Origin of the sequence: Nevskia sp. (genome assembly GCF_051860985.1) — a bacterium.
Classification (GTDB): domain Bacteria; phylum Pseudomonadota; class Gammaproteobacteria; order Nevskiales; family Nevskiaceae; genus Nevskia.
The window spans coordinates 454433-512103 of record NZ_JBIMKV010000001.1 but is presented as its reverse complement, the minus strand read 5'-3'; the positions used below and the strand labels follow the sequence as shown (position 1 = coordinate 512103).

39 protein-coding genes and 1 pseudogene (2 of these 40 running past the window's edge) are annotated in these 57671 nt (G+C 68.1%); 20 read left to right on the top strand and 20 right to left on the bottom strand.

All coding sequences use genetic code 11. The annotated features are described in order from the left end of the window. The 5 genes from ACTIGJ_RS02235 to ACTIGJ_RS02215 form a co-directional block, all read left to right on the top strand. Nucleotides 1-898, top strand: partial view of a hypothetical protein gene (locus tag ACTIGJ_RS02235; RefSeq protein ID WP_439638632.1) — the 3' portion only. 833 nt of this gene lie to the left of the window's left edge; the window shows 898 of its 1731 coding nt (coding positions 834-1731); its start codon lies beyond the left edge, outside the window; it ends in the stop codon at nucleotides 896-898. Between the two features lie 40 nt (nucleotides 899-938). Further along, nucleotides 939-1982: an asparaginase gene (locus ACTIGJ_RS02230; RefSeq protein WP_439638631.1), complete on the top strand. Its 1044-nt coding sequence runs from the start codon at nucleotides 939-941 to the stop codon at nucleotides 1980-1982. A gap of 18 nt (nucleotides 1983-2000) precedes the next feature. Then, the gene (locus tag ACTIGJ_RS02225; RefSeq protein WP_439638630.1) at nucleotides 2001-3131 is read left to right on the top strand and encodes an asparaginase; all 1131 of its coding nucleotides are present in this window, start codon (nucleotides 2001-2003) and stop codon (nucleotides 3129-3131) included. Further along, on the top strand, nucleotides 3121-4257 hold the full coding sequence (locus ACTIGJ_RS02220; protein ID WP_439638629.1) for an acetamidase/formamidase family protein: 1137 nt from the start codon (nucleotides 3121-3123) through the stop codon (nucleotides 4255-4257). Before ACTIGJ_RS02225 ends, ACTIGJ_RS02220 begins: the two co-directional genes overlap by 11 nt. Before the next feature lie 149 nt (nucleotides 4258-4406). After that, nucleotides 4407-5273, top strand: a complete 867-nt coding sequence (locus ACTIGJ_RS02215) for an alpha/beta hydrolase family protein (protein WP_439638628.1) — start codon at nucleotides 4407-4409, stop codon at nucleotides 5271-5273. 7 nt (nucleotides 5274-5280) lie between these two features. On the opposite strand, the gene ACTIGJ_RS02210 is transcribed toward ACTIGJ_RS02215, so the two are convergent. From ACTIGJ_RS02210 to ACTIGJ_RS02180, 7 genes are all read right to left on the bottom strand, one after another. Beyond that, the gene (locus tag ACTIGJ_RS02210) at nucleotides 5281-7365 is read right to left on the bottom strand and encodes a PAS domain-containing sensor histidine kinase (RefSeq protein ID WP_439638627.1); all 2085 of its coding nucleotides are present in this window, start codon (nucleotides 7363-7365) and stop codon (nucleotides 5281-5283) included. A gap of 28 nt (nucleotides 7366-7393) precedes the next feature. Further along, nucleotides 7394-7780, bottom strand: coding sequence for a response regulator transcription factor (locus ACTIGJ_RS02205; protein ID WP_439638626.1), 387 nt, complete (start codon nucleotides 7778-7780; stop codon nucleotides 7394-7396). Between the two features lie 221 nt (nucleotides 7781-8001). After that, nucleotides 8002-9288, bottom strand: coding sequence for an acetyl-CoA C-acyltransferase (locus ACTIGJ_RS02200; RefSeq protein ID WP_439638625.1), 1287 nt, complete (start codon nucleotides 9286-9288; stop codon nucleotides 8002-8004). A gap of 28 nt (nucleotides 9289-9316) precedes the next feature. Continuing rightward, nucleotides 9317-9796 carry a hypothetical protein gene (locus tag ACTIGJ_RS02195; protein WP_439638624.1) on the bottom strand — a complete coding sequence of 160 codons (480 nt, stop codon included), beginning with the start codon at nucleotides 9794-9796 and terminating at the stop codon, nucleotides 9317-9319. Between the two features lie 47 nt (nucleotides 9797-9843). After that, nucleotides 9844-10635, bottom strand: coding sequence for an SDR family NAD(P)-dependent oxidoreductase (locus ACTIGJ_RS02190; protein ID WP_439638623.1), 792 nt, complete (start codon nucleotides 10633-10635; stop codon nucleotides 9844-9846). A 15-nt stretch (nucleotides 10636-10650) separates the two neighbouring features. After that, nucleotides 10651-11289 carry an isochorismatase family cysteine hydrolase gene (locus tag ACTIGJ_RS02185; protein ID WP_439638622.1) on the bottom strand — a complete coding sequence of 213 codons (639 nt, stop codon included), beginning with the start codon at nucleotides 11287-11289 and terminating at the stop codon, nucleotides 10651-10653. A 67-nt stretch (nucleotides 11290-11356) separates the two neighbouring features. Further along, nucleotides 11357-12331 (bottom strand): alpha/beta fold hydrolase, encoded by a 975-nt coding sequence (locus tag ACTIGJ_RS02180; protein WP_439638621.1) that lies wholly within the window; start codon nucleotides 12329-12331, stop codon nucleotides 11357-11359. A gap of 199 nt (nucleotides 12332-12530) precedes the next feature. Here ACTIGJ_RS02180 and ACTIGJ_RS02175 point away from each other — a divergent pair, with 199 nt between their 5' ends. After that, nucleotides 12531-13160: a response regulator transcription factor gene (locus tag ACTIGJ_RS02175; protein WP_439638620.1), complete on the top strand. Its 630-nt coding sequence runs from the start codon at nucleotides 12531-12533 to the stop codon at nucleotides 13158-13160. A gap of 162 nt (nucleotides 13161-13322) precedes the next feature. Here the strand turns inward: ACTIGJ_RS02175 and ACTIGJ_RS02170 are convergent, their stop codons facing one another. Continuing rightward, nucleotides 13323-14528 carry an amidase gene (locus ACTIGJ_RS02170; protein WP_439638619.1) on the bottom strand — a complete coding sequence of 402 codons (1206 nt, stop codon included), beginning with the start codon at nucleotides 14526-14528 and terminating at the stop codon, nucleotides 13323-13325. A gap of 186 nt (nucleotides 14529-14714) precedes the next feature. On the opposite strand from ACTIGJ_RS02170, the gene ACTIGJ_RS02165 reads away from it, so the two are divergent. From ACTIGJ_RS02165 to ACTIGJ_RS02135, 7 genes are all read left to right on the top strand, one after another. Beyond that, nucleotides 14715-16250 carry an amidase gene (locus ACTIGJ_RS02165; RefSeq protein WP_439638618.1) on the top strand — a complete coding sequence of 512 codons (1536 nt, stop codon included), beginning with the start codon at nucleotides 14715-14717 and terminating at the stop codon, nucleotides 16248-16250. 44 nt (nucleotides 16251-16294) lie between these two features. Beyond that, nucleotides 16295-17890 (top strand): amidase, encoded by a 1596-nt coding sequence (locus ACTIGJ_RS02160; protein WP_439638617.1) that lies wholly within the window; start codon nucleotides 16295-16297, stop codon nucleotides 17888-17890. Nucleotides 17891-18065: 175 nt separating this feature from the next. Further along, nucleotides 18066-19634: an amidase gene (locus ACTIGJ_RS02155; RefSeq protein ID WP_439638616.1), complete on the top strand. Its 1569-nt coding sequence runs from the start codon at nucleotides 18066-18068 to the stop codon at nucleotides 19632-19634. Between the two features lie 41 nt (nucleotides 19635-19675). Then, nucleotides 19676-21265, top strand: a complete 1590-nt coding sequence (locus ACTIGJ_RS02150; protein ID WP_439638615.1) for an amidase — start codon at nucleotides 19676-19678, stop codon at nucleotides 21263-21265. Between the two features lie 83 nt (nucleotides 21266-21348). Then, complete coding sequence (locus ACTIGJ_RS02145; protein ID WP_439638614.1) at nucleotides 21349-23418, top strand: amidase family protein; 2070 nt, start codon at nucleotides 21349-21351, stop codon at nucleotides 23416-23418. Then, nucleotides 23415-24605 carry an efflux RND transporter periplasmic adaptor subunit gene (locus ACTIGJ_RS02140; protein ID WP_439638613.1) on the top strand — a complete coding sequence of 397 codons (1191 nt, stop codon included), beginning with the start codon at nucleotides 23415-23417 and terminating at the stop codon, nucleotides 24603-24605. The genes ACTIGJ_RS02145 and ACTIGJ_RS02140 overlap by 4 nt, the downstream gene beginning before the upstream one ends. Further along, the gene (locus ACTIGJ_RS02135) at nucleotides 24602-27757 is read left to right on the top strand and encodes an efflux RND transporter permease subunit (protein WP_439638612.1); all 3156 of its coding nucleotides are present in this window, start codon (nucleotides 24602-24604) and stop codon (nucleotides 27755-27757) included. The genes ACTIGJ_RS02140 and ACTIGJ_RS02135 overlap by 4 nt, the downstream gene beginning before the upstream one ends. A gap of 47 nt (nucleotides 27758-27804) precedes the next feature. Here ACTIGJ_RS02135 and ACTIGJ_RS02130 read toward each other — a convergent pair whose 3' ends face one another. Then, entirely contained in the window at nucleotides 27805-28656 is an 852-nt protein-coding gene (locus ACTIGJ_RS02130) for a choice-of-anchor D domain-containing protein (protein ID WP_439638611.1), read from the bottom strand. 381 nt (nucleotides 28657-29037) lie between these two features. Further along, complete coding sequence (locus ACTIGJ_RS02125; RefSeq protein WP_439638610.1) at nucleotides 29038-32511, bottom strand: choice-of-anchor D domain-containing protein; 3474 nt, start codon at nucleotides 32509-32511, stop codon at nucleotides 29038-29040. Nucleotides 32512-32830: 319 nt separating this feature from the next. Here ACTIGJ_RS02125 and ACTIGJ_RS02120 point away from each other — a divergent pair. After that, a pseudogene (locus tag ACTIGJ_RS02120) lies at nucleotides 32831-32977 on the top strand (type II toxin-antitoxin system ChpB family toxin); the annotation flags it as partial. Between the two features lie 357 nt (nucleotides 32978-33334). On the opposite strand, the gene ACTIGJ_RS02115 reads toward ACTIGJ_RS02120, so the two are convergent. The 10 genes from ACTIGJ_RS02115 to ACTIGJ_RS02070 all read right to left on the bottom strand — a co-directional run bounded on the left by ACTIGJ_RS02115 (nucleotide 33335) and on the right by ACTIGJ_RS02070 (nucleotide 48630). After that, on the bottom strand, nucleotides 33335-34411 hold the full coding sequence (locus tag ACTIGJ_RS02115; protein ID WP_439638653.1) for an NADP-dependent oxidoreductase: 1077 nt from the start codon (nucleotides 34409-34411) through the stop codon (nucleotides 33335-33337). 112 nt (nucleotides 34412-34523) lie between these two features. Next, complete coding sequence (locus ACTIGJ_RS02110; protein ID WP_439638609.1) at nucleotides 34524-35342, bottom strand: glucose 1-dehydrogenase; 819 nt, start codon at nucleotides 35340-35342, stop codon at nucleotides 34524-34526. Between the two features lie 140 nt (nucleotides 35343-35482). Further along, the gene (locus ACTIGJ_RS02105) at nucleotides 35483-37483 is read right to left on the bottom strand and encodes a DUF1302 family protein (protein ID WP_439638608.1); all 2001 of its coding nucleotides are present in this window, start codon (nucleotides 37481-37483) and stop codon (nucleotides 35483-35485) included. A gap of 66 nt (nucleotides 37484-37549) precedes the next feature. Then, entirely contained in the window at nucleotides 37550-38509 is a 960-nt protein-coding gene (locus ACTIGJ_RS02100) for a WD40/YVTN/BNR-like repeat-containing protein (protein ID WP_439638607.1), read from the bottom strand. Nucleotides 38510-38609: 100 nt separating this feature from the next. Next, nucleotides 38610-39995 carry a DUF1329 domain-containing protein gene (locus ACTIGJ_RS02095; RefSeq protein WP_439638606.1) on the bottom strand — a complete coding sequence of 462 codons (1386 nt, stop codon included), beginning with the start codon at nucleotides 39993-39995 and terminating at the stop codon, nucleotides 38610-38612. A gap of 173 nt (nucleotides 39996-40168) precedes the next feature. After that, a complete protein-coding gene (locus ACTIGJ_RS02090; RefSeq protein ID WP_439638605.1) occupies nucleotides 40169-42595 on the bottom strand; it encodes an efflux RND transporter permease subunit in 2427 nt (808 codons plus the stop codon). A gap of 368 nt (nucleotides 42596-42963) precedes the next feature. Further along, nucleotides 42964-45708 (bottom strand): LuxR C-terminal-related transcriptional regulator, encoded by a 2745-nt coding sequence (locus ACTIGJ_RS02085; RefSeq protein ID WP_439638604.1) that lies wholly within the window; start codon nucleotides 45706-45708, stop codon nucleotides 42964-42966. Between the two features lie 122 nt (nucleotides 45709-45830). Beyond that, entirely contained in the window at nucleotides 45831-46859 is a 1029-nt protein-coding gene (locus tag ACTIGJ_RS02080) for an NADP-dependent oxidoreductase (protein ID WP_439638603.1), read from the bottom strand. 218 nt (nucleotides 46860-47077) lie between these two features. Further along, nucleotides 47078-47704, bottom strand: a complete 627-nt coding sequence (locus tag ACTIGJ_RS02075; protein ID WP_439638602.1) for a response regulator transcription factor — start codon at nucleotides 47702-47704, stop codon at nucleotides 47078-47080. After that, entirely contained in the window at nucleotides 47701-48630 is a 930-nt protein-coding gene (locus tag ACTIGJ_RS02070; RefSeq protein WP_439638601.1) for a sensor histidine kinase, read from the bottom strand. Before ACTIGJ_RS02070 ends, ACTIGJ_RS02075 begins: the two co-directional genes overlap by 4 nt. A gap of 365 nt (nucleotides 48631-48995) precedes the next feature. On the opposite strand from ACTIGJ_RS02070, the gene ACTIGJ_RS02065 reads away from it, so the two are divergent. The 6 genes from ACTIGJ_RS02065 to ACTIGJ_RS02040 all read left to right on the top strand — a co-directional run. Then, nucleotides 48996-50378 (top strand): DUF1329 domain-containing protein, encoded by a 1383-nt coding sequence (locus ACTIGJ_RS02065; protein ID WP_439638600.1) that lies wholly within the window; start codon nucleotides 48996-48998, stop codon nucleotides 50376-50378. Between the two features lie 66 nt (nucleotides 50379-50444). Next, the gene (locus tag ACTIGJ_RS02060) at nucleotides 50445-52895 is read left to right on the top strand and encodes an efflux RND transporter permease subunit (protein WP_439638599.1); all 2451 of its coding nucleotides are present in this window, start codon (nucleotides 50445-50447) and stop codon (nucleotides 52893-52895) included. Nucleotides 52896-53015: 120 nt separating this feature from the next. Next, nucleotides 53016-54653, top strand: a complete 1638-nt coding sequence (locus ACTIGJ_RS02055) for a flavin-containing monooxygenase (protein WP_439638598.1) — start codon at nucleotides 53016-53018, stop codon at nucleotides 54651-54653. Between the two features lie 13 nt (nucleotides 54654-54666). Continuing rightward, a complete protein-coding gene (locus ACTIGJ_RS02050) occupies nucleotides 54667-55080 on the top strand; it encodes a YybH family protein (RefSeq protein ID WP_439638597.1) in 414 nt (137 codons plus the stop codon). A 69-nt stretch (nucleotides 55081-55149) separates the two neighbouring features. Further along, nucleotides 55150-55713, top strand: coding sequence for a TIGR00730 family Rossman fold protein (locus ACTIGJ_RS02045; protein ID WP_439638596.1), 564 nt, complete (start codon nucleotides 55150-55152; stop codon nucleotides 55711-55713). A 123-nt stretch (nucleotides 55714-55836) separates the two neighbouring features. Beyond that, on the top strand, nucleotides 55837-57671 hold the 5' portion of the coding sequence (locus ACTIGJ_RS02040; RefSeq protein WP_439638595.1) for a TonB-dependent receptor. The gene runs 526 nt beyond the window's last position; only the first 1835 of its 2361 coding nucleotides appear in the window; it begins with the start codon at nucleotides 55837-55839; its stop codon lies off the right edge, out of view.

Here is a 57671-nt window from a genome sequence, read left to right as displayed (position 1 = left end):
CGGCTTCGCGGTGATCGGCATCGTCCACATGACCCAATACCTGGCGATCGTCTGGCGCTACAACCGCAATCTCGCGGCCCGTCCCGGCGCTGCGCGACCGGGCTGGTTCCGCTGGCTGCACAGCCGCAACAGCGTCTGGGCGGCACTGCTCTACGTGCTGGCCTGCCTGGCCTACGGCGAAGGTCTGACCACCGGCTTCGACAGCGTCTGGCTGACCATTCCACTGCTGGCGCTCGGCTTCACGTCGACGCTGATGCACTACTACTTCGACGGCTTCATCTGGAAGCTGCGCCAGCCCGGCACCGCCGCCACGCTCGACGGCCGCGCGCCGGCCGCGCCATCACCGGCCAGCGCCACGCTGCGTGCGCCGACGCGTCGCGAATGGCTGCGCCCGCTGCTGGTCTTCGGCCTGCCGCTGGGGCTGATGACGGCCGCCGCCACCGCCACCTGGGTGCCGCCGCAGCCGGCCTGGACCGACAGCCTGAAGCAGGCCGTCGAAGCCGCCCGCGACGGCGAGCGTGACGCCGCGCTGCGCGCCGCCCGCCGCGCCCGGGTGGCGATGGACGAGGCGCTGCCGAAGCTGCGGGCGCTGGCCCGGCTGGAAGCCAGCGCGGCCCGCGACACCGAACTGGCGCTGCTGCTCTACAGCCACCGCTGGCTGCAATACGCGCTGCTGCCGCAGCTCGATGGCCGCGCCGCCGCCACCGAAGCGCTGGCGCTGCAGCGCGATGGCCTGGCCGAGCCGCTGCAGCTGCTGGACCGGGCGCTGGCGCGCGGCGGCAGCGTCGCCCATCCCGGACGGCCGTCGATGAGCATCGACGACGCCCGCCGGCTGCGCGATGGCTGGCAGCGGCAGTTGCAGCAGCTCGATGCCCGGCTGGCGGCCGCCGCGCCGTGATCCGCCGGTTCCCGACATGCCCACCCGAAGGAGGCTGCCCATGATTCGCCCGTTGTCGTGCTGCGCCGGTCTGGCCGTGCTGCTGGCGCTGCTGCCGGTACGCGCCGACACCGCCACCGCCGCGCTGCCCGAAGTGCGCCTGTTCACCACCGGCGGCACCATCCAGAGCAAGGGCGCGCACCGCCAGAAGCTGATGGAGTACAGCGACGGCAAGGTGTCGCCGAGCGAACTGGTTGACGACCTGCCGGAGTTGCGCGACATCGCCCGGCTCAGCTATGCCGAGATCAGCAATATCGGCTCCGGCGGCATCGACACGCCGAAGCTGCTGCTGCTGGCCCAGCAGATCAACGCCTGGCTGGCGCATCCGGAAGCGGCCGGTGCCGTGGTCACCCACGGCACGGCAACGCTTGAGGAAACCGCCTATTTCCTGAACCTCACGGTGAAGTCGGACAAGCCGGTGGTGGTGGTCGGCGCGATGCGGCCGTACACGGCGGTCAGCCGCGATGGCCCGATGAACCTCTACAACGCGGTCAGGGTCGCGGCGACACCGGCGGCCCGCGACATGGGCGTGATGATCCTGCTCAACGACGAGATCAACGCCGCCCGCGACACCACCAAAGGCAACACCTACCGGGTCGACACCTTCATCGCGCGCGATGCCGGGCCGCTCGGCTTCGCCGACAGCGACCGCATCGTCTTCTACCGCCGGCCCACCAGCCGCCACACCGCGCACAGCGAGTTCGATGTCGCGAAGCTGAGCACGCTGCCGAGAGTCGATGTGCTCTACGCCTACCAGGAAGCCGACGATGCCGCGATCAAGGGCTTCGTCGCTGCCGGTGCTCGCGGCATCGTCGGCAGCGGCGGGTATTCCGAGCCGCTGGCGGCGCTGAAAGGCCAGGGCATCGTCGTCGTGCAGAGCGATCGCAAGGGCTCCGGCCGGGTGGTCAAGAGCGAAAAGGTGGCGGCCAAGGGCCAGGTCACCGCCGACAACCTGCCGCCCCACAAGGCCCGCATCCTGCTGCGCCTGGCGCTGACCCGGACCACCGACCCGGTGGAGATCCAGCGCATGTTCGACGAGTACTGAGCCCCGTCCGGAGCCGCCATGAAACGCCTGTCCCTGATGGCCGCGGCACTGTCCGCGAGCCTGCTGTGCACGGTGCCGCTGCTGCCCGCCGGCGCTGCCGAAATCCCGACCTATGCGCCGCTGCCGCCGGCGCCGGCCGATGCTGCCGCGCTGCCGACCGTGGTGATCCTGTCGATGGGCGGCACCATCGCCAGCCGGGGCACGCCGCGCCTGAACGTCGCCAACTACGGCGGCAAGGGCGTGCCGAGAGTCGATCCGCAGGACTGGCTGGCCGACGAACCGGAACTGGCGACGGTCGCCAACATCCGCCTGGAAGACGGCCGCCCGCCGGTCGACCGCGCCAGCGGCGAAACCCAGGGCGACGACCTGCGCGTCGCCGCCCGGCTGCGCGTGCTGCTGCGCGATCCGGCGGTCGATGGCGTGGTCGTCACCCACGGTACCAACACGCTGGCCGAGTCGGCCTACATCATGAATCTGATCGTCGACTCGCCGAAGCCGGTGGTCTTCGTCGGCTCGCAGCGGCCGTGGACGGCGCTGTCCGGCGATGGCCCGCGCAACCTCTATGACGCGGTCAGAGTCGCCGGCAGCAAGGACGCGGCCGGCAAGGGCGTACTCCACTGCATGAACCAGGTGATCACGCCGGCCCGCGATGTCTCCAAGACCTCCGCCTACCGGGTGCAGACCTTCAAGGGCATCGACGTCGGCGCGATCGGCTACGCCGATCCCGACCAGGTGAAGTTCTACCGCGCGCCCCTGCGTCGTCACACCACGCAGTCGGAGTTCGCCGGCCGCGACTACGCGGACCTGCCGAGGGTGGAGATCGCCTACGCCTACCGCGATGCGCCGGGCTACCTGATCGACGCGATGGTCGCCCACGGCGTCAAGGGCATCGTCGTCGACGGCACCGGTGCCGGCAGCCCGACCACCAGCCAGACGGACGCGATCAAGCGCGCCCAGGCCAAGGGCGTGGTGGTGGTCGCCACCGCCCGCACGCACGGCGGCCGCGTGCAGGACACGCCGCGCCGCCGCGAGGCGCACATCGTGCCCGGCGACAACCTGCTGCCGGAAAAGGCGCGAATCCTGTTGCAGCTGGCGCTGACCCGCACCACCGATGTCGCCGTCATCCAGAGGATCTTCGATGAATACTGAAAGCCGCCGCGTCCAGTTGCCGACGCGCCTCGCCGCCCTGCTGCTGCTCGGCGCGCTGGCCCTGCCGGCCCGTGCCGGCGTGGTGCTGCCGAAGGCCGATCACTGGCTGCGGCTGACGCCGGAGAACTCGGTGATCGGCAATTTCCCGGCCCAGAAGGCGCCGATCCTGACCGTCAAATCCGGCGCCACCGTGCGCATCGACGGCGGCGGCGGCAACCGCTGGGGCGAGGAGGAACCGTTCGCCTGGCTCAAGGCCAACGGCGTCACCGTCAACGCCGAGGAAGCCGAAGCGATCCGCGAGATCGACGCCGTGGTCAAGAAGACCGAGCGCTATGCCGACATCAAGACCGGCCACCTGCTGGTCGGCCCGATCGCCATCGAAGGCGCGATGCCCGGTGACACCATCGAGGTGCGGGTGCTGAAGGTGACGCCGCGCATCCCCTACGGCACGGTCAGCCAGCGGCCCGGTCGCGGCGGCATTCCCGATGACGTCAAGGAACCGCACACGGTGGTGGTGACCTTCGACGGCAAGCGCCGCAGCGGCCACTTCGGCGACGGCATCGAAGTACCGCTCGGCCCGTTCCAGGGCGTCATGGGCCTGCTGCCGGCAGCATCGGAAGGTGCCAACCGCAGAAGCGGCCCGCCGGGCCTGTTCGGCGGCAATCTCGACTGCAAGGAACTGGTCGACGGCACCTCGCTGTACCTGCCGGTATTCCATCCGGGCGGCCTGTTCTTCACTGGCGACAGCCACGCTGCGCAGGGCGATGGCGAGGTCACGGTCAACGCCATCGAAACCGCCAACACCTCGGTGCTGCAGTTCATCCTGCACAAAGGCCGGCTGCTGTCGGCACCGCGCGCCGAAAGCGCGACGCACTTCATCGCCTTCGGTCTCGACCCGGATCTCGACAGCGCGATGCAGATGGCGATCCGCGAAACCAACACGCTGCTCGGCGACACCTACGGCCTGGACTTCGCGCATGCCTTCGCGCTGTCGAGCATCGCCATCGACTTCCGGGTGACCCAGGTGGTCGACGAGACCAAGGGCATCCATTCGATGATTCCGAAGTCGCTGTTCACGCAGGCGAAGCTGCCGCCGTTCTGGGCTGCGAACGGCAAGCGGCGCTGAGGCGAGTGTGGCTGCGGTGAGTCGGGCGACAGCCCGACCCACCGTGATCGCATCGATCCGGGCCAAAGCGCGCCACCCCGATCAGGCCAGCAAGCCGAAGCGCTTTTTGCTAGACAAAGCGCTCACCCGCAAGCGCAGGCCCCAGCAACATGAAAGCAGGCAAGAAGTGCCTCGGCGGCCTCGTTTCGCTTGCCATCGCGGTCCTCGCCAGCCTCATCGGCTGCGGCGCGCTGGCCGCCGAACAGCGTCTCGATGTCGCCCCAGGCGTCAGCGCCGCCTGGCTGACGCCGGACCGCGGCTGGGATGGCCGAACCGTGCTGCTGCTGCACGGCTTCGCCGATGACATGGATGGCGTCGGCGATCTCGGCAAGCACCTCGCCCAGGCGCTGGCCGCAAACGGCATCGCCAGCCTGCGGATCAACTTCCGTGGCGAGGGCGACCGCCTGCGCACCCGGATCGAATCGACCTTCGCCACCCGGCTGGAAGACACCGCCGCGGCCCATGCCTTCCTGTTGAAGCAGAAAGGGGTGGATGCCAGGCGCATCGGCGTCCAGGGCTTCAGCCTCGGCGCCAGCACCGCGATCGAGACCGGCGGCCGTCAGCCGACGTGGTTCCGCTCGATGGCGGTCTGGTCCAGCCCGGCTGGCGATCAGTTCGCGATGTGGCAGCAGAGCGCGCCGGAGATCGTCGCCAAGGCACTGCGCGATGTCGAGGCCACGGAGGACGTGCCGGGCTGGAAGAAGATCACCACCAGGCGCGCGTTCTACGAAAGCTTCCGCGGCTACGACATCGACCGCGCGCTGGCCAAATACCCCGGCGCCTTCCTCACCGTGCGCGGCTCCCAGGATCATCTGCCGCAGCACGACGCCGAGTTCCTGCGCATCGCCCCCGGCCAGCCCGCCGAAGCCGTGCTGATCGGCGGTGCCGACCATATCTTCCGGGTCTTCGATCCCGGGGCTCCGCTCGCTCGGCGCGCCCAGGACGTCACGGTGGCGTGGTTCGTTCGGACCTTGTGAACGGGCCCTAGTCGACCGTCGCGACCGGCAACGTCATCGCGAAGCGCGCGCCGCAGCCGTCGCCGCGGTTGCCGGCGACCATTCGGCCACCGTGCGCCTCGACGATCGAGCGGCACACCGGCAGGCCCAGGCCCATGCCGTTGGGCTTGGTCGAGAAGAAGCTCTCGAACAGGCGCCGGAGGTTTTCTGCGGCGATGCCGGGGCCGCTGTCGAGCACCGCCAACTCGATCTCGCCGGCCGCCGTCAGCGCCGTCTCGATGCGCAACTCGCGGCGCGGACTGCCGGCCTGGGCCATCGCCTGCAGCGCATTGACCACGAGGTTGACGATCACCTGCTGCAACTGCACGCGGTCGCCCTGCACCGCCGGCAGATTGGGCGCCAATTGCAGATGCAGCTGCACCTGCTGGGCACGCAGCTCGTGCTGCAGGAACTGCATGGCCTCCTGCACCAGGGCGTCGAGCGCCAGCGGTGCTGGCTCCGGCGCGCGGCGCAGGGCCATGCCGCGGATGCGGGCGATGATCGCGGCGGCGCGGCGGGCGTCGTCGCTCATCCGCTGCAGCAGGGCCTTGGCCTCGCCAAGATCGGGCTCGGCCCGTGACAGCCAGCGCAGCCCGGCGGCGCCGTTGGTGGCGATCGCTGCCAGCGGCTGGTTGACCTCGTGGGCGATGGACGCGGTCAGCTCGCCGAGCATCGAGACGCGGCCGGCATGCGCCAGCTCGGCCTGCAACTGGCGCAGCACGGCGCGGCCCGCGACCTGCTCGGAAATGTCGATGTTGCCGACCAGCACCATGCCCTTGTCGCGCATCTCGGGCGGCGCGGTGACGAAGAACAGCACGTCGATCTCGCGGCCATCGACGGTGCGCAGCCGGGTCTCGGCCTGGTAGCCGGGCTCGCGGCGCCAGCCGGCCTCGATACTGCCGCGGAAGGCCTCGGCGCGGCCGGGCATCCAGAACCGGGTCACCGGCCCGAGCAGCTGCTGCACGTCGCTGGCACCGAACAGCTTCAGCGCCCGCTCGTTGACGTCGATGGCGACCGAGGCTTCCATCGCCCGCTGCAAGAACTCCGGATGCGCGTCGATGTAGGCGTGCAGATCGGTGACGCCCTGCGCGCGCAGCCCGGCGAACAGCGTGTTGAGACGGCTGGAATCGAGCTGCCAGAACGACACTGCCATGGCCTGGAACAGATTGCGGTAGCGCGACTCGCTGCGCTCCAGCGCGGCGAAGGTGTGCTTGCGTTCGGAGATGTCGATGACGCCGATCAGCAGACGCCCGCGCGCCACTGCCTCCGGCGCGAAGCAGGCGGTGAACAGCGCATCGAAGACGCTGCCGTCGAGCCGGCGCAAGCGGGTCTCGATGCTGTAGTGCGACAGGCCGCCCACGGCGGCGAGCGTGCTGGCGGCATAGACGGCGAGGCTCTCGTCCGGCCAGAAGGCGTTGAGGTCGGCCATCAGCTCGGCCTTGTCGCCGCGCCCGAACAGCCGCACCGTCTCGTCGTTGACGTCGACGATGCGGGTGGCACCGATCATCTGCCGGCAGAACTCCGGATGCCGGGCGAAGTACTGCGCGTAGTTGTCGACGCCCGCCTTGCGCAGCTCGCGCAGCAGCGTGCCGACGCCGCTGAAGTCCAGCTCCCAGAAAGACGCGGCCATGGCCCCGAACAGGTTGCGGTAGCGCTGTTCGCTGGCAATCAGTGCCGCCTCGGCGCGGCGGCGCTCACTCAGATCGCGGCCGGTCTCGACGACGTGCGCGGGCCGGCCCTCGTCATCGCGCTGCAGGACCCATCGCAGTTCCAGTTGCAGTTCCTGCCCCGCATCATTTCGGCGACGAAGTTCGCCGTCCCAACGACCCGTGGCCAGTAGTTGCTGCTCGCCGAACTCGCGAGTGGCGGCCGGCTCGGAGCGCAGCCAGGTCTCGGCCAACTGCCCGATCAGCTGCTCGCGCGGCCAGCCATAGAGTTGTTCGGCGGCCGTGTTCCAGACCAGGACCCGGCCATCCAGATCGCGCACCACCACGCTTTCGTGAACGGCGTCGAACCATTCAGCGAATCCGGCACCGGACTCGGTCAGGCGTCGGTCGCCGGGCTTTCCATCCATCGCTGTTCCTGGTGAGGCGGGCATGCGCTCAGTCTGGCGCGACCGCATGATCCGGCAGCGCCTGGTTCAGACAGCGGATCAGCTGGCGCGCTTCGAAAGGCTTGGCCAGCATGCACAGCGCGCCGCAGGCCAGCGCGCGCTCCCGAAGCCCTGCTTCGGTCTGCGCCGTCATCAGGATCACCGGCGTATCGCGGCCGGCGTCGCGCAGCCGACGCACCAGGTCCAGGCCGCTGGCACCGGGCATGCGGTAGTCGGTCAACAGGCAATCGCAGGCATTGGCGTCGGCGAGAAACTCCTCCGCGCTGGTGTAGCCCTGCTCGCGAAAACCCAGCGAGCGGATCAGCCCCTGCAACGAGAGGCGAAGGGAATCGTCGTCATCAACGATGGCGATGCAGGGAACGACGGAGGGCGGCACGAAAAGGAATCCTCTGGCAGATGTCGATGTTTTCGCACGATCGATCCGTCGCGGAAATCATACTTTGGGATCGCCGCGCGGCCTCCGGCTCGAACGGAACCGATGAAAGGGCGATGTCAGCGCTGCCATCGGGCGATCCAGAGCCGGAACGGTCGGCCGACGGTTCATACGAAGGTATGAGCCCGCGCTGTACGTCACGCGCAACGCGGCCAGACGCTGCATCAGGCCGACTGCAGCAGCACCACCGAGCCCTGCCCGCCATCGGCACAGATGCTGACGATGGCCCGCGTGCCGCTGGGCATCGCCGCGAGTTCCTTCACCGCCTGGCTGAGAATGCGAGCGCCGGTCGCTCCGAAGGGATGGCCGATGGCAACGCTGCCGCCATTGGGGTTGACCCGGTCTCGCGGGAAGTGGCCCAAGTCAAAGGCGACGCCCACGCGATCGTTCAGGAAAGCGCGATCCTCCATCGCCTTGATGTGGAACAGCACCTGCGCCGAGAACGCTTCGTGGATTTCCCACAGGCCGACGTCGCTGTATTTCAGGCCGCGGCGCGCCAGCAGGCGCGGGATGGCGAAGGCCGGCGCCATCAGCAGGCCTTCGTGGCGGAAGTCGATGGCGGCGATCTCCCAGTCCACCAGCTTCACCTTCGGCGTGCCGGCCGGCAGCTTGCCCAGGCCGGTCTCGGTGCCGACCCAGATCGCGGCGGCGCCGTCGGTGAGCGGCGAGGAATTGCCGGCGCTGAGTGTGCCCTGGCCGCTCGTGCGGTCGAAGGCCGGTGGCAGCTTGCCGAGCTTTTCCAGCGTGGTGTCCTTGCGCGGAATGCCGTCGCGCTTCGTCCCGCCGACCGGGATCACCAGATCGTCGAAGAAGCCGCGCTCCCAGGCGGCGACCGAGTTGCGGTGGCTGGCCAGCGCGCTGTCGTCCTGCTCTGGCCGCCCGATCCGCCATTCCTTCGCCGTGATCTCGGTGTGCTCGCCCATGCTCTTGCCGGTGGTGCGATTGGTCACCGCCGGAATGTAGAGGCCGACGTCGGCGAGCTTGAGGCTGGCGAGGTGGCCGAGCTTGTCGCCGATGGTCCTGGTCTTCTGGAACTTGCGCAGCCAGTCCGACAGGGTCTGGCCGAGGCCGATCTGCACCCGGCTCATGCTCTCGACGCCGCCGACCAGGGCGAGCTGGCGGCTGCTGTCGTTGAGCATGCCGGCGGCCTCGATGGCGCCGATCATGCTGGTCGAGCAGGCCATGATCGTGGAGAAGGCGGTGATGGTCGGCGGCGCGCCGGCGTCCATCAGCACCTCGCGGGCGAGATTGCTCCAGGTGAGGTTGGGCACCACGCTGCCCCAGACCGCGAAGTCCGGCTGCGCGCCGTCCTCGAGACGGGCCAGCATCGCCTGCACCACCGGCACCGACAGCGCGATGGCGTCGTGGCCGGCGAGCGCGCCGTCGACCTTGGCAAAGGGGGTGCGGACGCCGGAGGCGATCCAGGCCTGGGGCTGGGTGCTCGTGCTCATGAGGAAACTCCGGTCAGCAAGTGGGACATCAGGCGGCGCGGCGCAGGCCGCGCACGGCGGGAATGCCGAGGGCGAGGAAGATCACCAGCAGCAGGCCCTGGCCAATGGCGAAGCCGGGCGACCGGTCGCTGGGCACCAGCGCATGCAGCGCCGGAATCTTGAGGAAAGCCTGCACCAGCGCGACGAAGGCGTCGAGATAGATCGCGACCGCCAGCGTCGCGCCGTAGGCGCTGCGCCAGCCGCCCGCCAACTGCCGGCTCCAGCGGGCGTGGACAGTCACCGCCAGCAGCAACAAGGAGAGCACGCCGAAGGCGTGCGAGGGCAGGAACTTCACGAACGGGAACAGGAAGCCGCTGAGGCTGGTGAGCAGCAGCAGCACGATCGTGGCCGTCGCCAGATCCGGCAGGGCCTTGCCGCCCTTCCAGGCGAGCAGCAAGGGGATGCCGGTGAACAGGGCGGCGAGGCTGATCAGGACATGGACCAAGGTGAGGGTTTGCAGGGCGGACATGGCGAACTCCAGGTTGTTGACGGGGGATCGACTGCGACGGTTCGGACTCAGCGCTGGTAACGGGCGGCGGCCTTGTTCAACGACAGGCGCGGCGCCATGTGCAGGCGCGCGGCGGTCAGCGCGTCCCAGTCCGCGGGATCGGGCAGCGAGGGGATGGTGATCAGCTCGCCCTGGTCGAGACCGGCCAACGCGGCATCGACCATCTCGTCGACTTCCATCAGCATCTCCTGCGGCAGGTGATCGACCGCCGCGCCCCAGATGGCGGTGCGGGTGGCGCCGGGCAACACGGCCTGCACGCGCACGCCGTGCGGGCGCAGCTCTTCCTGCAGGGCCTGGCTGAACGTGATCAGGTAGGCCTTGCTGCCGCTGTAGACGCCGTTGAAGCGCTCCGGGATCAGGGCCGTCACCGAGGCGATGTTGATGAGGGTGCCGGCCTTGCGCGCGATGAAGCCCTTGGCGGCCGCGAGTGCCAGGCGCGTCGGGGCGACGGCATTGATCTGCAGCATGGCTTCCAGCGCGTCGGGATCGGCGGCGGTCATCGCGCCAGTCACCGCGATGCCGGCGTTGTTGACCAGAATGCCGATGCGCTGGTCGCCGTGCAGCTGAGTCTCGACCGCCAGCAGGTCGGCGCGCTTCGAGAGGTCGGCGATCACCGTCTCGACGGTGACGCCGGTCTGCTCGCGCAGGCGCTGGGCGACAGCGTCTAGGCGGCTGCGGTCGCGGGCGACCAGGATGAGGTCGTGGCCGCGGCGAGCCAGGCGATCGGCGTAGACGACACCGATGCCGGACGAGGCGCCGGTGACAAGGGCAGCGCCGGAAAGTGGGGTGGGGGTGCTCATGTCCTTGCTCCGGATTCAGTTCCTGGAGCGCTGGAACGCGGCCAGCAGCTCCTGGGTGGTCAGCACCGCATGGGCGTACGACGGTGCGTTGATCTCGTGCGCGGCGTGCATCGCCTCGGCGCTGAAGGCGGCGGTGGCATCGCGTACCAGGGTGACGTGATAGCCCAGCTCGTTGGCGAAGCGGCCGGTGCACTCGATGCAGGTGTTGGCGATCAGCCCGATCAGGATCACGTGACTGACCCGCCGCTGCTTGAGCAGCATGTCGAGGTCGGTGTTGGCGAAGCCGCTGGCGCCCCAGTGCTCCTTGACGATGGTGTCGCCGGGCTGCGGCGCGAAGTCCGGATGCCAGTCGCCGCCCCAGCTGCCCTTGGCGAACACCTGCACCTTGGCGGCGCCGAGCTGGTAGGGCGTGGGGTGATCCCAGCTCTTGAAGTCGTCCGGCTCGGCGCGGTGGTGCGGGACGATGAACACCGGATAGCCGCCGGCACGCGCCGCAGCGGTAGCGGCACGCAGCTTGTCGTGCAGGCCGACCGCGTTCGCCACCTCGGCGACGCGCGGCCAGAGCTTGCCGCCCTCGGACAGGAAATCGTTGTAGGGATCGATGAACAGCAGCGCGGTGTGGCGCGGGTCGTAACTGGGCAGGCTGAGGCTCATGGCAGTGCTCCGGAGTGGTGGGGCGAGCGTCGGTGCCGGAGCCAATCGCTCCGGTGCCGGTCGTCGATCAGCCCTTGATGAAGGCCAGCAGGTCGGCGTTGAAGCGATCCTGGTGGGTGACGGTGAGGCCGTGATCGGAACCGGCGTAGACCTTCAGCGTCGAGCCCTTGACCAGCGGATGCGCCATCCGCGCCGAGGCGCCGATCGGCACGATCTGGTCGTCGTCGCCGTGGATGAACAGGGTCGGCTTGTCGATCTTCTTCAGATCCGCCGTGTAGTCGACCTCCGAGAATTCGCGGATGCAGTCGAGCTGGCCCTTGATGCCGCCCATCATGCCCTGCAGCCAGAAGGACTCGCGCACGCCTTCCGAGACTTTCGCGCCCGGCCGGTTGTAGCCGTAGAAGGGCATGGTCAGATCCTTGAAGAACTGCGAGCGGTCGTCGTAGGTGCCCTTGCGGATGCCATCGAACACCGAGAGGTCGAGTCCGCCCGGGTTGCTCGCGGTCTTCAGCATCAGCGGCGGCACGGCGCCGACCAGCACCGCCTTCGCGACCCGCTTCGTGCCGTGGCGGCCGAGGTAGTGGGCGACTTCGCCGCCGCCGGTGGAGTGGCCGACCATCACCAGATCCTTGAGGTCCAGCGTCTCGATCAGGTGGGCGAGGTCGTCGGCGTAGGTGTCCATGTCGTTGCCGTCCCAGGTCTGGTCGGAGCGGCCGTGGCTGCGGCGGTCGTGGGCGATGACCCGGTAGCCCTTCTGGCCGAGGAACACCATCTGCGCGTCCCAGGCATCGGCCGACAGCGGCCAGCCGTGGCTGAACAGCACCGGCTGACCTTTCCCCCAATCCTTGTAGTAGATGCGGGTGCCGTCCTTGCTGGTGACGTAGTGGCCGCGGCTCGCGGCGGTCGTGCCCGTCGCCTTGGCTGCGGCGGCGCCGGCGACGCCCGGGACGGCCGCGGCGGCCAAGGCGCCCAGGCTGGTGGCCAGGACCTCGCGACGGCTGCTGAGGGTGCTGCTGCTGGTGGATTTGCTCTGCTCGTTCATGGGGGCCTCTCCTTCGTGGTACGCGCATCCAGCGCCGATGCACACAGGCTAGGAGCGCGCCGCCCGAAGGTCATTTACACGTCGGTATACCGATTCGCGGCTGCGCCTATACCGAGGGATGAGCCGGGATGAGCGATGCCAGGTCCCGCGCCGCTGCGCTAGCATCGGCGACATCAATGACGACACAGGAACGTGGTGCGTGGCCGAGACCGCCGTTGTGCACATCATCGATGACGACACCTCGCTGCGACTCGCGCTCGACAGCCTGTTCCGCTCGGTGCAGTTCGGCACACGGCTCTACGGCTCGGCGCAGGAATTCCTTGCCGCTCGGCGCCCCGAGCTTCCCGGCTGCCTGGTGCTCGACGTGCGCCTGCCCGGCATCAGCGGCCTCGACTTCCAGCAGCAGCTGTTGCAGGCCGGCGTGCACATCCCGGTGGTACTGATGACCGGCCACGGCGACATCCCGATGAGCGTGCGCGGTATGAAAGCCGGCGCCGTGGACTTCCTTACCAAGCCCTTCCGCGACCAGGACATGCTCGATGCCGTGGGTGCGGCCATCGAACGCGACCGCCTGCGGCGCAACGTCGATGGCGACCTGGGCCAGCTACAAGCGCTATATCAGACGCTGTCGCCGCGCGAGCGCGAAGTGATGGCGCTGGTGGTTGCCGGCCGCATGAACAAGCAGGTCGCCGGCGATCTGCATCTGGCCGAGATCACCGTGAAGATTCACCGGGGCGCGGCGATGAAGAAGATGGGAGCCCGCTCGCTGGCGGAACTGGTGCGCATGGCCGAGGCGCTGCAGTTGCCGCGGGCGGCGATCGGGCGCTGAGATCCAGCGTCGGACTCAGGCTGCATGCTGCCCTTGGTGCCAGAAGCGGACGTTCGTTGCGGTCGTTCGGACCGGTGTTCGAGCAATGCCTGCGGTTGATCAAGCCGCAGGCACTGTCAGCAGGGATTGCCGACAAGAACAACCTCGAAATCGCCGCGCCGCTCAATCCTTCGCCGGCCGGCGATAGCGGGTGGCCTGCTCGTAGGCATAGGCGTAGCCGATGATCTTCGCGTCGTCCCAGGCGCGGCCGAGGATCTGCAGGCCGACCGGCAGGCCCGGCCCGAGATAGCCGCTCGGCACCGACAGCGCCGGCCACTGCAGCGTGCTGCCGACGAAGGTCAGGCTGCTGCCGAGGCCGGTGACGCCGCCTTTGGGATTGGCTTCGTCGGTCATCAGCTGGGTGTTGCGGTCACCATTGACCACCGGCAGCTGCGCCCAGGTCGGGAAGATGACCGCGTCGATCCTGCCGCTGTCCATCGCCCGGGTGAACGCGACGCGATAGGCCGCCTCGATCTCCAGGCCCTTGATGGTGTCCGGATCGGTCGCCACCGGGCCGGCGGCGGCATCGGCCGGATCGATGCCGACGATGGCGTCGAGCAACAGGGCCAGGTCGGTGACCGTGCGCGCCATCGGCCCGGCGGTGTCGCGGATGCTGTTGTTCGGCTGGATGCCGTCGCGCGATACCAGGCCGACGGTCGGCCGCAGGCCGGCCAGGGCGTTGTGGGCGGCCGGCATGCGCACGCTGCCGCCGGTATCGGTGCCGATGCCGACGGTCGCGAAGTTCGCCGCGATCGAGGCACCGGTGCCGCCAGACGAGCCGCCGGTGGCGAACGCGGTGTTGTAGGGATTGCGGGCGAAGCCCGGCAGCACCGAATTGATGTTGTCGCCGCCGCCGTTGGTGAACTCGGAGGTCGAGGCCTTGCCGAGGATGATGCCGCCGGCCTCCTTGATCTTGGCGACCAGCGTCGCATCGCGTTTCGGCATCCAGTGCTTCCAGCCCTGGAAGCCGGAGGTGTTCGGCATGTCGTCGGCGTCGATCACGTCTTTCACCAGCACTGGAATGCCGTGCAGCGGCCCCTTGAGCTTGCCGCTGGCCTTGAACGCCGCGTCGATGCGATCGGCCTCCTCCAGGGCTTTCGGATTGAGGTTGATGATCGCGTTCAGATACGGACCCTGCTGGTCGTAGGCGGCGATCCGCGCCAGATACATCTCCACCACCTGGCGCGTGCTCAGCGAGCCGGCCCGGTAGGCGGCCTGGATGTCGGCAATGCTGGCTTCCTCAATCTGCAGGGCCTGCGCCGGCGCGATCGCCAGCAAGGCGGCAGTCAGGGCGATGAGCAGCGGACGACGACGACGGCGGGATGACATGGCGGGGCTCCGGTGCGCGACTCGCAGGCCAGCGGCTGCTGGCGCCTTGCCCGGTGACGGCCGGCGGGACCGCGGCCCCTACGTCGGCGGTTCCGGCGGTGTTCGACAACGGTGTTCAGGTAGGGGAGCGGGCGGCCCCCGCGTCTGAACGGAGGACGACTCCCTCCGGCACCCAGGACATCCGCGATGACTCCAGCACCCGCACGGCTTTCCGGTACGCGCCTCGATCGCCGCCGCTTTCTCGAAGGCAGCGCCACGGTCGGCGCGGCACTGGCGCTGGCGCCGCTGGCCCGGCCGGCGGCGGCGGCCGTGCCCGCTGCTGCGCCGCCGCTGTGGGCACGCTCGACGGCCGAGGTGGCGAAGCTGATCGCGGCCGGCACGGTCAGCTCGGTGGACGCGGTCAAGGCCTGCCTGGCGCGGATCGACGCGGTCAACGGCAAGTTGAACGCGGTGGTCGCCGAATGCCGCGAGCGGGCGCTGGCCGAAGCGGCCGCCGCCGATGCGCTGCGCGCCGCCGGCACCTCGCTCGGGCCGCTGCACGGCGTGCCGTTCACGGTCAAGGATTCCTTCGACACCGCCGGGCTGGTGTCGACCGGCGGCACGCTGGGCCGCAAGGCCTTCGTGCCCGGCCGGGATGCGACCGTGGTGGCCCGGGTGCGGGCGGCCGGGGCGATCCTGCTCGGCAAGACCAACACGCCGGAGTTCACGCTCGGCGGTGGCGGCAAGGGCACCATCAATCTGGTCTACGGCCTGACCCGCAATCCCTACAACCTGAACTACCAGCCGAGCGGCAGCGCCGGCGGCGCCGGCGCCATCGTCGCGGCCGGCGGCGCCTATTTCGATATCGGCTCGGACTACGGCGGCTCGATTCGCGGTCCGGCCTACGCCAACGGCATCGCCGGGCTGAAGCCGACCCTGGGCCGGGTGCCGCGCACCGGTCACATCGTCGGCTACGGCGGGCCGTTCGACTCGTTCCAGGAAACCGGCCCGCTGGCCCGCAAGGTCGAGGATCTGGCGCTGCTGATGCCGCTGCTGTGCGGCCCGGACGATGCCGACGCGACGATGGCCCCGGTGCCCTGGGGTGATCCGGCGGCGGTTGATCTGAAGCGCCTGCGCATCGCGTACTACACCAGCAACGGCATCGTCGATCCGACCGCCGAAGTGCAGGCGCTGGTGCTGCAGTGCGTCGGCTATTTCTCCAAGCTCGGCTGCAAGGTCAAGGCCGACAGGCCGCCGAAGATGAAGGAGCTGGCCGCCGCGCGGCAGGCCTTCAACGGCGCCGATGGCCGCGCCTTCATGCGCCGGCTGCTGAAGAAGCACGGCACCCAGCAGGCGTCGCCGGGCCTGCGGCTCGATGGCGAGGTACTGCCGAGCAGCGAGTTCACGCGGCTGTCGGAAGTCATCGACGGCATCCGCGCCGAGCAGCTGGCCTGGCTGGAAAGCTATGACCTGATCATCTGCCCGGCCAGCCAGCGGGCGCCGATCCCGCTCGACTACGTGCAGCCCGGCGGCGAGGCCGCGCGCAGCGGCAGCAACTACACCAGCCAGTACAACACCACCGGCTGGCCGGCCGGCGTGGTGCGCGCCGGCACCTCGAAGCTCGACCCCGGCCTGCCGCTCGGCATCCAGATCGTCGGCCAGCCGTGGCGAGACGACGTGGTGCTGGCCGCGATGGCCCACGTCGAGCGACAGACCGGCGGCTGGATCGCCCCGAACCTGTGACCGCCGCCCGCCGCTTGCCACCGAATCCTGACGCCGAGTCCGCCATGTCCCAGTCTGAAGCCCCTGCCGTACCGTCCGTTGCCCATCACGCCTTTCCGGAGCCGCGCAGCCGCCGCGCCTTTCTCGGCCTGGCCCAGGCGGCCGCTGCCGCCAGCGCCGTTGCCGCCGTGCAGCCGCTGCGCGCGGCGGCCGCTTCCAGCGATACCCGCGACGAGCTGATCTACATGTCGGCGACCAAGCTGGCCGGCCTGATCCGCGCGAAGAAGGTGTCGGCGGTGGAAGCGGTACAGGCCTGCATCGACCGCCAGCTGGCGGTCAACGATCGCCTCAACGCCGTGGTGATGAACAGCTACGCGCGGGCGCTGGCCGAAGCGAAGGCCGCCGACAAGGCCGCCGCGCGCGGCGACTGGATGGGCCCGCTGCATGGCGTGCCGATGACCATCAAGGATTCGCTCGATACCGAAGGCGTGATCACCACCGGCGCCACGTTCGGCCGCCAGCAGTTCGTGCCGAAGAAGGACGCCACGGTGGTGGCCCGCGTGCGCAAGGCGGGTGCGATCCTGCTCGGCAAGACCAACACGCCGGAGTTCACGCTCGGCGGGCTCGGCGGCATCAGCGCCGCCTCGAACCTGCTGTACGGCTCCTCGCACAACCCCTACGACCTGATCCGCAGCACGGCCGGCAGCTCGGGCGGCGCGGGGGCGATCGTCGCGGCCGGCGGCGCGCACTTCGACATCGGCTCCGACTGGGGCGGCTCGATCCGGGGACCTGCGCACAACAACGGCATCGCCGGCATCAAGCCGACCTCGGTACGCGTGCCGCGCACTGGCCACATCGTCGACTACGGCGGCATCTTCGATCTCTGGCAGCAGCTGGGGCCGATGACCCGCAGAGTCGAGGACCTGAGCCTGATCACACCGATCATCTCCGGCCCGGATTTCCACGATGCCTCCTGCGCGCCGGTGCCCTGGGTCGATCCGTCGACCGTGAGCCTGAACAAGCTGCGCGTCGCCTACTGCGTCGACAACGGCGCGACCGGGCAGGGCGCCACCGACGAGGACACGAAGAAGGTCGTGCGCCAGGTTGCCGCCTGGCTGAACGGCGCTACCGCATCGGTGGCCGAGGATGCGCCGACCGAGTTACTCAAGACGCTGTCCGGCGCGCGCAGCAAGCTGTCCAGCGGCGATGGCTACGCGTACTACAAGCGCCTGGCCGAGAAGTGGCACACCGAGAACATCTCGCCGCAGCGCAAGGCGCAGATGGCCGACCCGAAGCTGCTCAGCACCGCCGAGATGGTCGAGGCCTGGGAGCTGCAGGACGAGTGCAAGTCCGGCCTGCTGGCCTGGATGAAAGGCTACGACGTGTTCGTCTGCCCGGTTGCCGGCAAGCCGGCGCAGCCGATCGACGTGCCCGGCGGCGCCACACCGGGCGGCGCCTCGGCCGGCGGCGGCTGGCCGTACACCGGCGTCTTCAACTGCACCGGCTGGCCGGTGGTGGTGGTCCGCGCCGGGTCATCGGCGGACGGCAAGCTGCCGATCGGCGTGCAGATCGTCGCCGCGCCGTGGCGCGAGGACCTGTGCCTGGCGGTGGCCGCCTACGTCGAGGCGCAGAGCGGTGGCTGGCTGCCGCCGCCGATCTGAAGCCTTGCGCATGCCCACCCGCCCGCTGCCGGTCGCCGACCGCCAGCGGGTTTCTTTTGGGGCCTGTCGTCGGCGGCTGGCGACGCGGCTGGAGGTAGGGGGACGCCAGCGCGATCCGTTCCAGAAGCAGACCCCGCGCATCGCGCGGCCTGCCACCCGCCAGACGAGGAACTCCATGGGAATGCCGCTGCCGCCCTCCGCCACCGCCACCGCCCACGACCGCGCGCCGGCCGGTGATCACGGCCTGAGCCGCCGCCGCTTCCTGACCGGCAGCGCCGCCGCCAGTGCGGCGCTGGTGCTGGCGCCGCTCTCGCGCCACGCGCAGGCCGCCACGGCGGCCGAGGCGCTGACCTCGAAATCGGTCACCGAGATCGCGGCGCTGATCGCCAGCAAGCAGGTCAGCGCGGTGGAGGTGGTCAAGGCCTGCTACGCGCGCATCGATGCGGTGAACCCGAAGATCAACGCCGTGGTCGCCACCTGCCGCGAACGCGCGCTGGCCGAAGCCGCCGCTGCCGATGCCGCGCTGGCGGCCGGCAAGTCGCTGGGCGCGCTGCACGGCGTGCCGTTCACGATCAAGGATTCCTTCGACACCGCTGGCGTCGTGTCCACCGGCGGCACGCTGGGCCGCAAGGATTTCGTGCCCGGCAAGGACGCCACCGTAGTGGCCCGCGTGCGCGCCGCCGGCGGCATTCTGCTGGGCAAGACCAACACGCCGGAGTTCACGCTCGGCGGCGGCGCGCGCGGCACCTACAACCTGGTCTACGGCCAGACCTACAACCCGTACAACACGCTGTACACGCCGGCCGGCTCGTCGGGCGGCGCCGGCGCCATCGTCGCCGCCGGTGGCGCCTACTTCGATATCGGCTCCGACTACGGCGGCTCGATCCGTGGCCCGGCCTTCGTCAACGGCATCGCCGGCCTCAAGCCGACCCTGGGCCGGGTGCCGCGCACCGGTCATATCGTCGGCTACGGCGGCGCCTACGACTTCTTCCAGGAAACCGGTCCGATGGCGCGCCGGGTCGCCGATCTCGGCCTGCTGATGAGCCTGCTGAACGGCCCGGATTTCTCCGATGCCGCGATGGCCCCGGTGCCGGTCGGCGATCCGGCCAAGGTGCCGCTCAAGTCGCTGCGGGTGGCCTGGTACACCAGCAACGGCACCGTCGATGCGTCGGCCGAGATTCAGGCGCTGGTCAAGCAGTGCGTCGGCTATTTCTCGGCGCTCGGCTGCACCGTCAAGCAGGACCAGCCGCCGAAGATGCGCCAGCTCTGGGAAACCCGGCAGAAGTACGAGAACGCCGATACCCGCGCCCACCTGCGCGCGCTGCTGAAGAAGCACGGCACCACCCAGGCCTCGCCCGGCCTGCGGCTCGATGGCGAAGCGCTGCCGAGCGCCGACTTCACCCGCGTGCTCGAGGAAATGGACGCCATCAAGAGCGAGCAGCTGGCCTGGTTCGAGAACTACGACTTGATCATCTGCCCGGCTGCCAATCAGGCGCCGCAGAAGATTCCAGCCGAATTCGTGCGCCCGCCGAACTCGCCGGCGATGGCCGGCGGTGGCTACACCAGCCAGTACAACACCACCGGCTGGCCGGCCGGCGTGGTGCGCGCCGGCACCTCGAAGGACGAGCCGGGCATGCCGCTCGGCATCCAGATCGTCGGCCAGCCGTGGCGCGACGACGTGGTGCTGGCGGCGATGGCCCATGTCGAGCAGCAGACCGGCGGCTGGCAGCTGCCGCCAATCTGAACCCCTTTCCGTCTCCCTCGCGACTCCTGGAACGCCTGCCCATGAACCTGCCGAAAACCGCTGCAGATGCGCCTGCCGCTGCAGCCCATGCCGACCAGCCGACCACCCGCCAGTTCAGTCGCCGCGAACTGCTGAACCTGGCGCGCTCGGCGACCGTCGCGCCGATCGTCGCGGCCCCGGTGCTGGCGGTCAGCCAGGCCGCATCGACCGACCCCAGCAGCGAGCTGATCTACATGTCGGCGACCAAGCTGGCCGGCCTGATCCGCGCCAAGAAGGTGTCGGCCATGGAAGCGGTGGAGGCGTATATCGACCGCCAGCTGGCCGTCAACGACCGCCTCAACGCCGTGGTGATGAACAGCTATGCGCGGGCCCGCGCCGAAGCGAAGGCCGCCGACCAGGCCGCCGCGCGCGGCAACTGGATGGGCCCGCTGCACGGCGTGCCGATGACCATCAAGGACTCGCTCGACACCGAAGGCGTGATCACCACCGGCGCCACCTACGGCCGCCAGCAGTTCGTGCCGAAGCAGGACGCCACGGTGGTGGCCCGCGTGCGCAAGGCCGGCGCGATCCTGCTCGGCAAGACCAACACGCCGGAGTTCACGCTTGGCGGGCTGGCCGGCATCAATGCGGCATCGAACCTGCTGTACGGCTCTTCGCACAACCCGTACGACCTGAGCCGCACGACCTCCGGTTCCTCCGGCGGTGCCGGCGCGATCGTCGCCGCCGGCGGCGCGGCCTTCGACATCGGCTCCGACTGGGGTGGCTCGATCCGCGGCCCGGCGCACAACAACGGCATCGCCGGCATCAAGCCGACCTCGGTGCGGGTGCCGCGCACCGGCCACATCGTCGACTACGGCGGTCTCTACGATCTCTGGCAGCAGCTGGGGCCGATGACCCGGCGGGTCGAGGACCTGAGCCTGATCACGCCGATCATCTCCGGCCCGGACTTCCGCGATGCCTCCTGCGCGCCGGTGCCGTGGGCCGACCCGGCGGCGGTGAACCTAAAGAAGCTGAAGGTCGCGTTCTTCGCCGCCAACGGCGTCACCGACACCGACGATGACGTCAAGCAGACCGTGATCCAGGTGGCGAAATGGCTGGAAGGCGTGACCACCAGCGTCACCGAGGATCTGCCGAAAGCGATCCTGCAGGACCTCTACGACAGCCGCACGCAGCTGACCAATGCCGACGCCTGGGCCTTCTACCAGCGCATGGCGGCCAAGTGGGGCACGCAGAACTTCTCGCCCTCGGTGGCCGAGCGGATGAAGTCGATGACGCCGATCTCCACGGCCGAAACAGTGGCGGCCTGGGAAGCGGCCGATGACGCCAAGTCGCGGATGCTCGGCTGGATCAGCCAGTACGACGTGCTGATCTGCCCGGTGTCCGGCAAGGCGGCCGAAGTGATCGACCGGCCCGCGTCTGCGGCGCGGCCGAACGCCTACGCCTGGAGCTATACCGGCGCCTTCAACTCCACCGGCTGGCCGGTGGTGGTCGTGCGCTGCGGCACCTCGGCGGACGGCAAGCTGCCGATCGGCGTGCAGATCGTCGCCGCGCCGTGGCGCGAGGACATCTGCCTGGCGGTGGCCAGCTATCTGGAAAGCCGCTCCGGCGGCTGGAAGAAGCCGCCGATCTGAGGACTGCGCCGCGCATGAACCGCCCCCGCGACAGCGGCCGCTGCAGGTCCGCCAGCCCGTCCCTCCGACTGGAGTTTCGCCGCATGTGCAGTGTTTCCCTGATACGGCCGCTGGCGCTGCTGCTCGGGCTGGCGGCTGCTAGCGCCGCCGCGCAGTCGGCCAGTCAGCCCGCGATGCCGGCGGCGGCCGCAGCGGCGGCGCGCTTTCCGGTCGAGGAGCTGTCGATCGCCAGCCTGCTGGCCGCCTACCGGGCCGGCACGACGACCGCCGTCGAGGTCGTGCAGGCCTCGCTGGACCGCATCGAGGCCTACGACAAGCGCGGCCCGCTGCAGAACAGCCTGATCACCGTCAACCCGGCGGCGCTGCAGGAGGCCGCTGCGCTCGATGCCCAGCGCAAGGCCGGTGCGCCGCTCGGCGCGCTGCACGGCGTGCCGGTGGTGGTGAAGGACAACATCGACGTCGCCGGCCTGCCGATGACCTCCGGCTTCCAGGGCTGGAAGCACTACCGCCCGCCGGTTGATGCACCGCTGGTGGCGAAACTGCGGGCGGCCGGCGCGGTGATCATCGCCAAGGCCTCGCTGTCGGAGTTTGCGCGCGGCGGCGGCGACAACATCAATTCGGTGTTGTCCGGCTTCGCCCGCAATCCCTACCACACGGCCTATGCGACCGGCGGCTCCTCCGGCGGCACCGGCGCCAGCGTCGCGGCGAGCTTCGCGGTGGTCGGCATCGGCACCGATACCGGCGGCAGCGTGCGGATGCCGTCCGCCCACAATGCGCTGGCCGGGCTGCGGCCGACGGTCGGCCTGGTGTCGCGCACCGGCATCGTGCCGCTGGACAGCGTGCGCGACACCGCCGGGCCGATGGCGCGCTCGGTGGCCGACATGGCGATCCTGCTCGACGTCATCGCCGGTCCCGATCCGCAGGATGCCGCGACCGCGCGCAGCGCCGGCCACATTCCGCCGCGCTATAGCGCAGCGCTGAAGCCGGACGCGCTGAAAGGCGCGCGGCTCGGCGTGCTGCGCCAGGTGTTCAGCCTGAAGGTCGCCGACCCGCGCGTGATCGCCCGCTTCGAGCAGACCCTGGCCGAGCTGAAGGCGGCCGGCGCGATCCTCGTCGACCCGTTCACGGTGCCGGAGCTGGACCAGATCCCGCGCCCGCCGCAGACGCCGGCGCAGTTCAAGGCCGATCTCACGCAGTGGATCGCGCAGCATCCCGGCGTGCCGTATCCGTCGGTGCAGGCGATCGCCGATTCCAAGCTCGTGCATCCGCTGCATCAGGCCGGCATGGACCTCGCCGCCGCTGCCGGTCCGGTCGAGACCGATGCCGACACCCTGGCCGGCGCGCGCGGCGAGCAGGCTTATCGCGACGGCTTCACGCGGGCGATGAAGGCGGCCAAGGTCGACGCCGTGGTGTTCCCGACCTGGGCCCAGCTGCCGGCGCTGAACGGCGACCGCAACACCCAGCTGGTCGATGAGCCGCAGCCGCCACCGAACGCCGGACCGACGGCGCTCGGGTCGAGCCTGACCTTTGTCGGCAGCGCGCTGCAGTGGCCGGCGCTGTCGGTGCCCAGCGGCTATCTCGGCGACGGCCTGCCGATCGGCCTGCAGATCCTGGGCCGGGCCTGGGACGAGGCGCGGATCATCGGCTACGCCCACGCCTACGAGCAGGCCACCCGCTACCGCCATCCGCCGGCATCGGTGCCGCCGCTGGCCTCGTCGTTCGCGAGCCGCTTCGTCGGCACCTGGAAGCTGGTCGAGATCCTGGAGCGCGATGCCAGCGGTGCGACGCGCGCCTCGCCGCGCGGGCCGTCGACCGGCCAGCTGGTCTACGGCGCGGACGGCCGGCTGTCGGTGCAGATCATGAAGCTGGGCCGGCCATCGGTGGCCTCCGGCGCGCTGGCCAGCGCCAGTGCCAGCGAGCTGCAGGGTGTGGTCGACGGCTTCAGTTCCTACTTCGGCACCTGGGAACTGCTGCCGGCCGAAGGCTGCGTCGTGCATGTGCAGGACGGCCAGCTGCTGCCGAACAGCATCGGCAGCCGCGCCAAGCGCTACTACGGCTTCGACGCCGATGGCCGGCTGTCACTGGCCACGCCGCCGCGCGGCGAACCGGGCCGCGAAACCGCGCAGGTGTTCGTCTGGGAGCGCATCTCGTGAAGGCCCGATCCCGGCTTCTGCTCGGCGTGATCGCGGTGGCGGCCGTTGCCGGCCTTGCCGCACCGCGCGGGCTGCCGCTGATCCGGGCCGCCGAGACGCCGCCGGACCGCGCCGGTCCGGAGTCCGGCAAGGCCGATGGCAAGGCCCGCAAGCAGGGCGACAAGGCCGACAAGGGCGAGGCCGGCCGCGCGCCGCAGAAGGTGGCGACGCTGCGCATCGCCCCCGAGCCGTTCACCGAAAGCCTGAGCGCCACCGGCTCGCTGCTGGCCGACGAAGGCGTGGAGCTGCAGGCCGAGATCAACGGCAAGATCGCCGCGATCCGCTTCCGCGAAGGCTCGCGCGTGAAGCGCGGCGAGCTGCTGGTCAAGCTCAACGATGCCGACCTGCGCGCCCAGCGCGCGCTGGCGCAACACAACCTGGAGCTGGCGCAGCTGCGCGAGCAGCGGGTCGGCCAGCTGGTCAAGGAAGGCATCGTCACCGCGTCCGACTACGACACGGCGCGCTTCGAGGTCGCCGCCCGGCTCGACCAGATCTCGATCATCGAGGCCCAGATCGAGAAGACCGAAGTGCGCGCGCCGTTCGATGGCGTGGTCGGCCTGCGCTATGTCAGCGAAGGCAGCTACGTGAACGCCACCACGCGGGTCGCGACCCTGCAGCAGATCGACCGGCTGAAGGTGAATTTCTCGGTGCCCGAGAAATACGCCGGCCGCATCCGCATCGGCAGCCCGATCCGCTTCGCGATCAACGGCAGCGACCGCCGCTTTGCCGGTGCCATCTACGCCTTCGATCCGCGCATCGACGCCGGCACCCGCACGGTGGTGATCCGCGCGGTCTGCGACAACCCGGAAGGCGTGCTGCTGCCCGGCGCCTTCGCCAATGTCGAGCTGGAACTGGCGACTGTCAGCGACGCCATCCTGGTGCCGGCCGAAGCGGTGATTCCCGGCGTCAGCGACAAGAACGTGTTCGTGATGGTCGACGGCAAGGCCGAGCGGCGCGCCGTGGAGATCGGCACCCGCACCGCCAACCAGGTGCAGATCCTGAGCGGCCTGAAGGCCGGCGATCGGCTGATCGTCTCCGGCCTGCAGCAGATGCGCGCCGGCCTGGCGGTGGCCGATGTCGCCGATGGCGACGGCAGCCGGAAAGGCCCGGCCACGGCCCGCGCCGCCAGCGCGAAGGCGCGTTCATGAGCCTGGCGGAGCTGAGCATCCGGCGGCCGGTGCTGACCCTGGTCATCTCGCTGCTGATCATGCTGTTCGGCGCGCTGGGCCTGCGCGCGCTGCCGGTGCGCGAGTATCCGGCCGTCGATCCGCCGTCGATCTCGATCACCACCAGCTATCCGGGTGCCGCCGCCGAGGTGGTGCAGGCGCAGATCACCGAGCCGCTGGAAGAAGCGATCAACTCGGTGGCCGGCATCAGTGCGCTGACCTCCACCAGCCGCGAAGGCGCCAGCCAGATCACCGTGGAGTTCTCGCTCGACGCCGATCTGGAAACCGCCGCCAGCGACGTCCGCGACCAGCTGGCGCGCGCCGTGCGCAATCTGCCGCCAGACACCAATCCGCCGATCCTGAACAAGGCCGATGCCGATTCCAGCCCGATCTTCGGCCTGTCCATTTCCAGCCGGCAGCGCTCGCAGCTGGAGCTGTCGGCCTACGCCGATGCGCTGCGCGAGCGCCTGCAGACGGTGCCTGGCATCGCCCAGGTGGAGCAGCCGGCCGAGAAGCGCTATGCGATGCGACTGTGGATGGACCCGGACCGGATGGCCGCCTACGGCATCGCGCCGACCGACATCCGCGCGGCGCTCGGCCGCGAGAACCTGGAGCTGCCGTCCGGCCGCATCGAGGGCAGCGCCATCGAGCTGCCGGTGAAGACGCTGTCGCGGCTGGCGACGGCGGAGGATTTCAACAACCTGATCGTCAAGCGCAGCGACACCACCATCGTCCGCTTCCGTGACATCGGCTATGCCGAGCTGGGTGCGCAGAACGAGCGCGGCGCGCTGAAGATGGGCGATACGCCGATTGCCGGGCTGTACTTCAAGCAGCAGCCGGGTGCCAACCAGATCGACATCGTCGACCAGTTGCGTCAGCGGCTCGACGAGGTGCGCAAGGACCTGCCCGACGATCTGCAGATCGACATCGCCTACGACAACACCGAGTACGTGCGGCGCTCGCTGATCGAAGTCACCGAAACCATCTTCATCGCCTTCGTGCTGGTGGTGCTGGTGGTCTTCGCGTTCCTGCGCGAAGGGCGCACCACCTTGATCCCGGTGCTGGCGATTCCGGTGTCGATCATCGGCGCGTTCGGCGTGATGTCGGTGGCCGGCTTTTCGATCAACACGCTGACCCTGCTCGGCATCGTGCTGGCGATCGGGCTGGTGGTGGATGACGCGATCGTGGTGCTGGAGAACATCTACGCCAAGATCGAGGCCGGCATGGGGCCGGTCGAAGCCGGCATCGCCGGCACCCGCGAGATCTTCATGGCCGTGGTGTCGACCACCATCACGCTGGCCGTGGTGTTCCTGCCGCTGCTGTTCATGGGCGGCCTCTCGGGCCGGCTGTTCCGCGAGTTCGGCGTAACCATCGCCGGCGCCGTGCTGATCTCGGCGCTGGTGGCGCTGACGCTGACGCCGATGCTCAGTGCCCGGCTGCTGAAGGCACACCAGGGCCACGGCTGGCTGTTCACCCGCACCGAGCCGCTGTTCGCGGCGCTGGAGCACGGCTACGCGGCAACCCTGGGCCGGGTGCTGGGCCTGCGCTGGCTGGCACCGCTGGTGCTGGTGGCGGCAGCGGCGCTGATCGTCGTGCTGATGGGCCTGCTGCCGCGCGAGCTGGCGCCGATGGAGGATCGCGGCCGGGTCTGGGTGCGGGCAACGGCGGCCGAGGGTGCCAGCTACGACTACATGCAGAACTTCATGGACGACGTCACCGCCGCGACCGTCGCCCGGGTGCCGGAAGCGCATCTGATGATGACCCAGGTGCCCGGCTTCGGCGGCGCCAACGGCGTGTCGGGGCCGGTCAACAACGGCTTCGTGCGGGTGTTCCTGAAGGACCGCGCCGAGCGCAGCCGCAGCCAGGGCGATATCGCCGCCGATCTGCAGGCGATGGCCAAGCGCTTCAACGGCGCCCGCGTGAACATCACCCAGGAGGCCAGCATCGGCGACCGGCGTGCGGCACAGGCCGGGGTCCAGTACGTGCTGCAGACGCTGGAAATCGATGCGCTGCGCGAGGCGCTGCCGAAATTCCTGGAAGCGGTGAAGGCCAGTCCGGTGTTCACCTTCGTGGACGCCGATCTCAAGTTCAACAAGCCGGAAGTGCGGGTCCGCATCGACCGCGCCAAGGCGCAGACCCTGGGCGTGTCGGCGCAGGACATCGCCCAGACGCTTCAGGCCTCGCTGTCCGGCCAGCGCTTCGGCTACTTCATCCTCAACGGCAAGCAGTACGACGTGATCGGCCAGCTGACCCGCGATTTCCGTTCGCGCCCCGACGCGCTCGAAGGCTTGTCGGTGCACAGCGCCACCGGCGAGCTGGTTCGGCTCGACAACCTGGTCAGCCTGACCGAGAGCAGCTCGCCGCCGGAGCTTTACCGCTACAACCGGATGGCGTCGGCCACGGTGTCGGCAACGCTGGCGCCCGGTCATACGATCAGCGAAGGCATTGCCGTGTTCGATGCAGCGGCAGCGGCCGTACTCGACGGCCGTTACACGACGACCCTGACCGGCGCGGCGCGCGACTTCGTGCAGAGCGCATCGTCGCTGGGCATCGTCTTCGTGCTGGCGCTGGTGCTGATCTATCTGGTGCTGTCGGCGCAGTTCGAAAGCTTCCTCGACCCGCTGGTGATCCTGCTGACCGTGCCGCTGGCACTGGCCGGCGCGCTCGCCGCGCTGTGGGCGTTCGGGCAGACGCTGAACATCTTTTCGCAGATCGGCCTGATCATGCTGATCGGCCTGGTGACCAAGAACGGCATCCTGATCGTCGAGTTCGCCAACCAGCGCCGCGCGCTCGGTGCCGCCAGTGCGCTGCTGGCCGTGCGCGAAGCCGCCGCTGCCCGGCTGCGACCGATCCTGATGACCACGCTGGCAACGCTGCTCGGCATCCTGCCGATCGCGCTGGCGCTCGGCGCCGGCTCGGAAGCCCGGGTGTCGATGGGCATCGCGGTGATCGGCGGCCTGCTGATCGGCAGCGCGCTGACCCTGTTCGTGATTCCGGCAATGTACGTGCTGCTGAAAGCGCTGGCCGGTGATCGCACCGCCAGTCGCGCCGATGCGCGTGCTGACGATCGCGGCGAAGCGGCTGCGGCATCGCCCGCCACCGCATCACCGGATTCGCCGCCGCTGCTGCCTTGATCCGCGCCCCGGCGGCCCGCACTGCTCGCGCGCAGCCCGGGGATGACTCAGAAGCCAGTGCCGCTCAGTGAGATTTCCATGGGTGCGGCGCTGACATTGGTCAGGATCGTCACCCGGCCGTGCCGCTCGCCGATATCGGTGGGCTTGAAGCGACCGGTGATCTGGCAGCTCTTGCCGACATCGAGCCAGCGCGGGCAGTTGTGATGGCCGGCGTAGTCGCCGGTGACGCTGATGGAGCGGATCTTCAGCAGGCCGGTACGGCTGGTGATGACCAGGGTCCGGTCAAGGCTGCTGACACCCACTTCGATCCGGCCGAAGTCGAAGTGCTGGGCGTTGACGGCAATGGCCGGGTGGGGCGCCCCGACGGCGGCCAGAGTTCCATTCGAGGTACGGCGGGCGGCGTCGAGAGCGGTTGATGCGCCCGCCGCGCCGCCTGCGGATGGTGCGCTCGCCGTGGCGGCTGCGCGCGGGGCAGTCTCCGGACAGCCGGGGTCGGCGGTGCTGCCGTCTTCGTCCCCGCAATCCCGATCCCAGCGGCCCAGCACGGTCAGCGTTTCCGATAGCTGCAGGTGCAAGGGCGCATCGAGTGCGGCGGTAGCGGCCGTCATTCGCAGCGGCCTTGCTTCATCTGCCGGCAGCGCTGCAAGCCCATCGTCGTCGAATTCCATGCACAGGCAGGCGGTGCCGGCGGGCTGCTGCGCCGCCGCCAGCAGCGGTCCGGCCAGCAGCAGCGCGAGGGCGGCCCTTCGTGGGCCGCGTCGCTGTAACCGTGACGGACAGGGCAACGAAGGCGGCGAAGCTTGCAGTGATGGCGCGGAAATCATGTCGGTTGTTCTCGTCATTGCCGGTGGAAGCGCGTCACGTGAAGGCCGTGACACCGCGTGCGCGGTGCCGTGCACGGTCCGCAGGCCTGGCGGAGCCGGCCAAACGGGCAGTACTCGGTATCAAGACGAGATTCACGCTCCAAACCGGCCACGCCGATGCAAAAAAGTCGGGTCGGTGGTGCAGCGATGGCGACACTGCGAGAACAGTACAACTGTTCTCTTTATTTGTGAATGAACAAGAAAGTATTTGTCAAAAAATCTGCAATCCGTTGTCGGATATGAATTTCTTTTCGGCAATGTCGACAGTCGCGATTGTCGAAATCGGCCCTGATTCGATCCTCTATCGGCTCCCGATCGGTGTGGACGCGCGTACGAAAAAGCCCCCGTCATCGGTGGATGACGGGGGCTTTGTGTTGTGCTGCGTCCGGCCTCAGCCGGCGGGGCAGGGAAGCCGGTTCAGAAGCCCGTACCACTCAGCGACACCTGCGTCGGGGTGTTGCTGACGCTGGAGAGGATCGACACCGTACCGGCGCGGACGCCGGTGGCGCGGGGGCGGAAGCGGCCGGTGACCTGGCAGCTCTTGCCGGCATCGAGCCAGCGCGGGCAGTTGTGGCTGCCGACATAGTCGCCGGTGACGGCGATGTTGCGGATCTCCAGCGGGCCGGTGCCGGTGCTGGTGATGACCAGCGTCTGGTCGCGGCTGACGCTGCCGACCTTCACGCGACCGAAGTTGAAGCTGCTGACGTTGGTCTTGATTGCCGGCTGCAGGCCCTTTCCAGTGCCGGACAGGCGGATGACATCCGGGCTGGTGACGGCATTGCTGGTGATCCGCGTTTCACCGTTGCGGGTGCCGACGCCCATCGGCGAGAAGCGGATCGAGATCGTGCAGCTCGCGCCCGGTGCCAGGGTCGTGCCGCAGCTCGTCGTGTGGCGGAAATCGCCGGTGGTGACGATGCTGCTGATCGAGAGCACCGCCGTGCCGGGATTCGACACGGTGACGATCTCCGGCTCGCTCGTGGTCTGCACGCCGACGTCGCGGAAGCGCAGCAGGTAGCCGGTGCCGAAATCCAGATCGTTCATGTCCAGATGCAGCGCCGGGCCGGTGGCGACATCCGCCGCTTCGATGGTGATCGCAAGCAGCGCCGTCTCGGCGGCATCGAAATCGGCCGTATCGGCCTGATTCGCCGTCAGCGCGCAGTGGCCCGCCGAAAGACCGGTCACCGTGCTGCCGCTGACCGAGCAGACATCGGACGTCGTCGATGCGAACACGATCGGCTTGCCGGACGCACCGCCGAAGGCCGAAAGGGTGCTCGTTTCGCCGACCTTGATCGTCGTCGGGTTGGCGGTGAAGCCGCTGATCAACTGCGCCGCCTTGTTCACCGGCAGGTTCAGCGTCACGTCAGCGGCGGCGTCGAAGTCCGCCGTGCCGGCCTGGCTCGCCACCAGCGCGCAGGTGCCGGCGGACAGCGCCGTCACCATCGCCCCGCTGACCGAGCAGACCTCGGTGGTCGTCGTCCGGAACGTCACCGGATTGCCCGACGCACCGCCGGAGGCCGTGAGCATGGCCATGCCACCGACCTTCAGCGCAGCCGGATTCGCCGAGAAGCCGCTGATCAACTGCGCCGCCTTGTTGACCGTGATCGCCAGCGTCTTCTGCGCCGCCGCCGCGTAGCCGTCGTTGCCGGCCTGATCCGCCGCCACGGTGCAGGTGCCGGCGGACAGCGCCGTCACCATCGCCCCGCTGACGAAGCAGATGTCGCCGCTCAGGCTGCTGAACGTCACCGCATTGCCGGACGCGCCGCCGGTGGCCGACAGCGTGGCCATGCCGCCCACCTTCAGCGCCGACGGATCGGCCGCAAAGCCGGTGATCGCCTGCGCGCCCTTGTTCACGGTGATGTCCACCGTCTGGTCGCTGGCGGCGAGATAACGGAACTCACCGACATCGCCGGTGCCGGCCAGCGTGGCCTTCACCGTGCAGGTACCGGCCGTGATGCCGGAGGCCGTCATCGTGGTGCCCGTCAGGCTGCCGGCAAACGGGCTCAGCGCACAGACGCTGGTCGTGGTGCTGGTCAGCACCGGCTTGGCGCCCGAGGTGCTGGACGCGAACACCGTGCTGCCGTCGTCACCGACCGTGATCGTGGTCGGATCGGCCGTCAGCGTGATCGTCTGGCCCGCATACGGTGCCGCGCAGGTCGCCGTCGTGCCGCCGCCGCTGCCGGTGCAGCTCCAGCGCCAGGCGCCGTCGCTGCCGGTCACCGCCGACGCGGTGCCGCTGCTGCACAGCAGTTCTACCGGGGCCGAGGCCGTCGGCGTGCCGCTGGCTGCGCCGCAGGTGCCGTTGACCACGGCAGCCGGCGTGCCGGTCACCGGATCGGACGCCGCGCTCGCGCCGTCCTCGCTGATCGCCTTCAGCCGCACCGTCACCGGCGTGCCATTGGTGAGCCCGGTGATCGTCACCGGCGATTCGCCATTGGCCGGATCGAGCGGAATGAACAGGCCGCTGCTGCCGAGCGCGACCCAATAGTTGCTGATCGGCGAGGAGCCGGCCTCGCCCGGCGTGAACGCAATCGTCAGGCTGCCATCGCCCGGCGTTGCGGTCAGCGCCGTCGGTGCGGCCGGGGCCACCGGCGGCAAGCCGGGGAACTCGAACGCGCCGATATCGCGGCGGGTATCGCCGTCGGCCAGCAGATAACGGCGCTGGTCGCGGCGCAGCGCGCTGCCGGAAGTCGGGGTGCTGTCGGTGAACAGCGGGTCGGCGGCATTGATCGCCGGGCTGCCGGCGACCAGCGCGACGGTCGGCGTGGCGCCGCCGTTGTTGGTCACCACCGGCGCGCCGTCGGTGCCGAGCTGGACGATGCTGCCGAGCGCGGTCGGCACATGCGTGCCGTTGCTGCCGGCATCCGACGTCGCCAGCCGGTCGCTGGGGAGCAATGTCGCCGTGTCGAAGGCCTGCGAGCGCGTCTGGCTGCTGTCGCCGATCAGGTTGTGGCCAAGGCTGGAGAATCGGCTTCGGGCGCCAATCGGGATTTCGTTACTTCCAGTCTGGGCGCGATTGCCGGCCACGATGCTGTTCTGCAGCGTCACCGTGCCCAGCAATGAGATGCCGCCGCTGGTGTTAGCCGTGTTGCCAGTGATGGTGACGTGATTGAGGCTTACGGTCGCCCCGGAAATGGACAGACCTCCGCCGCTTCGTGCGATGTTGTTGGCGATCGTGACGTTGCGCAACGCGGCCGTGCCGCCGTTGATGGCCATGCCACCGCCTGCCGAGCTGACAGTACTAGCGCCATTAGTCGCATTTCCCGACACCACACTGTCGCGGATCTCCAGCGTGCCGAATGAGGCGATGCCGCCGCCCGCGATGGACGCTACGTTGCCACGGACCTCGCTGGCGGTCAGCAGCACGCGCGCGCCGGTAACGAGATAGACCGCGCCGCCGCTTCCGTTGCTAGATACGCCGGTCAGCACCGCGCCGTTGACGGTCAGATCGCCGCCGCTGGCCACCGACAGCAGGCCGAATTCCGGCGTGCCCGCCGCCGTGCTGCGCGCGATGACATTTCCGTTGCCGTCGATGCGCACCGTGCTGCGGATGATCGGCAAGCCTCGGGCTACGTCGTCGGCGCTGATGCCACTGTTGTTCACCTGCGTCAGCGTGGTGGTGACGCCGGGGGCGATGAAGATCGTGTCGGCGCCGCTGCCGGCCGCGCAGCCGCCGGTGGCGGTGTCGGTGTTGGCGGCGGTGATCGCATCCACCAGATGGCATTCCGTGCTCTGGCTGACATCGCCGGAGGTCACGACGAGCGTTGCCGCGCTCGCGGTGCCGGCCAGCGGGCCGGCGAGCAGCAGCCCCGCCCACGTCGCCCAGCGACGGCGCAGCGGACGGGATGCGGAAGCCGGCGTGGCGGCCGCGACGAGGGGCGAAATCGGTGTCATGCAGTGTGCTCCGGGTGCGATGCGGTGATGCCCCAAACGGGACGGCCCTGTGCGGTGTTCGCCGGTCGTGGCCGGCGCCGGCGCGGTGCTTCGGGGTGATGCAGCCGCCCCCGAATGCCGTGCTCCTATCCCCAGACGAAATCCGCGACCGAAACCGGCCAACCGTTCGTCGAACAGCGCGCGGACGATACGGATGTTCACCGGCCGGGACATGTGGTGAGGGGGTCCTATTCGGCGGGTGCGCACTTGCGCGCGGGCAGGGCGACGGCGGCTGAGGCGACGCCGGTGCCGGTGCGGCTGCCGCGCCGGGAACAGCGGCGGGTCCGGCTGCAAGACGCAGGGGGTGGCACTGGTCAACAAGATCAGGATGCTGGACCTCGCGGCACGCGGGGCCAAGAAGATCGAGCGCGTTCCGGGTGTGGTCATCGAAGACGCACTTGCACGGATCGCCGGCTTGCTCGAATAAGCCCGCGCGTCCGTTCTCGCTCAGGGTTCTGCGCCAGATTCCGCGGCGCATCAAAAAGCCCCCGACATCGCGAGATGCCGAGGGCTTTGTTGCAAAGGGCGCTCAGTGCCCGATCAGTGCCCGATCAGGGACCGGGTCAGTGCCCGTTGCCGTTCAGAAGCCCGTACCACTCAGCGAGACCTGCGTCGGGGTGTTGCTGACGCTGGAGAGGATCGACACCGTACCGGCGCGGACGCCGGTGGCGAGATCCGAAGGGCGCGGGCAGGCGTCGGTGAGGGGATTGACGCCGGTATGGGTCGCAGCGTGGTCGTGCGCGGGCGATCGGGGGGGGCGACCGGCCGCTTCGTCCGCCGTGCTTCAGCCGGCCGGCGTCTCGTCCTCGACGCGGATCAGCAGCTTGCCGAGGTTGTAGCCGGACAGCAGTCCGGACAGCGCGCCGGGCGCGTGCTCGAGGCCATCGATGATGTCCTCGACCACCTTGACCCGACCTTCGGCGACCCAGCCGCTCATGTCGGCGAGGAAAGCGTCAAAGCGGCTGTCGAAATGGTCGGTGACGATGAAGCCCTGCAGGCGCACGCGGCGATGCAGGAACACGCGCATGACGCGCGGCGTGAGGTCGTAACCGGCCGGCAGGCTGGTGGCATTGGCCCACGCCACCTGGCCGCACAGCGGCATGCGGGCGTGATCGTTGAACAGCGGCAGCGCGGCTTCGAACGCCGCACCGCCGGTGTTTTCGAAATAGATGTCGATGCCGTCCGGGCAGGCTTCGGCGAGCAGACGCGGCAGTTCGTCGTCGTGGTGGCTGACGCAGGCATCGAAGCCGAACTGCTCGACCGCCATCTGGCATTTTTCATCGCCACCGGCGATGCCGACCACCCGGCAGCCCTTGAGCTTGGCGATCTGGCCCACCGCCGAGCCGACCGGCCCGGTGGCCGCCGCCACGACCACCGTTTCGCCGGGCTTCGGCTGGCCGATGTCGAGCAGGCCGACATAGGCGGTCAAGCCCGGCATGCCCAGCGCCGACAGCGCCAGCGTGGGCTGGGTCATCGAGGGATCAAGCTTGCGCAGGCCGCGGCCGTCGGACAGCAGCCAGTCCTGCCAGCCGGCATCGGCGACGACGCGGTCGCCGACGGCGAAATCCGGGTGCTGCGACACGGTGACCCGCGAGATCGTCTGGCCGACCATCAGACCGTCGATCGCCACCGGCTCGGCATAGCCGGCGTTGGCGTTCATCCGGCCCCGCATGTACGGATCGAGCGACAGGTACTCGGTCTTCAGCAGGATTTCGCCGGGAGCGGGCGCGGGGATCGGCAGCCGCTCGACGCGGAAGTGCTGCAGGCCCGGCTTGCCGACCGGCCGTTCGGCCAGCACCAGACGGCGGTTGACCGGGCCGGTCTCCGGTGGGGTGTCAGAACCGGCTGCGGCGTCGGGCAGGGTTGCGGATGGCGTCTCGGAAGCGGTCACGGGGCGGGTCTCGGGCTGCGGCAAGCGCGTGTCGGGACGCGCAGCTTGCCGCAGCCGGGCACCGCGTGCAGCAGGGGATGAATCAGGCTGCCGTGTAGCCGCCGTCGATCGCGAACTCGGCACCGGTGACCCATTTCGAGGCGTCGGAGGCGAGGTAGATCACGGCGCTGGCAATGTCGTCCGGCGCGCCGAAGTGGCCGATCGGGTGGGCGGCGAGGAAGGCGGCTTCGACAGCCGGGACATCCGGGCCGAGGCCGGCGGCGGCGAAGTGGGTCAGCAGGTCGCGGCCCATGTCGGTCCAGACCACGCCGGGGTGAATGGAGTTGACGCGGATGCCGGTCTTCAGCTGCGCGCATTCCAGCGCCACCGACTTGGTCAGCAGGCGCACGGCGCCCTTGGAGGCGTTGTAGGCCGCCAGCCCGGTGACGCCGACCAGGCCCGCGACCGACGACAGGTTGATGATCGAGCCGCCGCGGCCGGACTTGCCGCCGGGCCGCATCGCGCGGACCGCGTGCTTGCAGCCGAGGAAGACGCCGGTGACGTTGATGTCCTGGACGCGGCGGAATTCTTCGACCGTGCATTCGGTGACCAGCGCCGTGCGTTCGATGCCGGCGTTGTTGACCAGGATGTCGAGGCCGCCAAAGCGCTTGATGCAGCTGGCGATGGTTTTCTGCCACTGCGCTTCGTCGACGACGTCGAGCGCCAGGAACTCGGCCGTGCCGCCGGCCGCCTTGATCGCCTTGACGGTGGCCTTGCCTTCCTTGGCCAGGATGTCGGTGACCAGAATGGTCGCGCCCTGCTGGGCCAGCGCCATCGCCATTTCGGCACCCAGGCCGCGGGCGCCGCCGCTGATCAGGGCGACCTTGCCATCGACGCGAAATGCCTTGCCGTAGTCCTTCATGGTGTCTCCTCGAGGTGTATCGGGGCGCCTGGGGCGCTCGGGGTGGTGGTGCAGCAGGGGTCAAAAAAAAGCCGGCCTCCCCAACGGGAGACCGGCTCATGGTCCAGCGAAAGACCGGAACCGGGTGAGAAGTCAGCTTCTCAGAACTGGTAGCCGACGCGGAAGGTGATTTCGTCGGCGAAGCCGAGTGTCGAAATCGCGTTGTCGTTCGGGTTTCCGTGCACCTTGCCGTTGATGTAGGTGTAGTTGATGTCGGCAGTGACCGAACCGGTCGGCTTCCAGCGGATGCCCGGCTGCAGCAGCAGGCCGCCGTTGACGTCGTACAGACCGGCGAAGTCGATGCGCCAGATCGCCTGCGGGAACGGCTGCTGGAACGCGAACACGACGTAGTCGGAACCGCCCGAGGCACCGGTGGACACGTTGTTGACCGAGCCGCCGTAGCCCTTCAGCGAACGGCCGAAGATGTCGTCCTTGGTCCGGTGCATGTACTGGAACACCATGTACGTGGCCGGGATCGAGTTCGAGAAGCGCTGGTACTTCTCCATCACCAGCGCGCTGACGAGGTTGCCGGTCTTGATGTAGTCGCGGCTCAGGCTCGGGTTGGTGAAGCGGCGGTCCGGCGTGTAGGTGCTTTCGAGGTTGATGATCAGCTGGTCGAGCAGCGAACCCGGCTCGCCTTCCACCACGTAGCTGACACCGCCACCGATGTTGTACTCACGGAAGTACTCGCGGGCGATGTGGCCGCGCAGGCCGTCGCCACCGGCAATGAAGAAGGTGTCGAGCTGGCGGGCGGCATCGGCGAAGTTGTCGACCGGGCTGGCCAGCAGCTGCGACGTGGCCGGCGCGAACTCGTTGATCGCCGCGTTCAGGCCGGTGAGGCCGTTCAGACGGACCATCGAGGCGTAGGTGAACCATTCCTGCGACGAGTAGACGCCGCCGGGGCTGGCTTCGAACGGGGTCTGGGCGAGGATGTCGCCGGTCGACGGCAGGCCGCCGATGCCGCTGTAGAGGGTGTTCAGGGTCAGGCCGAACGGGTTGTTGTTCGGCAGGTTCTTGTTGACGCCCGACGCCGTCCAGCGGAACACGCCATCCGGGTTGTAGCGGCTGACGAAGATCGCCTGCGCGCCCCACTGGCCGAAGTTGCCCTTGAAGCGGATGCCGTAGCTGAGCTTGTCGTTCACCGCGCCGTACTGGTCATGCACCGTGAACTGCGCCGGGATGACGTTGTACTGGGTGTTCGGGTTGCCGTAGATGGTCGGCTGGAACTTCTGCACGAAGGCGTCGGCGAGGATCTCGTCGGTGAACTGGTAGTTCACGCGAAGGGCGAGACTCGGCACGCGTTCGTCGGCAAATTCTTCCTGGGCGCTGTCGAGGATCAGGTGGCGGCGAAGATCGAGGCCGTTGACGACGTCGAGCACGCGGAAGAACAGTGCCTGGCCCCAGGCGATCTGCTGGTTGCCGACGCGGATGTTGAGCGGGCCTTCCTGGTAGTCGAGGAACAGGGCAGGGAAGTAGACGAGGTAATTCGGGCCGGCGGCTTCGAGCGGATTCGGCCGCTTCAGGCCCGCGACCTGGTACTCGAAGTAGTTGGGATCACCGCCGTACAGGGCCGGATCGCCGCCGCTGATGCCGCCGGTGGCGCCGTTGACGACGCTCTGCGGATCGAACTCGCTGTAGTTGCCCGGATCGAACACGGCGCGCAGACGGCCAACCAGCTTCAGGCTTGGCGTGAACTTCATCGCGCCTTCGAGTTCAAGGCGCAACAGGTGCAGGTTGAAGAAGTTGTTGGCGGGGGTCACCGGACGGGTGACGTTGTCACCCAGACCGACCGCCGGCACCGAGAACGGCGGCAGCAGGCCGCCGAGGGCGTCGACCGGCTGCGGCACACCCGGCTGGCGCGCCACCGTCACGCCATTGAACGGATTGCCACGCTGGTTGTTCGGATTCTCGCCGCCCAGCGTGATCGCCAGTTCCGGGCGGATGAAGCCGCCCCAGCTGAAATCGAAGTCGCTGAAAAAGCCGCCGCTGCTGGTGCTGCCGTCGCCGCTCTGGTCGACGGCATCCTGGGCGAGTGCTGCGTGGGCGGCCATCATCATTGCGGCTGCTGCGATCACGCGGATCGCGGGCATCTTGCTGCTCATTTTCATTCCCCTCCTGAGGTTGCGAACCTGACTTTTCTAGTAATGGGAGCGCGCCTTCCGGATCGATCAGTTGTCGATCTTCAGAATCCGCCCCGCCTGACCGACCGCGAGTGCAGCGGTGCTGCCCTCGGGCTGGCCGATGCCCTGATACCACAAGGTGTTGACCCCGCCACCGTTGACCCCGGTCCAGCTGCTGCCGCCGTCCGGGCTGTACCGCATTTCGCGCATGCCGGTCACGGTCACGCGGTTGTCGCTGCTGGCGCTGACGCCGAGCAGGATTGCCTGGGTGCCGGCGTCAATCCGCGACCAGCTGGCCCCGGCATCGGCGCTGCGCAGCACGGTGCCATCCTGACCGACGGCGTAGCTGGCATTGTTGCCGCTGCCGATGTGCAGCGCGAACAGCGAGGCTTCGCCCTTGTTCAGCAGCTTCCATTGATCGCTGCCGGCGGCCTTGCGCAGGATCAGCGAGAACTCGCCCGCGATCGTGATCGTGCCGGCTTCGTCGATATGGGCGGCGTAGACGTGCGGGTCGGTACCGGCTTCGGCGAAATCGGCCCAGACCGGCTTGATCGGGCTCCAGGTGCTGCCGCCATCGCTGGACGCGAGCACGGTGCCGAAACCGCCGACGGCCACCGCAGCGCCGCTGGCATTGACACTGACCGACAGCAGGCGCTCCTGGGTGCCGGTCTCGATCTTTTTCCATTCGGTGCCTTCGCGCTTCAGCACGAGGCCTTGCTGGCCGACGGCGATCGCGTGGTCACCCTTCACGGCAACGCCGAGCAGCGCCAGCCGCGTCGGAACATTCTTCAACGGCGTCCAGGTCTTTGCGCCGTCGGTGGTTTCCAGGAGGTAGCCCGGCGCGCCGGCCGCGAGGCCGTGGTTGCCATCGAAGCTGACCGCGAAGAGGGCGTCATGCACGGTGCCGGTCAGCACCGGCGTTGCAGTGGCGGCGGCGGTAGCGTCACCGATGGCAACCAGGCCCAGCAATGTCGCGCCACAGGCGACCGACTTCAGGATGTGCTTCATGCGCTAACAGGCTCTCGTCCGGAAACGTTCAAATTGGGAAAGGTACCCCCCGCTCGCGCGGAGGGTACCGAACAGCGTGACGACCGAAGGTCGTGAAGGATCAGCCGGTGCCGAGGCGGGCGATGGCCTGCGTCGTCAGGTACTTCGAGTACACGTCCTCGCCCTGTTCGGAGAACTTGGACTTGTAGCCGCCGGTGATCTCGCGCACCTGCGAGAAGCGGCTCATGCGGTTGGCCTGGAGGTCGTGGCTGTGCACGTACACCCACGACCAGTCCGGATGACCCTGGGCGTCCTTGATGGTCATCTTGTCGTTGGAGTACTGCGCGAATGCAGGCTCGAACGACTTCCAGATTTCACCGCGGCGATCATAGGTGATGTACGCGACGAACATACCGTTGCGGGCATCGATCCAGATGCGCTTCTTGCCGACCGGCGAACGCGGATAACCCGTCGGTTCGGCTTCCAGCACGATGCATTCCGGGATCAGCTCGAACCAGGTGTCGAAGAAGGTCTGGCCCTTCGGACCGCCGTGGACGGTGCGCTCGTAGTTCGGGTGGTAGCCACCGCGGAAGTTGATGCCGCTGATGCAGCCCATCATCGGCTGGCGGCCGACGATCTTGTAGTTGCCCCAGGTCAGCATCGGGTCGCCGGCGGCCCAGGCATCGGACAGGAACAGCGTGATGCCCGGCACCAGCGGTTCGAAGCGCTGGTTGGTCGGGAACTGGCGCACGCGGCGGAAGGCCGGCAGGTAGCCGTAGAGATCCGGGAACTTGGTCTGGTCGTAGTACCAGGTGTTCAGGAACGACGAACCGGCGGTTTCGGTCGGCGAGGTGAAGAACACCGACTGGTAGCGCAGCAGGTCCTTCTTGCCGTTGTAGACCGTGCCGTCCGGACGGGCGGTGCAGTTCAGCTCGCACCACATGAAGTCGTACTTGTAGGCTTCCGAGCCATCCGGGGCGATGTCCCAGTCGCGAATCGCGTACTGCGAATACGAGTGGCGGCCCCAGGCCAGGGTCAGGTTCGAGATTGCTTCGAGGCCGTTCTTCGGTTCCGGGAACGGGTTGCCGCCGTTCCACGGGCCGCCGTCCTTCGCCGCGATGTTGCCGGTGGCGTCGAACTTGGCCGTGCCCTGGTTCTTCAGGGTGGCCATCAGGTACTGGTTCGGGAACAGCTTGGTCGCATCCTTCGTCGATTCCACGACGTTGATCTTGCGGCCCTGCTTCTTCAGCTGGATGTAGGTGATCGGGTCGAACAGGTCCTTGACCGCGTCGACGTTGTTGGCGTCGATCACGTCGCCCGGCTTGATCTTGCCCTTGGTGTAGGCCGAGATCGACAGCAGCTCATCCGGATAGGCCTTGCTGGTGTCGCCGGCGTTGCCGACCATCGGCCACATCGGTGCAAGCACGCCGGCGGTGCCGACGCCCTTGGCGGCCTTCTCCATGAGCATGCGGCGCCCGTAGTTGAAATCGTATTTCTTGATTCTCATTTTTCACTCCTCGCTGGCGTTGCAGAAATGATGACGGCGCCAATGGCGGCCGCCTTACTGATTGACGCTTTTTCGGACGACACGATGAACTCCGGCAATCCGCAATGGATTACGGCGTCCGTCGTCCACTGGACTCACGAGCCGACAGGCGGCGGTCAAGCGTCCGGACACGATCAGCGCGCACCATGCGCGGCTGCTTCATCGGCAGCGCCGGTGAATGCCGACAGGTCCACGCCTTCACCGACCAGCAGGTCCTTACGCTTGACGAAATTGGGCTTGAAGATCCACACCAGCAGCGGCAGCAGCACCAGTGCCAGCACCATGTTGAACAGCATGGTCAGGGTCAGCAGCAGGCCCATGTCGGCCATGAAGCGCAGGGACGACATGAAGATCCACGGCAGGATGCCGACGAACATGATCGAGGCGGTGAACAGGATCGCCTTGCCGGTGGTGACCAGCGACACGGTGATCGCCCGGCCCCAGTCGTGTTCCTGCGCGTGGTACTCCTCGCAGATGCGTGACAGCAGGTAGATGCCGTAGTCGATGCCGACGCCGACACCGATCGCGGCCACCATCAGCGAGTTGATGTCTAGGCCGATGCCGATCACGTGCATCGCCGCGTTCAGCGAGAAGTTCGCCATGTTCACCGGGATCAGCAGGATGATGCCGGCGACGAACGAGCGGTAGGCGAGGCTGCAACCCATCAGGATCACCAGGTTCAGCAGCGCGATGATCAGGTAGTGGTAGCGCTCGACGACGTGGTTCATCGCGTACTGCAGGGCGATGGTTCCGGAACCCAGACGGATCGTGAACTCCTTGTGGTCGGCGCCGACTTCTTGCACGGCCTTGGTCGCTTCCCGCAGCGCGGCGTCGACCGTTTCCTGCTTGTTGTCCTTGAACCACAGCGACACCGTGCCGTTCTGCTGCTCGAAGTCGATGACGTGCGAGAAGGCCTTCGGGCTGGAGCCGACCATCACCGCGCCGGCTGCGGCCGAGACGAAGAAATCGGTCGGATCAAGCGGTGCCCAGCGCGGATCGCCACCGGCGAACAGGCGGTTGGCTTCCTGCAGGTAGTCGCCGAATGACAGCGTGGCGCGCGGTGCATCGGGTGCGTTCTCGATGATGTGCTGCAGACGCTGCATGGTCATGATCGAGTCTTCGCGCTGCATCAGGCGCGCCGGGCTCTTCTGGTCCTTCGCCTCGAAGATGATTTCCAGCGTGTTGACACCCGCGAAGTTGCGGTTGATCTGGCGCACCGCTTCGTTGAACTCGGAGTCGTGCCAGAGCAGGTTTGAACCTTCCACCGGGTTGCCGACGCGGATCTGCAGCGCGGTCTGCACCGCGAACACGCCGATGCCGATCATCACGCCGGTGGTCCACGGCGCTGCGCGGCCGTAAGTGATGCCGGCGATCCGGCGCAGGACACGCTGCAGCGGCGTGGTGCCGCCCTTGCCGACCAGTTCGTCGACGTTCTTCGGCGGCGGCAGCCAGGACAGCAGCAGCGAGATCAGCACCACGCCAGTCGGGATCAGCCAGATGCACCAGAAGCCGCAGAACAGCGCGAAGCGCTCCATCGCCGGGATCGGCGCGATGGCGATCAGGAAGATGCCGACGATGTCGGTGAAGATGCCGAGGATCGACGGCGCCATCATCACGCCCATGGTGATTTCGGCGGCCTGCTTGCGATCCTTCAGGTGCGCGTAGATCTCGTAGTAGCGCTCGGTGAACTGCACGCAGTGCGAGAAGCTGCGCGCGATCAGCAGCAGCGGCACCACCATCAGCAGCGGCTCGATCGGCGACTTGATCCAGCCGGTTAGGCCGAAGCCCCAGATCGCGGCGACCGTGGAGGTCACGATCGGCGTCACCACGCCCACCACGTTGCGCATGTACAGCGCCAGCGAAATGATCAGCGCGCTCAGCGTGATCGCGAAGATCTTGAACATCTCCGCCTTGTAGGTGAACACCCAGCCGGTCAGCGCCGGCTGGCCGGCGAGGTAGACGTTGTGGTCCGCGTCACGCGCGGCGAGTACCAGGCCCTGCACGTACTTGAAGGCTTCGGCGTAGTCGAGCCGCGATTCGTTGAACGTCGCGTTGATCAGCGTGGCCGACTGGTCGGCGGAGATCAGGAAGGTGCGCGCGTTCGGCGATTTCTCGACGCGCATCTTGAAGTCGGCAATTTCTTCCGGCGTCTTCGGTACCGCATCGCCCATCAGCGGACGCATGTCGATGCCGAACGGCGTGGCTTCCGCGTAGCGGGCCTTCTCGGTGGAGATCGACAGGATCTGGTCGTGATCGACACCCGGCGCGAGGTCGATGTCGCGGGTCATGTTCCAGACCTTGCTCAGCGTCTCGGCGTTGTAGATGTCGCCGTTCTTGCGCTGCACCATCAACGTGAACGTCAGCGGATTGCCGAAATTCGGATGATCCTTGAACACCTGCACATAGGGTTCGTCGCGCGGCAGCAGGTCCGAAAAGATGGTGTCGAGCTTGACGTCCTTCAGGCCGATGCCGAAGAAGATCGTGACCAGGGCAAACACGAGGCCGGTCAGGCCGCGGTGGTTCATCACCCATTTGGCAATGCGGAAGCGCAACGAGAACATGCTTGGTACCTCGACGATCGGAACGGTTGGCCAGCAGGGGGCAGGTCGTGACAGCGGCGACCCCGGGACTACTTCACGAGGCGGGAATCGCGCGACGACACAGGGTTGGCGCGCAGGCGCGCGCCGCTGGCTTCAACATCCTTTTCGCTCCTCCAGAAAACCGGGCTGTCGCGGTCTGCGGTGTTCCGCAGTGCCAGCCGGCCATGCTTTAGTTCTGGATCGACTAGATGACGCGGGCAGGTGTCCAGCACTACACCATCGGGTAGTTTTGGCTGCACACGGTGTCCGATTCGGAGCCTGCAACAGGCTTTGAAAAGCACAAATGCGGCGCTTTTGCTGCGCTGCGTCCAGCGTCCACTTTCAGCCTTTCAGGCGATCAGGCCGAGCTGCCGTCCGGCGGTGATCGCCTGCACGCGACTGGATACCGCGAGCTTGGAATAGATGTTCTTCAGGTGGAACTTGATGGTGTTCTCGGACACGAAGATGCGGCTGGCCATCTCCTTGTTCGACACGCCGTTGGCGAGGAACACCAGGATTTCCTTCTCGCGGTCGGTCAGGGCTTCCAGCGGTCGCTGGCCGGTGCTGGTGCTGGTGCCCGGGCTGAAGCCGGCAGCATTGAGCAGCAGTTCCAGATAGGCGCGGCTGGGGCCCAGACGGTTCTCGCTGCCCGGCTGCGATTCCTGCAAGGCCGCGTATTCCTCGCGCAGCAGGGTGACGATGTCCGGTCCCTCGTCGACCATCACCCGCACGAAGCCGCCCGGCTCGGCGAGCTGCAAGGCCTTGCGCAGGCTGCGGTGTGCGGCGTTGCGCTGGCCGCGGCGGTGCTGCAGCACGGCGTCGAGCAGATGCATCTTGACCAGCCGGTAGGGCCGGCCGGAGGCGTTGGCCATCTCCTCGGCGATCCGCTCGGCGGCATTGGCGAAATCGCCGCCGTGGATCGCCAGGCGGATCCGGCCCAGCGTCTCGCCCTCGATTTCCTCGGAGTACGGAAGCCAGTTGTCCGGCTGCGGCAGCGGGTCCGGCACGATGCTGGCGGCGAGCTTCTGGGCCCTGGCCAGTTCGCCGGTCAGCAGCAGGCGTCGCACCCGTTCCCAGGTCAGCATGCCGACCGGCCGCGTCCAGCCGTTGGCGCGGCCCAGTGTTTCGGCCTCGTCGAGCACCTCGTTGCACTTCACCGTGCGGCCGCGGGCGTCGTGGCCTCGGGCGGTGACGAGGAAGGCGGTCATCGTCCAGTCGGGCAGGGTCGAATCGGCGATCGCGGCCAGATGGGCACCGGTCAGCGCTTCCAGCGAATCGAGTTCGTTGCACTCGTAGAGCACGAAGGCGTAGCAGGACGCGATCGCCGCCGAGGCGAACGACTTGTCGAGCTCCGGCTGGTAGGCGGCCATCGCGGTGCGGAAGCGCGCCAGCGCGTCGTCGACCTGGCCGCGCAGCAGCAGGCCAATGCCTTCGATGGCGACCATGTAGCCGCCGCTGAACGTGGCCTGGGCGCGCTCGTTGTAGCTGCGGGCGATCGAGATCAGTTCGCGGCCGCGCTCGAAGTCGCCGCAGGTGATCGCGCGGTAGGCCAGCAGGTTGGCGGCGGCCCCGTATTCGAAGGCCCCGAAGCCCGAGACATCGCGGTTGCGCACATCGACCCGGCCGATCAGATCGAAGGCCTTGGCGACCTCGTTGCGCGACATCGCCGCCATCGCCAGGGCGATGCCGCAATGACCGCTGGCGACCGGCCCGGTCTGCGCCTCGGCGCCCAGCGCCAGCGCCGGCTCGATCTTGCGCAGCTCCGGGTAGCGACGCAGGAAGATCAGCGCGTACGCCACCTTCACCAGCAGCTCGTTGCGCTTGGTGATGCAGGCCAGCGGCAGCCGCGCGAACCAGCGTTCCACGGTCATCAGATGGGCGCGCGACACCAGGTTCGACGCCCACTCGTTCATCGCATCGGTAGCCAGCTCGCAGTCGCGGCTGGCGATGGCGTGATGGACGGCGTCCTCGTAGTAGCCGTTGCGGAAATTCCAGTCAGCCGCGCGCTGATGCACTTCGCGGGCTACTTCCGGCTTTTCGATGCGCAGTTCCTCGGCGAGGAATGACGAGAACAGCGCGTGGTACTTGAACCAGCGCCCTTCGGCGTCGAGGCTGCGGATGAACAGACCGGAGCGCTCCAGCCGCAGCAGCGTGTCCTGCGAACGGCTGCGGCCGGTCACCTCGTCGCACAGCGGCGCCGTCATCCGGCTTAGAAGCGACGTGCGCAGCAGGAATTCCTGGTCTTCCGGCGGCTGCAGGCTGAGCACGCTGTCGGTCAGGTACTCGGCCAGTTCGCGCGGCCGCGAGGTGCCGAAGTCGCCCAGCGAGCGGCGCACGTCCGGATTGGCGAGGCTCAGGCGGAACAGCTGCAAGGCGGCCGGCCAGCCTTCGGTATGCAGGTAGATCGATTCGACTTCCTCGCGGCTGACGTCGAGGCTGGCGCCGAGCGAGGCGAAGAAATGCTCGACCTCGGTGCGCGAGAAGCGCAGGTCGTCGGCCCGCAGCAGCGTCGTCTGGTTGTTGACCAGCAGCTTGGCCATGCCGATGTCGGGCACCGAGCGCGAGCCGACGAAGATCCGCACGTTGGCCGGAATGTGCTCGAACAGTTCGCGGAAAAAGGCCAGCACCGACTTGTTGGTCAGCACCTGGAATTCGTCGAGGAAGATTGCCACCGGCGTGCCGGTCTTCAGCAGGCGGTCGACGATCCAGTCGGTCCGGGTGCGCAGCTTCGGCGCGGCGAAGTCATCGTCGCCGGGCGGTGCGTCGAGCGCCTCGTCGCCGATCAGCGACAGCACCATCGCCTGAAGGTGCACGGAGAAGCGCCGGCTGTCGTTGTCGGCGTCGTCGAAGGTCAGCCAGCCGGTGCGGTAGCCATCCTGCTCGCACAGCGTCTTCAGCTGCTGCAATGCCGTGGTCTTGCCATGGCCGGCGGGGGCTTGCAGGAACACCACGCGCGCAGACGTGTTCCGCAGCGCGCGCTGCAGGATGTCCTTGCGTTCGATCGCCCCGGCGTAGCTGGTCGGGGCGAACAGCTTGTGGCTGTAGACCTCGACTTCAGCATTGGCAGCGGCGGCGGCGGCGGTGTCACCGGTCATGCGATGGCGTTCTCGGGCGGGCCCCGCAGACGGCGGGGCACGATCGGAACTGTACAACGCCGCTGCGCCCTGGCGTTCCTGGTCGTCCGACGGGTAGTCGTCCATCGCGCAACCGGTGGCGGTCAGGCCACCTTGACGACGACCTTGCCGAAGTTGCCGCCGCCCAGCAGTTCGATGAAGCCCTGCGGCGCCGCGTCGAGGCCGTTGACGACGTGCTCGCGAATCTTCACGTCGCCGGCTTCGATCGGCGCCGTCATCTCGGCCAGGAAGTGGCCGTAGTGGGCCGGGTACTGGTCGAAGATGATGAAACCCTCGATCTTCATGCGCTTGAACAGCGCTTCGGTCAGGAAGCCGGGCAGGCGGTCGGCGCCACCGAGGCCGGCGCCGGAGTAGTGCGAGATCAGGCCGCAGACCGGCATCCGCGAGTTCATGTTCATCAGCGGCAGCACCGCGTCGAACACCGGCCCGCCGACGTTTTCCATGTAGATGTCGATGCCGTTCGGGCAGGCGGCTTTCAGGCGCGCCGGCAGGTCGGCGCCGCGATGGTCGACGCAAGCATCGAAGCCCAGTTCCTTGACCGCGTAGGCGCACTTGTCGGCGCCGCCGGCGATGCCGACCACGCGGCAGCCGGCCCGCTTGGCCAGCTGGCCGATGATCTGGCCGACCGCACCGGTGGCAGCCGCGACGACGAAGGTTTCGCCGGCCTTCGGCTTGCCGATCTGGTTCAGCGCGTACCAGGCGGTGAAGCCCGGCATGCCGAGGCTGCCGAGGTAGAGGCTCGGCTGGCGGGCGGTCTTCGGCAGCTTGACGATGATGTCTTCGCCGCTGGACAGCGCGTAGTCCTGCCAGCCGGAATAGGCCTGCACCAAATCGCCGACCTGATAACCGTCATGGTTCGATGCCACCACTTCGGAAACCGTGCCGCCGACCATTACTTCACCCGGCTTGACCGACGGCATGTAGCCATCGGTCTCGTAGATGCGCACGCGCATGTACGGGTCCAGCGACAGCCACAGCGTGCGCAGCAGCACCTGGCCCGGTCCCGGCGTCGGCACCGGCACCGATTCGAGACGGAAGGTGTCGGCGGTCGGCTCTCCCTTGGGCGAGGCGACCAGCACGAGGCGGCGGTTGACGGTGGCGGACTGCGGCATGGTCAGAATTCCTGGACGGTTCGGGACAGCGAAAAGTGGGAGCGAGGCGGATCGGCACTCGCTTGGTGGTGACGCCAGCCGGCCGGGCGGCGCCTTGCCGAGGCCGATTCGGCGCGCTGGCGGCCGGCGCCGAATCGTCGATCGGCAACATCACGGCAACCGGCGCAGCGGATGCGACGGATACGCGGTGAACTGGCCCCCGGCCGGAGCGGTTCCGCTCAGGCGCGGGTCAGCATCATCTGCAGCAATTCGGCGAACGAGGCTGCGCCCATCTTCCGCATCAGGCGACCCCGGTGGGCTTCGACGGTCTTGTAGCTGATGCCGAGCGCGCGGCCGACTTCCTTGTTGCTGCGGCCGGCCACGACCTGTTCGAGGATCTCGCGCTCACGGGTGGTCAGTGCTTCAAGGCGCTGGGCCAGCCGCGTTTCGCGCTGGCGGGCATCCTGGCTGGCCTGGTCTTCGTTCAGTGCCTGCTGGACGCGTTCCAGCAGCACCTGGTTGTTGCTCGGCTTGACCAGGAAATCGACGGCTCCGCCCTTGATGGTGTCCACCACCACCGGCACGTCGCCGTGGCCCGACAGGAACAGGGTCGGCAGGTTGATGTGGCGGCGCTTGCATTCCTCGAACAGCGCCGGGCCGGACATGCCGGGCATCTGCACGTCGAGCACCAGACAGCCGCGGGCGTCGGGGCGGGCAACGGCAAGGAAGGCTTCGGCGGATTCGAAGGTTTGCACCTTCAGCTTCATCGACTCCAGCAGCCAGCGCAGCGAATTGCGTACCGAGGCGTCGTCATCGACAACGAACACGGTGGCTTGCGGGTCCAGGTTTTCGCTTTCAGCTCTCATGCTCGGCTCACCAGAGTCAGATCAAATCGGAACGTGGCACCGCCGGCATGGCCGGGCTGCACGCGGAGGGTGCCACCATGGGATTCCACGATTGTGCGGCAGACGGCGAGCCCCAGGCCCAGGCCGTTCCGCTTGGTCGTGTACCAGCTCTCGAAGATACGTGGCAGGTCGGAGGCCGAGATGCCGGGGCCGCTATCGGCGACCTCGATCTCGATCCGCCGGCCGTGGGCCGGCACCTGGGTGCGGAGCGTGAGGCGGCGCGGCAGGCCGTCGGTCGCCGTCATCGCGTCGACGGCGTTGCGCATCAGGTTCAGCAGCACCTGCTGCACTTCCAGTGGATCGACCAGTGCTTCCGGAGTACCCGGTGCCAGATCCATCACCACCTCGATGCCGTGCTGCCGGCAATCGGCATCGAGCAGCGCCGAGGTCTGCCGGATCAGTGCATGGAGATCGACGGCGCGGCTGTCCGGCACGTGGCGGGCCACGAAGTTGCGCACGTGACCGACGATGCCGCCAGCCTGCTCGACGTGCTCGATCGCCAGCGCCAGCGCCGCCTGAAAGGCATCAGCATCGAAATTGTCGTGCTGCAGACGCAGCTGGCAGCCATGCAGATAGTTGAGCGTTGCCGCCAGCGGCTGGCCGAGCTGGTGGGCGAGGGCGCCGGCCATTTCGCCGGTGGCGCTGGACCGCGAAAGGCGCGCCAGTTCGGCGGCGTGCTGGCGGCGTGCCTCGGCGAGTGCGGCCTCGGCGGCTTCGCGCCGCCGCGTTTCCTCGCGCAGCGACTCGCGCAGGTGGCGCAGCTCGCTGTTGCGCACTTCCAGTTCAGCCTGCACCCGGCTGTGGCCTGCGTCGTGGCGCAAGCGTTGCGGGCTGGGGGGAGTACGAACCCGGTCGCTGCCGCTGTCGAGGGCGGACACAGTATTCATGCGGTGCCCTCGCGGGCGCCGGGCGCGGCGATGTTGCAGGGGGTCATGCTCTCCTCCGTCCGGCTGGGAATCCCGTACCGGTTCTTGTGGGGTGGAGCGTCGTTGCTGCGCATAGGGGTGCGCACTACCCGTACGGGTGGAATCCTCACCGCCGGTCAAGATGCCGCGCCGCAGCATCGGCGACCGCCCGAGGGCGGCGTTCGCTTGCGGCATCCGCCGTTCCGGGTTTACGGTTCGATTTTCTGGCGCGCGGACCTGCGCCCTGACGCAAGCGGCGGATTTTTCAGCATTTCGCCGTTTCCAACCGATCGTACGGTACCCGACCAAGAACGGGGCCACTGAACGCGAAGCTGAGGAGCTTGACGATGCGCATCACCCGTTACGACCACGATTATTCTCGCCGCAAGTTCCTCGCCGACGCCGCGCGCGGCACGCTCGGTACCGGCGTGCTGATGCCGCTGTCCAAGGCGATCGCGGCCAACGGCGAGATCTCCAAGGCCTACCCCGAGGAACTGCTGTCGATCGAGGGCTACACCAAGGGCAAGATCAAGACCGGCGACACCATCGATGCGAAGAACGTCGAGCTGGTCAAGGACCTGCTGGAGCCGGTGCGCTACGAGCAGATCCTCAAGCAGGGCCGGCGGCTGAAGGTCGGCAAGACCACGACCGACGTCATGCGGCTGTCGCCGTGGGACTACGTGGAAGCCACGGTGAAGAACGCCGGCCAGGCGGCGTTCGACGCCAAGGGCAATGTCGTCAACAAGGCGGACGGCCAGCCGTGGATCGGCGGCAACCCGTTTCCGGAGCCGAAGAACGGCCTGGAACTGTTCGCCGCGCAAACGCTGAACTGGGGCCGCCACGATGCCTCGTTCTACGCGATGAAGCTGTATGCGGTCGACCAGTCCGGCGATGTCCGTTTCCGCTACTCCGGCGGCTGGTGCGAGTTCTCGCCGGTGGCACGGGTAACCATGGACCCGAAGCCGTACTGGCCGCAGAACAAGGACAAGCTGCGCTTCCAGAGCGTGTTCTTCCTGGAACCGCAGGCCTATCGCGGCACCAGCTTCCTGAACATCTGGGACTACGACCATTCGACCTTCCCGGCGCTGTACGGCTACGTGCCGGAGTTCCGCCGGATCCGCCAGTTCCCGTCCGACCAGCGCTTCGAGCCGCTGATTCCGGGCCTGACGCTGTTCCTGTCCGATGCCTGGGCGGCCGGCGATCCGCTGTACACCTGGGGCAACTACAAGGTGGTCGGGCGCGGGCCGTTCCTGGCCGGGCTCGCCGATGGCTGGGCGTCCGATCATCCGAACTGGGAGCACAAGACCCACGGCGGGCCGAAGGGCAACACGTTCTGGGACGCCACCGTGGAACTGGTGCCGGAAGCGGTGATCGTCGAGGCCGAGCCGGTCAAGTTCCCGCGCGCGCCGATCGGCAAGAAGCGGGTCTACTTCGATGCCCGCAACCAGATCGTCATCGGCATGGTCACCTACGACCGCAACATGAAGCCGTACCGCTCGTTCGACGGTGCTTATTCGCTGTACGACCAGGGCGGCAAGAAGTTCATGGACGGCAAGCACCCCTACTGGAGCTGGGCGCACGTCACTTCCAGCGACATCCAGACCAACAGCGTCACCCGGCTGGAGCAGGTGCGGGCGCTGGAATCGGTCTACCAGAGCGGTGCCAACGATCCGAAGTACTACGACAAGTATCTGACCCAGGCCGCGCTGCAACGCCTCGGCGCGGTCTGAAGCCGCGCACCCCGCATCCACCTCCCGACGCCCGCACTGCGGGCCGTCCTGCTGACCTTTTTGCTCATGACCACGTTGCGTGCCCGTCTTGCCCATTGGGTGCTTGCTCATCGCAAGCTGTCGTATCTCGTCTTTGGTGCCATCACCGTGTTCTTCGCCGCCGGCCTGCCGAGGGTGAAGCTGGAAACCGTGTTCAGCGACCTGCTGCCGACCGATGACCCGTTCGTGCAGGTCTACAAGGCGCATCCGAACTTCGGCAGCCCGCTGACCGTGATGGTGATGATCCGGGTCAAGGACGGCGACATCTTCAACGAGAAGACGCTGGCCAAGACCTGGCAGATGACCCGCGACATCGACAAGGCGCCGGCCGTCGATCACGAGCAGATCCTGTCGATCACGACCGAAAAGGCGCGCTTCGCCGAAGCCACGCCGGACGGCATCGACATGCGGCCGCTGATGTCGAACCACCCGCCGGCCAATGCCGAGGAGATCGCCGAGTTCCGCCACCGCGTCGACCGCGCGCCGAACGTGCGCACCTTCCTGATCTCCGAGGACAACCGTTCGACGATCGTGATGGCCACGTTCATCGAAGCGAAGATCGACTACGGCGAGGCTTTCGAGTATGTCGAGGCGCTGGCCCAGGCCGCCCGAGACGACAACCACGAGGTGTTCATCGCTGGCCAGCCAACCCTGATCGGCTGGGTGTACCGCTACGAATGGCAGATGGTCGGCATTTTCTGCGTCACGCTGGGGCTGCTGATCGCCGCGCTGGCGCTGTACATGCGCAATGTCGTCGGCGTGCTGACGCCGATCATCACCAGCGCCACGGCGGCGATCTGGGCCTTCGGCCTGGTCGGCCGGCTGAACATCTCGATCGAGCCGCTGCTGATGATCGTGCCGCTGCTGCTGACGGCGCGTTCGTTCTCCCACTCCGTGCAGTTCACCGAGCGCTACTACGAAATCTTCGCGGCGCTCGGCGGGCACGTGAACGACCGGGTGAAGGCCGCCGAAATCACCATGACGGTGATGATGGCGCCCAGCGTGCTCGGCATCCTGACCGACGTGCTCGGCATCGTCGTGGTGATGGCTGCGCCGATTCCGGCGATGGTCCGCCACGCGATCTTCTGCGGCATGTGGGCGGTCTGGCTGATCCCGACCGGCTGCGTGCTGATCTCGCTGCTGCTGGCCACCCTGCCGCCGCCGAAGAACGTGCAGCAGCTGACCGGCCACGGCCAGGAATCCGGCGTCCATCGTCGCATCCAGCGGCTGCTCGGCGGCATCGCCGCGCTGAGCCACGGCCGCCGCGCGCGGCTGACCTCGGTAGCGGTGATGGTGCTGTCGGTGCTTGCAGTCTGGACTTCATCGCAGATCCGGATCGGCAACCCGGTCGAAGGCACCAACCTGCTGTGGTACGACTCGGCGTTCAATCAGTCGGTGCGGGCGATCAACGGCAGCTTCCCCGGCGTCAACACGCTGGAAATCGTGCTGGAGGCCAAGGACCCGGAGTCACCGGACTGGACCACCCACACGGTCGACAGCTACGAGACGATGACCCGTCTTCAGGAGTTGATGGAGAAGGGCCCTAACGCACCGCGCGCAACGCTGTCGTTCGCCGACTACCTGCGGGAATCGAACCGACTGTTCAACGGCGGTGACCCGCGCTGGTCGATGATCGATCCGCGCGAGCGCGCCGTGGCCTCGGCGGCCATCGGCTCGATGATGGGCTCCAGTTCCAAGAACTTCAGCCATGTCGTCGATGGCACCCTGCAGCACTCCACCGTGTCGCTCTGGTATCCCGACAACAAGCAGGAAACGGTCGATGCCGCGATTGCCGCAGCGACCGCCGCGGTCAAGGAAGTCGGCGAGGATCACCCGGCGTTCCGGGTGCGGCTGGCGACCGGCACCATCGCGCTGCAGGAAGCGGTCAACCGCGTGATCGCCCGCTACCAGTGGGTGGTGATCGTGGTGCTGAACGTGTTCATCCTGATCATGTGCATCGCCGCCTACAAGTCGGTGGTGGCCGGCATCATCCTGCTGATTCCGGTGAACCTCGCCAACGAGGCGCTGATCGCGGCGATGCATCTGCTCGGCGTCGGCCTCGACACCAATTCGATGATCGTTGCGGCGATCGGCGTCGGTGTCGGCATCGATTACGGCATCTACCTGCTGAGCCGCATCTGCGAGGAAATCCAGACCACCACCGGCAGCGACGACGAGCGCTGGGCGGCCTCGATCGACAGTGCGCTGCGCACCACCGGCAAGGCGATCCTGTTCACCGCCAGCGTCATGGTGATCGGCATCATCCCGTGGTACGTGATGTCGGGGCTCAAGTTCGTCGCCGACATGGGCCTGCTGCTGATCGCGATCATGGGCATCAACATGGTGCTGGCGCTGGTGGTGCTGCCGCTGATCATCTGGTGGGTGCGGCCGAAGTTCGCGCTGCGGCCGAACTCGCTGGTCAGCGAAGGCGTGGATCTGGCGCTGTTCACCGAAGGCAAGGTCACCACCAAGATCTGAGGTGCGCCCGCCGCCTACCCGAACGGGCGGCGGGATCGGACGGCGCTGCTGTCAGTCTCGACGATGCCAAACACCGGCCCGCAGAGGCCGGACTGTCCACGATCCCGAGGAGACCTTCGAATGGATGACCGCAGCCCGATCACCACCCGTGCCGACTTCGATGCCGTTGTCGTCGGCGCCGGCTTCGCCGGCATGTTCATGCTCCACCGCCTGCGCCAGCAGGGCCTGAAGGTCCGCGTATTCGAGCGCGGCAGCGGCGTCGGCGGCACCTGGTTCTGGAACCGCTATCCCGGCGCCCGCTGCGATACCGAGTCGATGGAGTACAGCTACCAGTTCGACGATGCGCTGCAGCAGGAGTGGAATTGGCCGGAGCGCTACTCGGCGCAGCCGGAGATCCTGAAGTACGCCAACCATGTGGCCGACCGCTACCAGCTGCGCCCGGACCTGCAGTTCAACACCCAGGTGCTGAGCGCCACCTACGACGATGCACGCCACCTGTGGACCATTGCCACCAATGACGGCAAAGCGGTCAGCGCGCGCTACTTCATCATGGCCACCGGCACGCTTTCGGTCGCCAACAAGCCGAAGTTCGCCGGGCTCGACTCTTTCAAGGGCCGCGTGTTCTACACCAGCGACTGGCCCCATGACGGTGTGGATTTCAGCGGCCGGCGCGTGGCGCTGATCGGCACCGGCTCCAGCGGCATCCAGTCGACGCCGCACATCGCCGAACAGGCCGCCCGGCTCACGGTGTTCCAGCGCACACCGAACTTCTCGGTGCCGGCCCGCAACCGGCCGCTGACCGACGACGAGCGCAACGCCACCAAGGCGCGCTATGGCGAGCTGCGCAACTTCACCTACCAGCAGCCGTTCGCGACCCAGTTCCATCTGAACGACGTGTCGGCGCTGAGCGTGTCGGCCGAGGAACGTCGGCGTGTCTACGAGGAGCGCTGGAACGGTCTCGGCGGCCTGCATTTCATGGCTGCGTTCAACGACCTGATGTTCAACGGCGAGGCCAACAAGACGGTCGCCGAGTTCATCGTCGACAAGATCCACGCGATCGTGAAGGACCCGAAGAAGGCCGAGATCCTCGCGCCACGCAACGGCGTGGTCGGCTGCAAGCGGCTGTGCAGCGACACCGGCTATTTCGAGACCTTCAACCGCGACAACGTCGACCTGGTCGATGTCTCCAGAAGCCCGATCGAGGAAGTCACCGAAACCGGCATCCGGGTCGACGGCATCGACTACCCGGTCGACGACATCGTCTTCGCCACCGGGTTCGACGCGATGACCGGTGCGCTACTCGGGGTCGATATCCGGGGCCGCAACGGCCTGTCGCTGCGGGAGAAGTGGGCCGCCGGCCCGCGCACCTATCTGGGCCTGCAGACGGTCGGCTTCCCGAACCTGTTCATGGTCACCGGGCCGGGCTCGCCGTCGGTGCTCTCCAACATGATGGTGTCGATCGACCAGCACGTGAACCTGATCAGCGACACCATCCGCTATCTCGACAGCCGCGAGGTGCTGGCGATGGAGCCGGAGCAGGCCGCCGAGGACGGCTGGGTCAGCCATGTCAACGAAGTCGCCGATCTGACCGTCTACCCGACCTGCAACAGCTGGTACCTCGGCTCCAACGTGCCCGGCAAGACCCGCGTGTTCATGCCGTACGTCGGCTTCAACACCTACGTGGCCCGGTGCAAGGACGTGGTCGCCAACGGCTACCAGGGCTTCCGGCTCGAACGCCGCGATGCCGCCACTGCCTGAGGCACACCCGACGATGAACGCCGCCGCCATCGAACGCCGGATCGCCAGCTACATCCGCGCCTGGAATGCGCAGGACTTCGACGCGATGGCGGCGCATTTCACCGAGCCCTGCGTGTTCGTGGTGGCGGGCGGCACCACGGTGATGCGCCAGCGGCAGGAACTGGCGGCGTTCCTGCGCGTCAACTTCGAGGCGCTGAACGCGCGCGGTTTCGGCCATACCGAAATCGGCGCGATCACCAGCCGCCAGCTCGGCCCGACGCTGGCGCTGGCCGAGGTCGACGACATCCGCCGATTCCACCGCGATGGCCAGCTGATGGAAACGCTCGAGGTGCAGTACACGCTGCGCGTCGATCCATCGGCGCCGGATGGCCTGTCGATCGTGTCGGCGCTGTGGTGCGAACCGGGCTGGCGCGAACGCCGGCTGTAGTCGTTCTGCCGGCGCGCGCGGCGGCGGGCACGGCGATAATGCTGACCGCCCCACGACTGACTTCCGCCCATGTCCGCAATGCCTGCCCGCGTGATCCGCTCGATCTGTGTCTTCTGCGGCTCGCGCCACGGCCAGAATCCGGCCTATACCGAAGCAGCCCGCGAACTCGGCCGGCTGCTGGCCGAGCGCGGCATCCGGCTGGTCTACGGCGGCGGCCGGGTCGGCCTGATGGGTGAAGTGGCGGACGCCACCCTGGCGGCCGGCGGCCAGGTGATCGGTGTGATTCCGACCTTGCTGGTGACCAAGGAAGTGGAGCATCGCGGCCTGACCCAGCTGCACGAGGTCGGCTCGATGCACGAGCGCAAGGCGCTGATGGAACAGCTGTCCGATGCCTTCGTGGTGCTGCCCGGCGGCTTCGGCACGCTCGACGAGGCCTGTGAGATCCTGACCTGGTCGCAGCTCGGCCTGCACCGCAAGCCGCTGGGGCTGGTCAACACGGCCGGCTACTACGACCTGCTGTCGGCCTTCCTCGACCACGCGGTCGGCGAGGATTTCCTGTCCGCCGGCAATCGTCAGCTGATCCTGACCGGCAGCACGCCGGCGGCGGTGCTCGATCGTCTGACCGCAGTCTGAGCGGATGGCAATGGCGGGAACCGGGAAGTTTTCCCATTTACCCGTCGTTGACCTTTCTCCACTGTCGCGCGAACAAGAAAAGGCGGCGCCGATCGAGCGCCGCCGTCCTAGTGGAGACCTGATGTGAATCGCAAGACCTTGATCGTGTTGCCGATGTTGATGGCAACCGGCCCCTCGTGGGCGCAACCGCCAGCCGCCGAGGCCGCTGCGCCGACAGAGCAGCCGGCAGCCGCCGTGCAGCTTGCGCCGGTCCGCGTGATCGGCCTGACGCCGGTCGACACCGGCGGCGTGCCGCTGGACCGCTATCCCGGCAATGCCCAGGCCGCCACTGCGTTGGACATCCAGAACGCCCAGGCGCAAAGCCTCAGCGATTTCATGGCCCGCAAGCTCGGCAGCGTGTTCGTCTCTGATGCCCAGAACAACCCGTACCAGCCGGACCTGTTCTATCGCGGCTACTCGATCAGCCCGCTGCTGGGCCTGCCGCAGGGGCTGGCGCTGTATCTCGATGGCGTGCGGGTCAACGAAACCTTCGGCGACGTCGTCAACTGGGATCTGATCCCGGATGCCGCGATCCACTCGCTGCAGCTGGTGCCGGGCTCCAATCCGGTGTTTGGCCAGAACACACTGGCCGGCGCGCTGGTGCTGCGCACCAAGACCGGCTTCGATCTCGACGGCAGCCGCATCGAGCTGGGCGGCGGTTCGTTCAGCCGCTTCGGCACCTCGGTCGAACACGGCTGGTCGCAAGGCAAGTACGCCGTCTACGTGGCGGGCGAGTACGACCGCGAGGACGGCTGGCGCGATTTCTCGCCGAGCCGCATCGGTCGCCTGTTCACCAAGGGCAGTTACCTGGACCAGGGCACGTCGGTCGACCTGTCGATCAGCCTGGCCGACAACCGCCTGACCGGCAACGGCGCGGCGCCGGTCGCGCTGCTGGCGCGCGATGGTCGGGCACGGGTCTTCACCCATCCGGATCTCACCGAGCCGCGCCTCGGCGCCGTCAACCTGCAGGCCAGCCACGCGTTCTCCGAGCACCTCAGCTGGTCCGGTGGTGTCGCGTTCCGGCGCAATTACTCGAAGTCGCTGAACGGTGATGGCACCGAGTACGAGGCCTGCGCCGAACCGGGCAATGCCGACGGCGACGGCAACGCCTTCCTGTGCGAGCAGAACGAGGATGGCGAGGAAGTGCTGACCACGCCGGACGGCAATCCGATCGTCGCTGGCGAGGCCAACGACTCGGCCACCATCAACACCTCCTCGACCGACCAGCACGCCTACAGCCTGCGCACCCAGCTGGTGTTCACCGGGTCCAAGCCGCGCGACCGGATCACCGTCGGCGGCACGGCGGAGTTCGGCCGCGTGCGATTTGCCTCGCAGACCGAGGTCGGCGCGCTGACCGAGGACCGCGGCGCCGAAGGCAGCGGCGAGGAAGTGGTCGATTCCCTCGTGCGTCTGCGCACGCGCAAGTACGTCTACAGCGGTTTCGTGGTCGGCAACTGGTCGCCGCTGGAGCCGCTCGACATCACCGCCGCCGCCAGCCTCAACCACACGCAGGTGGTGCTGCGCGATCGCGGGCTGGACGACGATCTCGACGGCAATCACCGCTTCACCCGACTCAATCCGTCGATCGGCGCGACCTGGAAGTTCACGCCGAGGCTGACCGGCTTCGCCAACTACGCCGAATCGGCGCGGGCGCCGACGCCAGTCGAGTTGACCTGCGCCGATCCGCTCGATCCCTGCCGGCTGCCCAACGGCTTCGTCAGCGATCCGCCGCTCGACCAGGTCGTCACCCGTACCGTCGAGGCCGGCATCCGCTGGGATACGCCGCGCTACAGCGGGGCGCTGTCGCTGTTCAACAGCGAAAACCGCAACGACATCCTGTTCATCACCGATGGCGAGCTGACCAGCACCGGCTACTTCGACAACGTCGGCAAGACCCGCCGCCGCGGCGTCGAGTTCGG

What these genes read in the sequence shown, in the direction of transcription:
- ACTIGJ_RS02160 (WP_439638617.1), top strand. Translation starts at nt 16,295, where the DNA reads ATGTCCCAGTCTGAAGCCCCTGCCGTACCGTCCGTTGCCCATCACGCC.
- ACTIGJ_RS02185 (WP_439638622.1), bottom strand. Translation starts at nt 11,289, where the DNA reads ATGAGCCTCAGCCTGCCCAGTTACGACCCGCGCCACACCGCGCTGCTG.
- ACTIGJ_RS02105 (WP_439638608.1), bottom strand. Translation starts at nt 37,483, where the DNA reads ATGAGCAGCAAGATGCCCGCGATCCGCGTGATCGCAGCAGCCGCAATG.
- ACTIGJ_RS02170 (WP_439638619.1), bottom strand. Translation starts at nt 14,528, where the DNA reads ATGTCATCCCGCCGTCGTCGTCGTCCGCTGCTCATCGCCCTGACTGCC.
- ACTIGJ_RS02150 (WP_439638615.1), top strand. Translation starts at nt 19,676, where the DNA reads ATGAACCTGCCGAAAACCGCTGCAGATGCGCCTGCCGCTGCAGCCCAT.
- ACTIGJ_RS02165 (WP_439638618.1), top strand. Translation starts at nt 14,715, where the DNA reads ATGACTCCAGCACCCGCACGGCTTTCCGGTACGCGCCTCGATCGCCGC.
- ACTIGJ_RS02085 (WP_439638604.1), bottom strand. Translation starts at nt 45,708, where the DNA reads ATGACCGGTGACACCGCCGCCGCCGCCGCTGCCAATGCTGAAGTCGAG.
- ACTIGJ_RS02180 (WP_439638621.1), bottom strand. Translation starts at nt 12,331, where the DNA reads ATGAACGAGCAGAGCAAATCCACCAGCAGCAGCACCCTCAGCAGCCGT.
- ACTIGJ_RS02215 (WP_439638628.1), top strand. Translation starts at nt 4,407, where the DNA reads ATGAAAGCAGGCAAGAAGTGCCTCGGCGGCCTCGTTTCGCTTGCCATC.
- ACTIGJ_RS02220 (WP_439638629.1), top strand. Translation starts at nt 3,121, where the DNA reads ATGAATACTGAAAGCCGCCGCGTCCAGTTGCCGACGCGCCTCGCCGCC.
- ACTIGJ_RS02225 (WP_439638630.1), top strand. Translation starts at nt 2,001, where the DNA reads ATGAAACGCCTGTCCCTGATGGCCGCGGCACTGTCCGCGAGCCTGCTG.
- ACTIGJ_RS02060 (WP_439638599.1), top strand. Translation starts at nt 50,445, where the DNA reads ATGACCACGTTGCGTGCCCGTCTTGCCCATTGGGTGCTTGCTCATCGC.
- ACTIGJ_RS02050 (WP_439638597.1), top strand. Translation starts at nt 54,667, where the DNA reads ATGAACGCCGCCGCCATCGAACGCCGGATCGCCAGCTACATCCGCGCC.
- ACTIGJ_RS02055 (WP_439638598.1), top strand. Translation starts at nt 53,016, where the DNA reads ATGGATGACCGCAGCCCGATCACCACCCGTGCCGACTTCGATGCCGTT.
- ACTIGJ_RS02125 (WP_439638610.1), bottom strand. Translation starts at nt 32,511, where the DNA reads ATGACACCGATTTCGCCCCTCGTCGCGGCCGCCACGCCGGCTTCCGCA.
- ACTIGJ_RS02090 (WP_439638605.1), bottom strand. Translation starts at nt 42,595, where the DNA reads ATGTTCTCGTTGCGCTTCCGCATTGCCAAATGGGTGATGAACCACCGC.
- ACTIGJ_RS02100 (WP_439638607.1), bottom strand. Translation starts at nt 38,509, where the DNA reads ATGAAGCACATCCTGAAGTCGGTCGCCTGTGGCGCGACATTGCTGGGC.
- ACTIGJ_RS02145 (WP_439638614.1), top strand. Translation starts at nt 21,349, where the DNA reads ATGTGCAGTGTTTCCCTGATACGGCCGCTGGCGCTGCTGCTCGGGCTG.
- ACTIGJ_RS02095 (WP_439638606.1), bottom strand. Translation starts at nt 39,995, where the DNA reads ATGAGAATCAAGAAATACGATTTCAACTACGGGCGCCGCATGCTCATG.
- ACTIGJ_RS02110 (WP_439638609.1), bottom strand. Translation starts at nt 35,342, where the DNA reads ATGAAGGACTACGGCAAGGCATTTCGCGTCGATGGCAAGGTCGCCCTG.
- ACTIGJ_RS02075 (WP_439638602.1), bottom strand. Translation starts at nt 47,704, where the DNA reads ATGAGAGCTGAAAGCGAAAACCTGGACCCGCAAGCCACCGTGTTCGTT.
- ACTIGJ_RS02195 (WP_439638624.1), bottom strand. Translation starts at nt 9,796, where the DNA reads ATGTCCGCCCTGCAAACCCTCACCTTGGTCCATGTCCTGATCAGCCTC.
- ACTIGJ_RS02190 (WP_439638623.1), bottom strand. Translation starts at nt 10,635, where the DNA reads ATGAGCACCCCCACCCCACTTTCCGGCGCTGCCCTTGTCACCGGCGCC.
- ACTIGJ_RS02230 (WP_439638631.1), top strand. Translation starts at nt 939, where the DNA reads ATGATTCGCCCGTTGTCGTGCTGCGCCGGTCTGGCCGTGCTGCTGGCG.
- ACTIGJ_RS02135 (WP_439638612.1), top strand. Translation starts at nt 24,602, where the DNA reads ATGAGCCTGGCGGAGCTGAGCATCCGGCGGCCGGTGCTGACCCTGGTC.
- ACTIGJ_RS02210 (WP_439638627.1), bottom strand. Translation starts at nt 7,365, where the DNA reads ATGGATGGAAAGCCCGGCGACCGACGCCTGACCGAGTCCGGTGCCGGA.
- ACTIGJ_RS02080 (WP_439638603.1), bottom strand. Translation starts at nt 46,859, where the DNA reads ATGCCGCAGTCCGCCACCGTCAACCGCCGCCTCGTGCTGGTCGCCTCG.
- ACTIGJ_RS02155 (WP_439638616.1), top strand. Translation starts at nt 18,066, where the DNA reads ATGGGAATGCCGCTGCCGCCCTCCGCCACCGCCACCGCCCACGACCGC.
- ACTIGJ_RS02045 (WP_439638596.1), top strand. Translation starts at nt 55,150, where the DNA reads ATGTCCGCAATGCCTGCCCGCGTGATCCGCTCGATCTGTGTCTTCTGC.
- ACTIGJ_RS02065 (WP_439638600.1), top strand. Translation starts at nt 48,996, where the DNA reads ATGCGCATCACCCGTTACGACCACGATTATTCTCGCCGCAAGTTCCTC.
- ACTIGJ_RS02200 (WP_439638625.1), bottom strand. Translation starts at nt 9,288, where the DNA reads ATGAGCACGAGCACCCAGCCCCAGGCCTGGATCGCCTCCGGCGTCCGC.
- ACTIGJ_RS02070 (WP_439638601.1), bottom strand. Translation starts at nt 48,630, where the DNA reads ATGAATACTGTGTCCGCCCTCGACAGCGGCAGCGACCGGGTTCGTACT.